General features: G+C 46.9%; 61 protein-coding genes, 5 tRNA genes and 2 riboswitches (2 of these 68 only partly in view). Of the genes, 43 read left to right on the top strand and 23 right to left on the bottom strand.

Features of this window, described 5'->3' with window-relative positions; all coding sequences use genetic code 11:
* Positions 1-211 carry the 3' portion of a manganese-dependent inorganic pyrophosphatase gene (locus tag ACFVS2_RS09280; RefSeq protein ID WP_390233204.1) on the top strand. 722 nt of this gene lie to the left of the window's left edge, so the window shows 211 of its 933 coding nt (coding positions 723-933); its start codon lies beyond the left edge, outside the window; it ends in the stop codon at positions 209-211.
* 51 nt (positions 212-262) lie between these two features.
* Here ACFVS2_RS09280 and ACFVS2_RS09275 read toward each other — a convergent pair whose 3' ends face one another.
* Positions 263-433 (bottom strand): hypothetical protein, encoded by a 171-nt coding sequence (locus ACFVS2_RS09275; protein ID WP_173617142.1) that lies wholly within the window; start codon positions 431-433, stop codon positions 263-265.
* A 135-nt stretch (positions 434-568) separates the two neighbouring features.
* Between ACFVS2_RS09275 and ACFVS2_RS09270 the strand changes: the two genes are divergently transcribed.
* Positions 569-1327, top strand: a complete 759-nt coding sequence (locus ACFVS2_RS09270; protein ID WP_390233202.1) for a MerR family transcriptional regulator — start codon at positions 569-571, stop codon at positions 1325-1327.
* A gap of 53 nt (positions 1328-1380) precedes the next feature.
* On the opposite strand, the gene ACFVS2_RS09265 is transcribed toward ACFVS2_RS09270, so the two are convergent.
* The gene (locus ACFVS2_RS09265) at positions 1381-1959 is read right to left on the bottom strand and encodes a pyridoxamine 5'-phosphate oxidase family protein (RefSeq protein WP_007716439.1); all 579 of its coding nucleotides are present in this window, start codon (positions 1957-1959) and stop codon (positions 1381-1383) included.
* Between the two features lie 156 nt (positions 1960-2115).
* Here ACFVS2_RS09265 and ACFVS2_RS09260 point away from each other — a divergent pair, with 156 nt between their 5' ends.
* The 7 genes from ACFVS2_RS09260 (at position 2116) to ACFVS2_RS09230 (ending at position 8512) form a co-directional block, all read left to right on the top strand.
* Positions 2116-3060, top strand: coding sequence for an MBL fold metallo-hydrolase (locus tag ACFVS2_RS09260; RefSeq protein ID WP_390233200.1), 945 nt, complete (start codon positions 2116-2118; stop codon positions 3058-3060).
* A 151-nt stretch (positions 3061-3211) separates the two neighbouring features.
* A riboswitch (cobalamin riboswitch) is annotated at positions 3212-3361 on the top strand.
* 156 nt (positions 3362-3517) lie between these two features.
* Positions 3518-4513: a helical backbone metal receptor gene (locus tag ACFVS2_RS09255; RefSeq protein ID WP_390233198.1), complete on the top strand. Its 996-nt coding sequence runs from the start codon at positions 3518-3520 to the stop codon at positions 4511-4513.
* A 1-nt stretch (position 4514) separates the two neighbouring features.
* Entirely contained in the window at positions 4515-5552 is a 1038-nt protein-coding gene (locus ACFVS2_RS09250; protein WP_390233196.1) for a FecCD family ABC transporter permease, read from the top strand.
* A gap of 8 nt (positions 5553-5560) precedes the next feature.
* Positions 5561-6337, top strand: coding sequence for an ABC transporter ATP-binding protein (locus tag ACFVS2_RS09245; protein ID WP_390233194.1), 777 nt, complete (start codon positions 5561-5563; stop codon positions 6335-6337).
* A gap of 27 nt (positions 6338-6364) precedes the next feature.
* Positions 6365-6931 (top strand): bifunctional adenosylcobinamide kinase/adenosylcobinamide-phosphate guanylyltransferase, encoded by a 567-nt coding sequence (gene cobU / locus ACFVS2_RS09240; RefSeq protein WP_390233192.1) that lies wholly within the window; start codon positions 6365-6367, stop codon positions 6929-6931.
* A 277-nt stretch (positions 6932-7208) separates the two neighbouring features.
* On the top strand, positions 7209-7865 hold the full coding sequence (locus ACFVS2_RS09235) for a YitT family protein (RefSeq protein ID WP_390233190.1): 657 nt from the start codon (positions 7209-7211) through the stop codon (positions 7863-7865).
* A gap of 170 nt (positions 7866-8035) precedes the next feature.
* The gene (locus ACFVS2_RS09230) at positions 8036-8512 is read left to right on the top strand and encodes a hypothetical protein (protein WP_390233188.1); all 477 of its coding nucleotides are present in this window, start codon (positions 8036-8038) and stop codon (positions 8510-8512) included.
* On the opposite strand, the gene ACFVS2_RS09225 is transcribed toward ACFVS2_RS09230, so the two are convergent.
* The 3 genes from ACFVS2_RS09225 to ACFVS2_RS09215 form a co-directional block, all read right to left on the bottom strand.
* Entirely contained in the window at positions 8497-9603 is a 1107-nt protein-coding gene (locus ACFVS2_RS09225) for an N-acetylmuramoyl-L-alanine amidase family protein (RefSeq protein WP_390233186.1), read from the bottom strand. The genes ACFVS2_RS09230 and ACFVS2_RS09225 overlap by 16 nt on opposite strands.
* A 102-nt stretch (positions 9604-9705) precedes the next feature.
* Entirely contained in the window at positions 9706-10515 is an 810-nt protein-coding gene (locus ACFVS2_RS09220) for a WYL domain-containing protein (RefSeq protein ID WP_390233184.1), read from the bottom strand.
* Positions 10502-11797: a helix-turn-helix transcriptional regulator gene (locus ACFVS2_RS09215; protein WP_390233182.1), complete on the bottom strand. Its 1296-nt coding sequence runs from the start codon at positions 11795-11797 to the stop codon at positions 10502-10504. The genes ACFVS2_RS09220 and ACFVS2_RS09215 overlap by 14 nt, the downstream gene beginning before the upstream one ends.
* A 182-nt stretch (positions 11798-11979) precedes the next feature.
* Between ACFVS2_RS09215 and ACFVS2_RS09210 the strand changes: the two genes are divergently transcribed.
* From ACFVS2_RS09210 to ACFVS2_RS09175, 8 genes are all read left to right on the top strand, one after another.
* Complete coding sequence (locus ACFVS2_RS09210) at positions 11980-13416, top strand: RtcB family protein (protein WP_390233180.1); 1437 nt, start codon at positions 11980-11982, stop codon at positions 13414-13416.
* A gap of 282 nt (positions 13417-13698) precedes the next feature.
* A complete protein-coding gene (locus ACFVS2_RS09205; protein WP_390233178.1) occupies positions 13699-14241 on the top strand; it encodes a hypothetical protein in 543 nt (180 codons plus the stop codon).
* On the top strand, positions 14207-15016 hold the full coding sequence (gene thiM, locus ACFVS2_RS09200) for a hydroxyethylthiazole kinase (protein ID WP_390233176.1): 810 nt from the start codon (positions 14207-14209) through the stop codon (positions 15014-15016). Before ACFVS2_RS09205 ends, thiM begins: the two co-directional genes overlap by 35 nt.
* A gap of 886 nt (positions 15017-15902) precedes the next feature.
* Positions 15903-15995: transfer RNA gene (locus tag ACFVS2_RS09195), tRNA-Ser, on the top strand.
* A gap of 8 nt (positions 15996-16003) precedes the next feature.
* Positions 16004-16077: transfer RNA gene (locus ACFVS2_RS09190), tRNA-Glu, on the top strand.
* A 64-nt stretch (positions 16078-16141) separates the two neighbouring features.
* A tRNA-Val gene (locus ACFVS2_RS09185) sits at positions 16142-16217 on the top strand.
* Positions 16218-16226: 9 nt separating this feature from the next.
* Positions 16227-16313 (top strand) — tRNA-Leu (locus tag ACFVS2_RS09180).
* A 17-nt stretch (positions 16314-16330) separates the two neighbouring features.
* Positions 16331-16406: transfer RNA gene (locus tag ACFVS2_RS09175), tRNA-His, on the top strand.
* Between the two features lie 80 nt (positions 16407-16486).
* On the opposite strand, the gene ACFVS2_RS09170 is transcribed toward ACFVS2_RS09175, so the two are convergent.
* From ACFVS2_RS09170 to ACFVS2_RS09160, 3 genes are all read right to left on the bottom strand, one after another.
* Complete coding sequence (locus tag ACFVS2_RS09170; protein ID WP_390233174.1) at positions 16487-16855, bottom strand: glyoxalase superfamily protein; 369 nt, start codon at positions 16853-16855, stop codon at positions 16487-16489.
* Entirely contained in the window at positions 16852-17154 is a 303-nt protein-coding gene (locus tag ACFVS2_RS09165) for a DinB family protein (RefSeq protein WP_390233172.1), read from the bottom strand. The genes ACFVS2_RS09170 and ACFVS2_RS09165 overlap by 4 nt, the downstream gene beginning before the upstream one ends.
* A 151-nt stretch (positions 17155-17305) precedes the next feature.
* The gene (locus ACFVS2_RS09160; protein ID WP_390233170.1) at positions 17306-18214 is read right to left on the bottom strand and encodes an EamA family transporter; all 909 of its coding nucleotides are present in this window, start codon (positions 18212-18214) and stop codon (positions 17306-17308) included.
* A 288-nt stretch (positions 18215-18502) separates the two neighbouring features.
* Between ACFVS2_RS09160 and rarD the strand changes: the two genes are divergently transcribed.
* Complete coding sequence (gene rarD / locus ACFVS2_RS09155) at positions 18503-19411, top strand: EamA family transporter RarD (protein ID WP_390233168.1); 909 nt, start codon at positions 18503-18505, stop codon at positions 19409-19411.
* Between the two features lie 71 nt (positions 19412-19482).
* Here rarD and pdxK read toward each other — a convergent pair whose 3' ends face one another.
* Positions 19483-20310 carry a pyridoxine/pyridoxal/pyridoxamine kinase gene (pdxK, locus tag ACFVS2_RS09150; RefSeq protein ID WP_173617159.1) on the bottom strand — a complete coding sequence of 276 codons (828 nt, stop codon included), beginning with the start codon at positions 20308-20310 and terminating at the stop codon, positions 19483-19485.
* A gap of 170 nt (positions 20311-20480) precedes the next feature.
* Positions 20481-20654 (bottom strand): hypothetical protein, encoded by a 174-nt coding sequence (locus tag ACFVS2_RS09145; RefSeq protein WP_007723176.1) that lies wholly within the window; start codon positions 20652-20654, stop codon positions 20481-20483.
* 220 nt (positions 20655-20874) lie between these two features.
* On the opposite strand from ACFVS2_RS09145, the gene ACFVS2_RS09140 reads away from it, so the two are divergent.
* The 3 genes from ACFVS2_RS09140 to ACFVS2_RS09130 are packed head-to-tail and all read left to right on the top strand — an operon-like array spanning position 20875 to position 24606.
* On the top strand, positions 20875-21576 hold the full coding sequence (locus ACFVS2_RS09140; protein WP_390233165.1) for an ABC transporter ATP-binding protein: 702 nt from the start codon (positions 20875-20877) through the stop codon (positions 21574-21576).
* Between the two features lie 24 nt (positions 21577-21600).
* Entirely contained in the window at positions 21601-23064 is a 1464-nt protein-coding gene (locus tag ACFVS2_RS09135; RefSeq protein WP_173617160.1) for an ABC transporter permease, read from the top strand.
* Between the two features lie 24 nt (positions 23065-23088).
* Positions 23089-24606, top strand: a complete 1518-nt coding sequence (locus ACFVS2_RS09130) for an efflux RND transporter periplasmic adaptor subunit (protein WP_173617161.1) — start codon at positions 23089-23091, stop codon at positions 24604-24606.
* Between the two features lie 91 nt (positions 24607-24697).
* On the opposite strand, the gene ACFVS2_RS09125 is transcribed toward ACFVS2_RS09130, so the two are convergent.
* A complete protein-coding gene (locus tag ACFVS2_RS09125; RefSeq protein WP_390233163.1) occupies positions 24698-25372 on the bottom strand; it encodes a hypothetical protein in 675 nt (224 codons plus the stop codon).
* Positions 25369-26169, bottom strand: a complete 801-nt coding sequence (locus ACFVS2_RS09120; RefSeq protein WP_390233161.1) for a class I SAM-dependent methyltransferase — start codon at positions 26167-26169, stop codon at positions 25369-25371. Before ACFVS2_RS09120 ends, ACFVS2_RS09125 begins: the two co-directional genes overlap by 4 nt.
* A gap of 192 nt (positions 26170-26361) precedes the next feature.
* On the opposite strand from ACFVS2_RS09120, the gene ACFVS2_RS09115 reads away from it, so the two are divergent.
* From ACFVS2_RS09115 to ACFVS2_RS09105, 3 genes are read left to right on the top strand one after another with little or no spacing between them, the layout of a single operon-like run.
* Positions 26362-28404 (top strand): hypothetical protein, encoded by a 2043-nt coding sequence (locus ACFVS2_RS09115; protein ID WP_390233159.1) that lies wholly within the window; start codon positions 26362-26364, stop codon positions 28402-28404.
* A gap of 60 nt (positions 28405-28464) precedes the next feature.
* Complete coding sequence (locus ACFVS2_RS09110; RefSeq protein ID WP_390233157.1) at positions 28465-28659, top strand: hypothetical protein; 195 nt, start codon at positions 28465-28467, stop codon at positions 28657-28659.
* 13 nt (positions 28660-28672) lie between these two features.
* Positions 28673-29527, top strand: a complete 855-nt coding sequence (locus tag ACFVS2_RS09105; protein WP_173617166.1) for an EcsC family protein — start codon at positions 28673-28675, stop codon at positions 29525-29527.
* Here the strand turns inward: ACFVS2_RS09105 and ACFVS2_RS09100 are convergent.
* The gene (locus tag ACFVS2_RS09100) at positions 29502-30050 is read right to left on the bottom strand and encodes a GNAT family N-acetyltransferase (protein WP_390233155.1); all 549 of its coding nucleotides are present in this window, start codon (positions 30048-30050) and stop codon (positions 29502-29504) included. The genes ACFVS2_RS09105 and ACFVS2_RS09100 overlap by 26 nt on opposite strands.
* Before the next feature lie 68 nt (positions 30051-30118).
* Entirely contained in the window at positions 30119-30559 is a 441-nt protein-coding gene (locus ACFVS2_RS09095) for a flavodoxin (protein WP_390233153.1), read from the bottom strand.
* A gap of 140 nt (positions 30560-30699) precedes the next feature.
* Positions 30700-30889: riboswitch (Lysine riboswitch) on the top strand.
* A 91-nt stretch (positions 30890-30980) separates the two neighbouring features.
* On the opposite strand from ACFVS2_RS09095, the gene dapD reads away from it, so the two are divergent.
* The 5 genes from dapD (at position 30981) to ACFVS2_RS09070 (ending at position 35372) form a co-directional block, all read left to right on the top strand.
* Entirely contained in the window at positions 30981-31691 is a 711-nt protein-coding gene (dapD, locus tag ACFVS2_RS09090; RefSeq protein WP_106653175.1) for a 2,3,4,5-tetrahydropyridine-2,6-dicarboxylate N-acetyltransferase, read from the top strand.
* Positions 31692-31705: 14 nt separating this feature from the next.
* Positions 31706-32920 carry an aspartate aminotransferase family protein gene (locus tag ACFVS2_RS09085; protein ID WP_390233151.1) on the top strand — a complete coding sequence of 405 codons (1215 nt, stop codon included), beginning with the start codon at positions 31706-31708 and terminating at the stop codon, positions 32918-32920.
* A 3-nt stretch (positions 32921-32923) separates the two neighbouring features.
* The gene (locus ACFVS2_RS09080; protein WP_390233149.1) at positions 32924-34057 is read left to right on the top strand and encodes an N-acetyldiaminopimelate deacetylase; all 1134 of its coding nucleotides are present in this window, start codon (positions 32924-32926) and stop codon (positions 34055-34057) included.
* A gap of 239 nt (positions 34058-34296) precedes the next feature.
* The gene (locus tag ACFVS2_RS09075) at positions 34297-34896 is read left to right on the top strand and encodes a hypothetical protein (RefSeq protein ID WP_007723201.1); all 600 of its coding nucleotides are present in this window, start codon (positions 34297-34299) and stop codon (positions 34894-34896) included.
* A gap of 113 nt (positions 34897-35009) precedes the next feature.
* Positions 35010-35372 (top strand): DUF4912 domain-containing protein, encoded by a 363-nt coding sequence (locus ACFVS2_RS09070; protein ID WP_007723202.1) that lies wholly within the window; start codon positions 35010-35012, stop codon positions 35370-35372.
* 209 nt (positions 35373-35581) lie between these two features.
* Here the strand turns inward: ACFVS2_RS09070 and ACFVS2_RS09065 are convergent, their stop codons facing one another.
* Together ACFVS2_RS09065 and ACFVS2_RS09060 are read right to left on the bottom strand one after the other, a co-directional pair.
* Positions 35582-35833, bottom strand: coding sequence for a glucosaminidase domain-containing protein (locus tag ACFVS2_RS09065; protein ID WP_390233147.1), 252 nt, complete (start codon positions 35831-35833; stop codon positions 35582-35584).
* 131 nt (positions 35834-35964) lie between these two features.
* Positions 35965-36393 carry a DUF1885 family protein gene (locus ACFVS2_RS09060; RefSeq protein ID WP_173617170.1) on the bottom strand — a complete coding sequence of 143 codons (429 nt, stop codon included), beginning with the start codon at positions 36391-36393 and terminating at the stop codon, positions 35965-35967.
* A gap of 180 nt (positions 36394-36573) precedes the next feature.
* On the opposite strand from ACFVS2_RS09060, the gene ACFVS2_RS09055 reads away from it, so the two are divergent.
* The 5 genes from ACFVS2_RS09055 (at position 36574) to ACFVS2_RS09035 (ending at position 40656) form a co-directional block, all read left to right on the top strand.
* Positions 36574-37122 carry a MarR family winged helix-turn-helix transcriptional regulator gene (locus ACFVS2_RS09055; RefSeq protein ID WP_007723208.1) on the top strand — a complete coding sequence of 183 codons (549 nt, stop codon included), beginning with the start codon at positions 36574-36576 and terminating at the stop codon, positions 37120-37122.
* 78 nt (positions 37123-37200) lie between these two features.
* On the top strand, positions 37201-37500 hold the full coding sequence (locus tag ACFVS2_RS09050) for a DUF3055 domain-containing protein (protein ID WP_015892160.1): 300 nt from the start codon (positions 37201-37203) through the stop codon (positions 37498-37500).
* Between the two features lie 108 nt (positions 37501-37608).
* Complete coding sequence (locus ACFVS2_RS09045; RefSeq protein WP_390233144.1) at positions 37609-38406, top strand: alpha/beta hydrolase; 798 nt, start codon at positions 37609-37611, stop codon at positions 38404-38406.
* A 118-nt stretch (positions 38407-38524) separates the two neighbouring features.
* Complete coding sequence (locus tag ACFVS2_RS09040) at positions 38525-38650, top strand: GapA-binding peptide SR1P (RefSeq protein WP_390233142.1); 126 nt, start codon at positions 38525-38527, stop codon at positions 38648-38650.
* 107 nt (positions 38651-38757) lie between these two features.
* The gene (locus tag ACFVS2_RS09035) at positions 38758-40656 is read left to right on the top strand and encodes a hypothetical protein (RefSeq protein WP_173617172.1); all 1899 of its coding nucleotides are present in this window, start codon (positions 38758-38760) and stop codon (positions 40654-40656) included.
* A gap of 69 nt (positions 40657-40725) precedes the next feature.
* Here the strand turns inward: ACFVS2_RS09035 and ACFVS2_RS09030 are convergent, their stop codons facing one another.
* Together ACFVS2_RS09030 and ACFVS2_RS09025 are read right to left on the bottom strand one after the other, a co-directional pair.
* The gene (locus ACFVS2_RS09030; protein ID WP_390233140.1) at positions 40726-42663 is read right to left on the bottom strand and encodes a beta/alpha barrel domain-containing protein; all 1938 of its coding nucleotides are present in this window, start codon (positions 42661-42663) and stop codon (positions 40726-40728) included.
* A gap of 119 nt (positions 42664-42782) precedes the next feature.
* The gene (locus tag ACFVS2_RS09025; protein ID WP_390233138.1) at positions 42783-44255 is read right to left on the bottom strand and encodes an aminotransferase class I/II-fold pyridoxal phosphate-dependent enzyme; all 1473 of its coding nucleotides are present in this window, start codon (positions 44253-44255) and stop codon (positions 42783-42785) included.
* Between the two features lie 166 nt (positions 44256-44421).
* Between ACFVS2_RS09025 and ACFVS2_RS09020 the strand changes: the two genes are divergently transcribed.
* A complete protein-coding gene (locus ACFVS2_RS09020; RefSeq protein WP_390233136.1) occupies positions 44422-45381 on the top strand; it encodes an NAD(P)H-dependent flavin oxidoreductase in 960 nt (319 codons plus the stop codon).
* Between the two features lie 84 nt (positions 45382-45465).
* On the opposite strand, the gene ACFVS2_RS09015 is transcribed toward ACFVS2_RS09020, so the two are convergent.
* A complete protein-coding gene (locus ACFVS2_RS09015; RefSeq protein WP_390233134.1) occupies positions 45466-46101 on the bottom strand; it encodes a YktB family protein in 636 nt (211 codons plus the stop codon).
* 229 nt (positions 46102-46330) lie between these two features.
* Here ACFVS2_RS09015 and ACFVS2_RS09010 point away from each other — a divergent pair, with 229 nt between their 5' ends.
* The 3 genes from ACFVS2_RS09010 (at position 46331) to ACFVS2_RS09000 (ending at position 48606) form a co-directional block, all read left to right on the top strand.
* On the top strand, positions 46331-46930 hold the full coding sequence (locus ACFVS2_RS09010; RefSeq protein WP_173617177.1) for a hypothetical protein: 600 nt from the start codon (positions 46331-46333) through the stop codon (positions 46928-46930).
* A 226-nt stretch (positions 46931-47156) separates the two neighbouring features.
* Positions 47157-47663 (top strand): DUF4446 family protein, encoded by a 507-nt coding sequence (locus ACFVS2_RS09005; RefSeq protein WP_173617178.1) that lies wholly within the window; start codon positions 47157-47159, stop codon positions 47661-47663.
* 346 nt (positions 47664-48009) lie between these two features.
* Positions 48010-48606: a hypothetical protein gene (locus tag ACFVS2_RS09000; RefSeq protein ID WP_007723238.1), complete on the top strand. Its 597-nt coding sequence runs from the start codon at positions 48010-48012 to the stop codon at positions 48604-48606.
* Between the two features lie 112 nt (positions 48607-48718).
* Here the strand turns inward: ACFVS2_RS09000 and ACFVS2_RS08995 are convergent, their stop codons facing one another.
* A complete protein-coding gene (locus ACFVS2_RS08995; RefSeq protein ID WP_173617179.1) occupies positions 48719-49213 on the bottom strand; it encodes a GNAT family N-acetyltransferase in 495 nt (164 codons plus the stop codon).
* Positions 49214-49534: 321 nt separating this feature from the next.
* On the opposite strand from ACFVS2_RS08995, the gene speD reads away from it, so the two are divergent.
* Positions 49535-49936: an adenosylmethionine decarboxylase gene (gene speD / locus ACFVS2_RS08990; RefSeq protein WP_007723244.1), complete on the top strand. Its 402-nt coding sequence runs from the start codon at positions 49535-49537 to the stop codon at positions 49934-49936.
* 79 nt (positions 49937-50015) lie between these two features.
* On the opposite strand, the gene ACFVS2_RS08985 is transcribed toward speD, so the two are convergent.
* Complete coding sequence (locus ACFVS2_RS08985; RefSeq protein ID WP_390233131.1) at positions 50016-50627, bottom strand: YhcN/YlaJ family sporulation lipoprotein; 612 nt, start codon at positions 50625-50627, stop codon at positions 50016-50018.
* A gap of 139 nt (positions 50628-50766) precedes the next feature.
* Between ACFVS2_RS08985 and typA the strand changes: the two genes are divergently transcribed.
* Positions 50767-52608: a translational GTPase TypA gene (gene typA, locus ACFVS2_RS08980; protein WP_017249600.1), complete on the top strand. Its 1842-nt coding sequence runs from the start codon at positions 50767-50769 to the stop codon at positions 52606-52608.
* 67 nt (positions 52609-52675) lie between these two features.
* Here typA and ACFVS2_RS08975 read toward each other — a convergent pair whose 3' ends face one another.
* On the bottom strand, positions 52676-53149 hold the full coding sequence (locus ACFVS2_RS08975) for a glutathione peroxidase (protein WP_390233128.1): 474 nt from the start codon (positions 53147-53149) through the stop codon (positions 52676-52678).
* 231 nt (positions 53150-53380) lie between these two features.
* Between ACFVS2_RS08975 and ACFVS2_RS08970 the strand changes: the two genes are divergently transcribed.
* From ACFVS2_RS08970 to ACFVS2_RS08960, 3 genes are all read left to right on the top strand, one after another.
* Entirely contained in the window at positions 53381-53707 is a 327-nt protein-coding gene (locus ACFVS2_RS08970) for a YlaH-like family protein (protein ID WP_173617182.1), read from the top strand.
* 10 nt (positions 53708-53717) lie between these two features.
* On the top strand, positions 53718-53993 hold the full coding sequence (locus ACFVS2_RS08965; protein ID WP_390233126.1) for a hypothetical protein: 276 nt from the start codon (positions 53718-53720) through the stop codon (positions 53991-53993).
* A gap of 189 nt (positions 53994-54182) precedes the next feature.
* On the top strand, positions 54183-55568 hold the full coding sequence (locus ACFVS2_RS08960) for a hypothetical protein (RefSeq protein ID WP_390233124.1): 1386 nt from the start codon (positions 54183-54185) through the stop codon (positions 55566-55568).
* Positions 55569-55577: 9 nt separating this feature from the next.
* On the opposite strand, the gene ACFVS2_RS08955 is transcribed toward ACFVS2_RS08960, so the two are convergent.
* Positions 55578-55762: the 3' portion of a DUF5665 domain-containing protein gene (locus ACFVS2_RS08955; protein WP_015892138.1), read on the bottom strand. Its footprint extends 127 nt past the window's final position; only the last 185 of its 312 coding nucleotides appear in the window; its start codon lies off the right edge, out of view; it ends in the stop codon at positions 55578-55580.

The following is a 55762-nucleotide window of genomic DNA, read 5'->3' as shown; positions in this document are numbered from 1 at the left end:
CATCGCTGAAAAAGGTTTGGACTTGTTCGTATTTGTTGTAACGGATATCTTGAACAACGATTCTGTTGCGATCGCACTCGGCAGCGCAACACAAGCAGTAGAAAAAGCGTACCAAGTAACATTGGTTGACAACAAAGCTGTTCTGAAGGGCGTTGTCTCCCGTAAAAAGCAAATCGTACCGGTATTGACTGATACGTTCCAAGCTCTGTAAGAAATAAGAATGGCTGCCCATGCACTTGATGTGGGCAGCCTTTTTCTATGATTACATTCCTTGGGTAGGGTTGTTGTGCATATGGAACAAGGTTTGCTGGGCATAAGCATCGTCACTGTAATGGGTGATGGCATGTTTATCTCTCGCTTTAAGACTAAGCAGCCCTGTTAATCCCCATCCGGCACCGAGTATGGCTACAATGAAGCCGATGATATAGAGCATCAATGTCCCCTCCTTGTATGGCTTTCCCTATATTTTAGCAAATAATGAAAATGAAGTAACGCAATTTTTGGTGAAAATGTGTTTGACATTGACGGTCCGGAAATGTGTACGATCAATTTGTCAGGAGGAATGAACATGGAATATACGGTGCAAAAGCTAGGACTCCTGGCGAGTGTCAGCACCCGGACGCTCCGATACTACGATGAAATTGACCTTCTCAAGCCGGCGAGAATCAATTCGTCAGGGTATCGCATTTACGGACAGCAAGAGGTGGATCGATTGCAGCAAATCCTTTTTTACCGCGAGCTGGGGGTGAGCTTGGAGGAGATCAAGGAGATCCTGGATTCACCAACCTTTGATTCTGAACGGGCACTGCGGGAGCACCGCGAGAAGCTCCTAGAAAGGCGAGCGCAATTGGATGCATTAATTGCGAATGTCGATTTGACATTGGCACAAAGAGAGGGGACAAGTACGATGACAGACAAACAGAAATTCGAAGGCTTCAAACAAAAAATGATTGATGAGAATGAAGATAAGTACGGGGCAGAAATTCGAGCGAAATACGGAAATGAACAAATCGAAAAATCGAATCAGAAGGTCAAAGGCATGTCAGAAGACCAGTATGCCGCGCTGGAGAAATTGAACGAAGAGCTGCATGAGACGTTGGCGCAGGCTTTTTCGACAGGTGATCCTGCTCATGAATTGGCGCAAAAAGCAGCTGATCTTCACCGTCAATGGCTGAGCTTTTATTGGGACAGCTACAGTAAGGAAGCGCACGCAGGTGTGGCCCAGATGTATGTCGATGACCCGCGCTTCACGGCTTACTATGACAAGGAGCAGCCTGGTGTTGCAGAGTTTCTCCGAGATGCAGTGGTCATTTATACGAGCAAGTAAAGAGGTTTCAAAAAAAGAAGCTGCGAGCAAGGCAGCTTCTTTGGGTTTTACGCTTAGTTATCCCCACCTACTGCGGGAAAAAGCTTTTGTCCCAATGGTGTTGGCAATCCATCCATGCTTACTACGTTGTTTTCCTTTTGATAATCAAGCAGTTCCTCCTCGTCTTTAGCCAAAGTCCATTTCTGAAGGGTGTCGCGTTCTTTTGAATAGGAATAGAAGGGGATAGCCCAGCCGCAAGAAGTCTTTACTTCTTGTACGTTTACGGTAATGATTTGACGAGCACCGGGCAGAAGCGGGAAGTCTTTTACGAGCTCATCCCACCGAGGCGAATCTGGTAGAATAACCGTTCCTTTGCCGAATAGGCGCATGATGAGAGGGGGGCCTTCAAATGCACAAAACATGAGAGTAATCCTGCCATTTTCCTGTAGATGTGCACTGGTTTCATTTCCGCTTCCAGTCAGGTCTAAATAGGCGACCTCCGTAGGTGATATGATGCGAAAAGAATCGTACCCTTTCGGTGAAAGATTCACGTGACCATCTGTATCCAAAGGAGCAGAGGCAACAAAAAACATCCGTTGCTTCTTGATAAACTTCTCATGCTCAGGTCGTAACTCAGAAAAAAGCTGACCCATTTTGCACCCCTCCAGGTAATGAAATTGTTTTTGCTACCCTCATATTACGATAAAAATATGAAGAATTTGTGTTGTTTTTTCCAGTGCGTCCAAAATAGGTGATAAAGTGTAAATATTCTCGCAACAAAATGACTTTTGAAAAGGAGGAGCATTTACATGCAATCATCACCGCCAATTTACTTAGGGGAACGCATCCATTTAATAGACGGTTTCGATATGGGCTGGGCGGAACGTACGGGGACATATGTGATCGCGGAAGAGGAGCTCACATTGGTCGAAACAGGGCCAAGCCCCTCCGTCCGATACATCAAGGCCGGTCTCGCCAAGCTCGGTTATACGCCGGAACAAGTAAAATACATCATTGTGACGCATATTCACTTGGATCATGCAGGAGGAGTAGGACTGTTTCTGAAGGATTGTCCGAACGCAAAGGTTGTCGTCCACCCGAAAGGTGCACGTCATCTCGTTGATCCGAGCCGACTGATCGCAGGGGCGAGAGCGGTGTATCATGATGATTTTGATCGATTGTTTGATCCGATTGAGGCAGTTCTCGAGGAGCGGATTTTGATTCGCGGGGACGGAGATACACTAAAGATCGGGGAGAATTGCGTATTGGAGTTTCTGGATTCCCCAGGTCACGCCAATCATCACTTCAGCATCTACGATCCAGTAAGCCGCGGCATGTTCACAGGTGATACGGCAGGTGTACTCTATCCACAGCTTAAAAAGGATGGCATACACCTCGTGCTGCCATCTACTTCGCCGAATCAGTTTGACCCGGATGCCATGTTAGCGTCTCTAAGCCGTTTTGAAGCGCATAAGCTAAGTAGAATTTACTTTGGTCATTTTGGGATGTCAGAGCAGGTTGACGACGTGTACCGCCAAATACGTCAGTGGCTCCCCGTGTTTGTGGCGGAAGGAGAATCAACGCTTGCTGCTGGACAAACCTATGACGAGTTGTCTCGTAAGTTATTGGGACGAGTCTCGGATTCTCTACAGTCACAAGGAATCAGTGGTGACCACGAAGTTTTCGAGGTACTCAAGCTCGATTTACAAGTATGCTCCATGGGCATTCTCGATTATTTGCACAAACGAGGGTAATAGCCTCCAAAAAGCTTTACATTTGCCTGAACTTTTTGTTCAGGCGTTTTTCATTTTTAGGAGGCAAGAAAGTATTGGCTTATGTGTTTGTCATTCTTTTTTCATCCAAGGAATGCTATGATGTAGGATGAGTCATGGACTGTGACAATTTCAAACGTAACAACAAATAGGTGCCTCGTCTTTTTAACAAAAAGATCGGGTGAAAAGGGAAGTCGGTGAAAATCCGACGCGGTCCCGCCACTGTAAATCGGCTCGTTCCTCAGCCGTAAGCCAGGAGACCTGCCTGTTTGTTTTAGTGCCTGTTGCCTTCGCGGAAAGGATCGGCCTATTTCAGGAAGCAGACCATCCTGTCTGTTTGCCCTGAGGTGCCGACCCTGTGATTTCCGAATGGAAGCAAGGGTCGATTTTTTTATTGGAAGGTACAGTCAATTAGACATGCAGAAAGGAAGTTCTACATATGAAACGTTCATTGCGATTCATGATCCCACTACTAGTTGCGGCGAGCCTCGCGGGTTGTGCGGGTAACGATAACAGCCAGCCAGCACCAGGTGGACAAACAAGTGCACCGCAGACAGCACCGCAAGAGAATGCGGCCGAGCAGCCTGCAAAACAAACAACGTATCCATTGATAGTCACGGATGCGACAGGAAAAGAAGTAACCTTTGCAAAAGCTCCTGAGCGAATCGTCTCAACATCACCTGCCGAGACAGAGATTTTGTTCGCATTAGGCTTGGAAGATCGGATCGTAGCTGTCTCTGACTATGATGATTATCCAGATGCGGCGAAGGCAAAGCCGAAAATTGGCGGAGTCGTCAAACCAAATGAAGAAGCCATTCTCGCTCAAACACCGGATATGGTCGTTGGTGGGATTTCGATGGAAAAGCCAGTGGCTGACAAGCTCAAATCTCTCGGAATGCCAGTCTATATTACCCATCCGACAAAGATGGACGACATCCTAAACAATGTTTTGGCGATGGGCGTTATCACAAATACACAAGAACAGGCTGAAAAAGTCGTTGCGCAAATGAAGAAAGACATCGCCTACGTTCAAGAAGCAGTGAAAAATGTAAAACCAGAAGAGAAGAAAAAGGTATACCTAGAATTTTCTCCAGGCTGGACAGTCGGAAAAGGCGAATTCATGGACGAACTCATCACGCTGGCTGGGGCGACAAACATTGCCTCCGACACCGAAGGATGGAATCCGATCAGTGAAGAAAAGATTTTACAAAACGACCCAGACGTCATTTTGTATGCGAGCGGAATTACCGATGAAAAGACTGGCGTCAAGCTGGAGGATATGATCGCGAATCGCAATGGCTGGGATAAAATGAAGGCGATCCGTGAAAAACAAATCTTTGGCATGGACCAAAATATTTTGTCCCGTCCTGGTCCGCGTATTACACAAGGCTTGATCGAAGTAGCCAAGGCGATTTACCCTGACTTGGTGAAATAAAATGAAGAAACGATTGTTCATATGGGGAGGAGTCAGCTGTCTCGTCCTTCTGGCATCAATAGTCATCAGCATCTCGATGGGGGCGGCACACCTCCCTATTTCGCAAGTATGGTTCATCCTGCTCCATCAAATCCCGGGCTTGTCTGAGTGGATCACCGCAACGTGGCCGGAGTCATCTGAGCAAATTGTCATGAAGGTTCGTTTTCCACGCGTTGTATTGGCTGTCTTAATTGGAGCCTGCTTGTCACTTGCGGGAGCTGGCTTTCAGGGAGTTTTGCGCAATCCGCTCGCCGATCCGTTTACGATGGGCGTGGCATCGGGTTCTGCTGTCGGAGCAGCATTCTTGATCCTTTTTGGCTTGCAAATTACTTTTTTGGGTGCATGGAGCACGCCTGTCGTCGCTTTTCTTACAGGACTCCTCAGTCTATGGATCGTACTCGGACTTGCGAATACGCAAGGAAAGCTGCAAACGGAGACCCTGATTTTGTCTGGTGTCGTGGTGCAGGCTTTTCTTGGCTCGCTCGTTTCCTTTATGGTGTCGCTATCTGACCAGACCGTGAATGAGATCGTGTTCTGGCTTATGGGAAGCCTATCATTTCGGGGCTGGGCCTTTACGTACGTCTTGATTCCATACTTGGTCATAGGTGGAATGGTACTTGTGAGATATGCGCGTTCCTTGAACCTATTTGCGTTAGGGGAGCGACAGGCTGCGCATCTCGGCGTTCATGTGGATCGAACGAAGCTGGTGGTTCTAGTCGTCTCGACTCTCCTAACTGCAGCGGCGGTTTCTATCGCGGGAATTATCGGGTTCGTTGGCCTGGTGGTACCGCATCTCGTCCGATTGCTGGTTGGTCCTGACCATCGTATTTTACTTCCGATGGCTGCGATCTGCGGGGGTATTTATGTTCTGTGGGCCGACACTCTTGCTAGAATGCTGCTGAGTCCAACGGAAATCCCGCTCGGTGTCGTGACAGCATTTCTGGGAGCACCGTTTTTCGCCTATTTATTGAAGCAAAATAAACGCTTTAGGAAGAGGTAACGTTAGCAATGATCAATGTGCGCAACTTGCAAAAATCGTATCAGGATACGCCTGTTTTGCACGGCATCGATTTTTGCGTGGACAAGGGAGAATTTTTTGGCATCATCGGACCGAATGGAAGCGGTAAATCCACTTTGCTGAAAATGATTTCAGGTGTCATCAAGGCAGATGCAGGAGACATTTTAATTCAAGAGAAAAAGCTTCATTCCTATCCACGCAAAGAGCTTGCCAAAATACTGGCTGTTTTGGAGCAAGAGGGCCTGCCGCCAGTCGGCTTTCGTGTCCGAGAGGTGTTGGAGATGGGGCGCTTTCCTTACCAAAATTGGCTGGGGGAAGAGAAGCAGGATGTCGCATTGCTCATTGATGAAGTCGTACAGATGCTCGGTCTTGACCATTTGGAAGAGCGCACACTGGATCAGTTGAGTGGTGGGGAAAAGCAGCGCGTAGCTTTGGGGAAGGCATTGATCCAAAGACCTCAGGTGCTGTTGCTCGATGAACCCACGACTTACCTCGATATCGGGTACCAGATTCAACTCATGGACATCGTGCGAAAATGGCAAAAGACGACGCAGGTGACGGTCATTGCTGTGCTGCACGATCTGAATCTGGCCTCCCTATACTGCGATCGTATTTTGATGCTGCATAAAGGAAAGCAGATAAGCGTTGGCGCACCTAAAGACATCTTGCAAAGTGACAGAATCGAGGCTGTATACGGAACCAGACCGATTGTCATGGAGCATCCTGTCCATCATTTGCCGCAAATTATTTTGCAGTCGCAAGTATAAGAGGTTGTTTAAGGAGAAGGAAGAAGCATGATCGTACTCATTACAGGCGGAGCACGCAGCGGAAAAAGCACGTTTGCCGAAAAATATGCGGCTCATTTGGGCTCCTCGGGTGTTTACATCGCGACCGCACCAATTACTGATGAGGAAATGGAAGAGCGGATCCTTCACCATCGAGACCGCCGCTTGCAGTCCAACTTTCCTTGGCAAACGATTGAGGAGCCGTACGCATTGACAGAGTGGCTTGGGAAGCTGGGAGCACAAAAGGACATACAAGAACAGCAGACAGTGATTTTGGTTGATTGCTTGATCCTTTGGGTGTCCAATTGGCTGCTGCATGATGGAGAGGAGCAACCGTTTGAGCAAGTGCTCCAGCAGGTTGATAGGCTGGTAAACAAGCTGAAAGACTACCCAGGGACGGTTTTGCTGGTGACAAACGAAGTAGGCGACGGACTCGTCCCACAACATCCGTTGGGCCGTAAGTTCCGTGACTTAGCGGGCTTGATGAATCAACGTGTGGCAGCTGTGGCCGATCAAGTTTTTCTTGTCACAGCAGGGATTCCGGTGGAGCTAAAAGGCCAAGCTTTCCGATTTTAACTCGGTGAAAAGACGCTTTCGAGTCGTCTTTTCACCTTTTTTATGATATAATACAAGAAAAGCCATGGAAGGGATCAGGATACCATGCGTCCCCATAGGACGATCTGGAAACGTTTTGACCTCTCCTACATCTAGCTTCGTAGTAGTCGATCGTCACTGAAGACGACTAATCTACTACGAAAGCGGGGCCTTTGTATGAGTAGCGACTTATACTTTCGATGTTCCTCGGTAGTCGGTTGGTCGTCTGTGCCTAAACCGACAAAAATGCGAGGAAACCATGATGAGGAGAGCGCTGCAGTTATCTAAGCGTTACAGTATGATTTTGTTTGGAGCTTGTTTACTTGCTTTTGCGTATTATCACATTAACTTTCAGAACCATTTGTCTGAAGGTGGGTTTGTTGGCTTAGGGTTATTGGCGAAATACGCCTTTGACTTGTCGCCAGCGATGGTGATGCTTTTGCTGGATATTCCACTGTTTTTGGTTGCCTGGTTAGTAAGAGGCCGCCAGTTCATTTGGGACACGATCTTTGCATCACTTGCTTTTACCGTATTTTACGATTTGTTTGAACGATTTTCACCGATTGTCATGGATATGAGCAGAATGATGCCGCTGGCGTCTGTCTTGGCCGGTGTATTGACCGGGCTGGGTACCGGACTGGTTCTGCGCTATGGAGCTGCGACAGGTGGAGACGATATTTTCTCCCTGTTGATCAGTAAGTACACGGGATTGTCCATTGGTACGGTCTTTCTTTTACTGGACGTCATTGTGCTTTGCATGTCGTTCTGGTTCGTACCGATGAAAGAGATGATGTATACCATTTTGGCCGTTGTTATTTCCAGCCAAGTCATCACCTGGACCGTCAATCATGGTGCAGGAATGGAGATCATGGAAGAGGAGCACGGGCATGGAAGCGTCTCGATGACCCACCGGTAATGAGTAGATATTCAGTTGAAAAACATGCCTATACAAAAGCAAGCAAAAGGCCAAGTCGGTTTTCATGTCGACTTGGTCTTTTGAACGTTTATGACCGTTTTTGTACATAATATCCTGCTTTCCTAGTGGATACTAACCAACACAGATACTATCGAAGGAAAGGACCTGCCATGAGCGATCCGTTTTTTAGCAACTACAAAGCATTCGTCGTCATACCAGCGGATGAGAAGCAAATGGGACCGGAGCCTTTTGACCCGAAGGATTTCGCCAGCCATTTCATCCTGACGTTTTCGTTGTACGATGGGGTTATTTCCTCTTGGAGGGAAGCGACAAAGTATAAAGTACAGGCAAAAAAGGGTCTGTCGAATGTGATTGATGGTTTCAACGCCAAACGTCGTGGTACAGCCCGTCTGCATTTGTTGGAAATGGAAGAAGACCAGGCGTATTTCGTCCTGGCCTTGTCGTTGAAAATCCAAAAAGACAATGAGAAAGCGGTCATAGAGATGATCACCAATCTGCTGGAGAAAGATTTCGCAACCGACTTGTTGATCGGAGAGACCTGGTATCAGATCATTGGTGCCAAAGGGAAATTCGAGCGGAAGCTGTTCTCCTACAGTGTCCAGCCGTACGATTATCGACCGAAGTAATCAGCTAGGGCTTCTGTAATCGCCTGCGCAGCTTTGTCCTGATAGGACGATGTACGGACGATGCCTTCATCCTTTGGATTCGATAGGAAGCCAAGCTCAATTAAGACGGATGTATCATCGTTTTCACGCAGGACGTGATAATTGCCGAATGAAATGCCATTGCTTCTTAAACCGATGCCACCTGCCAAGCGAGATTCAATCGCTCGAGCTAATGGCTCATCTTTGTCTTGTGAATAATAAAACGTAAGTGTCCCGCTATTTGGCTTCGGAGAAGAATTGTAATGGATGCTGATGAAGGCATCTGCCGCCTTGGATTCGCTAAAAACGACACGCTGCGATAGCGAAGGCTTTTCTGTGTCGCTTGTCCTCGTCATGTAGACTTGCGCACCGCGTTGTCGCAGTTTGCTGGCAAGCAGCATGGACGTTTTGTAATTCAACGTTTTTTCCATGCTATTCCACTTGGTTCCTTGTGTCCCGATATCAGAACCACCATGTCCCGGGTCGATGACGATGACTTTTCCTTTTAAGCCTGGCGTTTTGGAGCTTTTGGACACCGGAGCGTTGGCCTTGGCATCGCCAATATACGTCGCAGACACCCAGCCTGTTTGTCCGTTGGAAGTTCTCGCTTGGATCCAGTCTCCTTGCTTTTTCAAAATGTCTACACGGGTTCCTCTGGGCAGCGAAAGGATAATCTCATGGCTCGTGCTTGGCCCTTTTCGCATTCGAAGCGAATCGGCCAAAACCGTGCCCTGCTTGTTTTTGACAGTGGCTGTATTGGCTGGTGAAGAAGCTGAACCCGTACTCGTTACCGCTCCTTTTTGCAAGTAATACCCCGCGACCCAGCCTACCTTTTGATTGTATCTAATTTTTGCCCAGCCGTATGCTTCATCGGTAATCGTCACGACCGCTCCATACGGCACGGTCGCGACAACAGAAGCATTGGGAGCTGGTTCACTGCGAACGTTCAGAGAGGTTGCAACCACTTTTGCCTGGATGACACTTGCTGCTTGCGTCGGCTCCGTAATAAACGGCCATGACAGACTAAGCCATAGCCCACATATGAGAAACGCTTTTTTACATGTTGTTTTCATCATTTCTACCTCTGACTTGGATTAGCTACTATCTCACCTGAACTATAATAAGGGAAATGCAGGAAATCGAATAGGGTATGATTTCCTGATTTTTTGGGACAATCAAAGTGGAGTTTCTGTATATCTTGCCAAGGCGTTCGTTGCCGACTCTGCCATTCGCTGTTTGAGTTGATCGTTTTCTACTACTTTTACCCGCAGGCCGAGAAAACGAATGCGCGATAAAATAAACTCCTGCTCGTCGGATAGAAAGTGCAGGGTGATCGTATACACCTGTGATTCTGGATCAAAAGCGACCTCTTTGTCAAAGCAGGAAAAGGCGTACAATATGCGCTGGAGCTCAGCATTGTAACGACGGATGATCACAATTTTTGCCATCTGCTTGCGCTGTTGGATCTGTTCCGAAATAGTCGGCAAAAAACTGTCATACCATACATCTTCTATGTAAAGCTCATCGACGGAGCGAATGAGATGTAGCGGAGTCGTAATCAGGCGATTGGAAGACATGTTTAGCCAAATCAGGTACCAGGCCTTCTTGGCAAGTGAATATTCCAGCTTGTAGGGAACCCCTCGTTGATTGCGAAAAACCGGGCCTTTGTTCGTGGCTGCGGTTATTTTTATGTGATTCTTGCCGAGAATGATTCGCCGCAGTGTTCGCACGAGTGGACTCCAGAGCTGTTTGGCCTGTGTTTGCGCTTTTTCCACGAAGCGTTCTTGTTCGGTCGATTCACTTTCTGGCATGTGTGTCAAACGGTGAAGCTTATTGAGTGTAGCGGGCTCGAAAATTTCTGCCGCAGACGGATTCGCCAGCATCAGGGCCAGCCACGCTTTTTCGTGTGAGGTAACCGGATAAACCCCCGCTTCATCTAGCCGTGTCACTAGCTGGTAATTATGTATCTTATCAAACAGATTCATAGTAGGCGAGCAGCTCCTCCCATTCTTTTTGGAATTGCTTGCGAAGAAACAGCGGTTCAAGAACTTCGACACTTGAACCGAAGCTGCGAATCCACGGTGTAATTTCCATCGTGCTGTTCACTTTTATCTCGTACACAAAGCTTTCCCGTGATTCCTCGGTCACCATCCCCCATTGCCCCTGTGCCTCGACTCGCTCTTGGATAAAGGAATGAGGCGTATCCTGAGGCTGAAAAAAGCGAAGGCGTACGGTTACGAGTTTTCCGGTATCAATCAGCCAACTATGGGCAATGCGCTCATCCGCACTTGCTTGTAAGGAAGAGAAGATTTCCGGCGTAACGGACCTGCCTGTTACGAGCTTGGTCATACCTTCCACTCGGTATTTGCGCAGCGGTCCATTGCCGCATCCTTGTGCCAGCAAGTACCATCTGCCGTATTGATGATCAAAAATAACTCGGAGTGGAATCACTTTTTGATATCGCCCCGATGTATCCCGTTGGAAAGCCGGATTCGTATTTTGGGAATCGTAAAACTTTAGGCGTTTGGGCGTGTAGTAGTGAAATTCAACGATTTTTCGCTGACGAATGGCTTCCGTGAGAAGCAAAGCTTGATATTCATCGAGAATACGTGAGACGAAATGATATTTGTATAAAAACGCAGATGCATCGTTTAGCTTCAAGCGAAATTTGAGATAACGCTTCACTTTTTCTTGCAGAAGATAACCAGGGACGGCCGGCAGCTGTGTATTGGCCATGAAGTCGATAAAATCATACAGGTCCAATAACTCGTCGTCCGTCAGCGAGTCCAGTAGCTCACCGTCGAAATGATAAACGTACGGTCTGACCTCACTAACATTTTTAATCACGCCAATTTCTTCGAGGTATTTCATGTCCTGGCGAATCGTTTTTTCATCGGGCTCTGTATCCACAAACGTATCCAGCAAGCCTTTAATGGAGAGAGGCTGTTGTCTGAGCTTTTCCAAGATGTGCGACAGTCGCTCTACTTCCGAATCCTTCAACGATTTTGCATGGTACAAAAACATCAAGAAATTGTCGGTGACCTCAAAATAGTTGTAACGAAGCTGCGCGTAATACTCTTTTTTCTCCTCATCGCCGACATGCTGATAAAAGGTCGATTGGATGTCCTTCAGCTTTTTTATTGTTTTATCAAGTGTATGAACGGAGATTCCGAGCCGCTCGGCTAGCTGCTGCCGATTGTAGGCACCAGCGGTCAAAAACAGGAGACGGAGCAATTGCAGCTCTTTGTCAAAGCTTTCGCGTGCCATTACATTCATCCTTATTCATTCGTCATTTATTTCCAAATTAGTCCTCATATTACGAAGACGCTGAAGAGAAGTCAATGAAAAAAGAGGTTCGTAATACTTTTACCATGTTCAAACCACATGCGCGGATGGAAAATAAGGGTATGAAAAACAGCGCAGGCTGTGAGAGACAGGAGAAATGGATGATGAAAACAATTTTACATGGAAATAACCATCGCGAAGTGAAGCTGGAGCATGGAGATGTGCACGTTTTTGCGAATGACGAAGTATTTGCGAGCTTCGGTGAACGCGTATATCAAATGGCAGACAATAATTTGCGTATTCCGCGAAATGTTTATTTTTCGTATACCCCCGATGCGCATGTGGGCGTTGGGACCTGCATTGGGACGACAGCAGTTTGGAATCTTGCCGATGGATTTGTCTCGCCTTCCATCGTCGGATCAGACATTGGATGTGGAATGCGTGTGCATCTGACTCCGTTGCATCGAGACGACCTCAAAGACAAGAGCCTAAAACGTGCATTGATCGAAGCGATCGAAGCGTACGTCCCGACAAACGAACGGGGAAATACGCATTTTACAGATATTCGCTTGGAGGAAGTCGTGAAGCATGGCTTAAAAGGACTGCCGAGCAACTACATTCCGGATACAGAAGAAGCGCCTGACACCTTACGTCGTTCTTTCTCGCATGTGGAAAAGTACACATTTGAATTCGACCATTCCTTCTTGGAGCAAATACCGCAAAAATCTTGGAGTCGTGGGTGGGGCCAGTTGGGAACTTTGGGGGGCGGTAACCACTTTATTGAAATCCAGTATATCGACATCGCGGAGGAGAACAGGGAGATTGCGAAAGCGTGGGGACTGTTCGACGGCCAGGTCGTCATCATGATTCATTCCGGTTCGCGTGCGTGGGGGGCAATGCTAGGACGTGATTATACCAAAAGCTTCAAGGAAGCCATGTACAAATGGGGGATTCATAATCCCGAGCCGAGCCTGGTATATGCTCCGATCCAAAGCGAGGAAGGGCAACAGTATTTGAATTTGATGTACTCTGCGCTGAACTTTGCAGTAACGAATCGGCATATGATCGGATTTTCAGTGGAGCAGGCGTTTCGGGATATTTTTGGTAGTGAGATGCGTACACCCGTCCTATATGACTTGATGCATAATTACGCCTTGAAAGAATTCCATCGCAACACACCGATGCTCGTCCACCGCAAAGGAGCGACGAAGGCATTGCCAGCAGGCCATTTCCAAAATCCGAAGGCTTACCGTGAAACGGGACATCCAGCCTTGATCCCAGGTTCTATGGGAACATCGTCCTATATCATGGTCGGATCGGACGCCGGAGCTAAAAACTTTTATTCGATCTGTCATGGTGCAGGGCGAGTTCGTTCCCGCAAAGCAACGAAGGAGCTTGTGACCATCGATCAATTCGAGCAGGCAATGCGCGTGGGACAGGAAGATGAGATCATGGTGAATCACCGTTCGCTCGCCTCCATCCTTGATGAATGCCCGCAAGCCTATAAAGATGTGGATCAAATCATCGATTCGGTTGTCGGAGCAAATCTTGCATCTGTCGTTGCAAAATGTAACCCTCTTATTGCCATAAAAGGAGTATAATGAAGAGTGGCTTCCTGAAAAATTTTGGGGGAGCCACCTTTTGCGATTTAACTCACACTAAATACTAGAATTTAAATTGTGAACAAATTGCGTGAGAAGTTTCAAAAAATAGGTTCGAATGTAACATAAATTGCTGCGCTTCCTCAACCGATACCAAAAGAGAGACAAAATAGGGGAGATAGGGGAACAGATATGCCTACATACTATTACTTCACCTGCCTAAAATGCCGAACCCGGGGGGGAGTTTTCGGCGAACAGGCCTGGGGCTGGGGGAACTTTGACATGATCGAGTCCTTCAAATACCTGGCTCACCACATCCGTACATGCGGAGAAGATTCGATTCGCGTGATTTCTGAGGACGTAGATGATTATGTAGATCAGCTGCACGGAGAGTACAACACCTTCCTTGAGCAAACGAAGCATATATTTCCGCATTCCAAAGATTGGGAGTTCCTTGATCGATGGAAAACATTAAAAGTAGAAGAAATGAAGCTGAAATGGGTCGAGGAAAACCGGATCATGCATCCAGATGATCGGATGAAAATATGTGGAGTCCTTGATGCCTTGGACATCATAAAAGAAGGGGCGGGAAGAGTCTCCTTCAGTGCTAGCGTGACGGATGATGATGGGAAAGTGTGGAAAATCGTAGCTAACATGCGCGAATTACCCCTCTTAAAACACTCATATATCATCATTGGCGTCATGCAAGAGCATTCTATATTAGGGGAAGTCATCGAGGTGTACAAGATGATTCCACGATTCGCCGTTCAAGAGGAAAGGGGTAACGATCATGATTCTGGAGACAATCGGGCAATTACTAATTAAAGTGCGCGAGGAAAATCCACTTGTACATAACATGACGAACGTAGTTGTCACGAACTTTACAGCGAATGGCTTGTTAGCTCTTGGTGCATCACCTGTCATGGCGTATGCCAAACAAGAGGTGGCAGACATGGCAAAGATCGCCGGAGCTCTTGTATTGAATATAGGGACATTGAATGAGCATGAGATCGAAGCGATGCTGATCGCAGGAAAATCGGCGAATCAGCATGGCGTTCCTGTTTTGTTTGATCCAGTGGGAGCGGGAGCAACATCGTACCGAACCGAAACAAGTCAACATCTTGCACAGGAACTCGATCTGACCCTCATTAGAGGAAATGCTGCTGAGATTGCCAATGTCATCGGGGAGCGTTGGGAGATTAAAGGTGTAGATGCGAAGGAATCGGGCGGAGATGTCGCGGACCTAGCGAGAGCAGCAGCGAAAAAGCTAAGGACAATCGTTGCGATTACAGGCAAGGTCGATGTGATTTCGGATGGAGAAACGACTTACTCGATCCATAATGGTCATCCAATCTTAACAAAGGTGACCGGAACTGGCTGTTTGTTAACGTCTGTTATGGGAGCGTTTGCAGCCATTGAAAATGACAAGCTGATCGCTGGTGCTGCAGCATTGGTATGCTACGGTGTTGCTGCGCAGCTGGCAGCAGAGAAAGCAGCAGGAGTAGGTCCAGGCAGTTTCCAAGTCGAATTTTTGAATGCCTTGCATAACTTGACCGCAGACGATGTTCGCCGTTTTGGGTTCATCGAAAAAAAACAATAAAAATTCCCCTTTATAAAAGGGGAGAAAAATGGCCGTAGAACGATTAAGCTAGATATGTTAGGCAGTAGCTGTAATTTCGTAGTGAATAAGACAGCAGCTTCTTCTGGTGCTCTGATAGTGATAAGAATATAAATTCTACTTGATCATCATCGTATGGACGGACATAAAAACGGGAAATACCATGACAAATAATTTCTCTCTTTAACGTCAGCGCCACACTGGCGTCTGTTCGTATGTGCAATTCCACGCTGCGTACCCTCCTTGGACATTCAATAGAGTACCAAAAAAATACAAGGAAAAACAAGGTAATTTTGTCTGATTCATGTCCAAGTTGTTACCGTTTTTTGGATGAAAACTGACAAGGAAAACGATTCAGAAAAAACTAGCGGGGATTGTTGGGAAAGCATCCTGTTCGAGAGAAAAAATTCGAGATGAGACCGGCCATTCTCCCTTTTTCCGTTGAGTTATTTACTTTATTTCGAAGGCAGCGTACGAGCTCCTGATCGCAATGACAAGAAAAATAGCCGTGCTTTTGATAGCAACCATCATGCCTCTTGCAGCATCTGTCGACGTCATCAATCGGCGCACCCGGCCCGGAGCATCCAGGCCCACACCAGTTTCCGTACAAACAGGGGAAGCCTACTGAACGGCGTTTTCTTTTTGACAACTGGCATCACTCCGTCTTGTAAAGGAATACTACTTGTATCATATTGAACAGAACGTGAAGTTGCTTTAGGCAATCTCCCTTTTTTCTTTTTAAATGAAAAACGCCTAAGATTAATGAAACGACGGTCGTACGAGGGGAAAACTTTCAAAATATCACTTGAAATCATGTTGTGAATATGATAGATTAGTTCTTGCCGAAGCGAATGCTTGCAGGCTTGATGGATGGATGTCCGAGCGGCCGAAGGAGCACGATTGGAAATCGTGTAGGCGGTGTCGAACCGTCTCGTGGGTTCAAATCCCACTCCATCCGCCATCATACTTGGCCCGTTGGTGAAGCGGTTTAACACAGCAGCCTTTCACGCTGTCATACAGGGGTTCGAATCCCCTACGGGTCACTTTATACCCCACAAAGTGAAGTGAATGCTTTGTGCGGGGGCCTCAACAACTGGTTTGGGGTATGGAGGCTTAGCTCAGCTGGGAGAGCATCTGCCTTACAAGCAGAGGGTCGGCGGTTCGATCCCGTCAGCCTCCACCATTTTAATATGCGGTCGTGGCGGAATTGGCAGACGCGCTAGATTCAGGTTCTAGTGGTGGCAACACCGTGGAGGTTCAAGTCCTCTCGACCGCACCAAGCAAACTCTATATATGGCGGTCGTGGCGAAGGGGTTAACGCACCGGATTGTGGCTCCGGCACTCGTGGGTTCAAGTCCCATCGATCGCCCCATATATGTTCAAAATGTAAAATGAAATAGCCCAGCGGTGGCTCCTGTAAAGGAACTCCAGCTGGGCTTTCTTTATATCCGTCTACGATTGTGCAATAGGCTGATAAAAATGAAGGCGATTGCCAAAAGGATCGGTCACGCTCACTTCACGCGTTCCCCACGGCGTCTCCTCCAGACCGGGACGAGTGTACATGTATCCTTTATGCAACAGTGATTGATGAAAAAGCTCGATGTTCTCTACCTGTACGCGAATTGCTGAGCCAGGACAAGCATCCCCGTGATGCTCGGATAGATGAAGCGTGCACGATGGTGAAGAAATTTGCATGTACAACGGAAAATGATCCTCGTAACGATGCTCCCAATCAATCTGAAACCCTAGAAACTCCACATAAAACTCTCTTGCCTTCTCAACGTCAAACATACGAAAAATCGGCGTTATGTTCTGATTCATTTGCCTAGAAACCTCCGGATTGTATTGAGGGAAGTGAGGTGCACCCACCAGTCAGCTGGCTTTGTCCCGAAGTTAAACCATTCGTTGAAGCCAGAGGGGATTGGGAGCGTTTCTTTTGTAAGGTGAGCGATCCATAAATACTGATCGAGATAGATGTGCCCCAGATTCCACAAGATATTGTTGGAGAAACCATCGGGAATGATGTTCACATCTTCATCCGTCAAACCATCGATTGCTTTTAACGTCTCCTGTCGATAATCCTCTAGTTGCTGGAATAGCACCCTATGCCGCTTTTCCATACATATTCCCCCCTTTTGAGTGGCAGTCTTTGCAAATAGATTCGAGTCAGAGAATCTACCTTCCTTCTATAGAGAAGGGGGTGTATCAACAAAAAAGCGTGCAGAACCAGCTCGTCTGCACGCTTTTTTATGCTGTGTATAGGAAACGGCGCTACATTCTTTCCTGCTCGAGGGTGTGAGAAGGGGAGAATAGTTTCCGCCATTTTACTTGCGGTACACAAATGGCAGCGAGGATCATGAATACGCCACCCCATTGAGGGAGCGATACAGTCTCTTGAAGCACGAAACTCGACAAGAGCACGACTGTAGGTAGCTCGACTGCACTTAAAATGGTAGCCAGTCCATTGCCGATCCGCGGAACACCGACAGCCAAACAGAAGATCGGGATGACCGAACCGAAGATCGCAACCAAAAGACCGAGCGGCAGCAAACCTTGCAGAAGCTGACCATTTACTAGGAAAGTCGGTGGATAAACGATCGAGAGCATCAGAGCAGCCATACTAATCGAAATCGCGCTTCGCAAGTATGGATCCATTTCAGGGAGAATTCGCCCGCTGAAGAAAATAACCAAGGCAAAGGTCGCGCCCGACATCAGACCGAAGAACAGTCCGACCATGTCTACATTCTGAATGCCGCTTTCGCCAAGTCCACTTGCAAGAACCGTCCCTACTCCAAGCATAACCAGAGACGCCCATTTTTCAGCGGTCGGCCATTTGCGATCCACAATCGCCTCCAGCAAGACACCGATCCAGGTAAACTGAAAGAGGAGAACGATTGCGAGCGAAGCAGATACCCGGCTAACAGCCTGATGGTAAAAAAGACTGGTTGAGGCCATCATGAGGCTGGCTGGTGCCAAAAGCAAGAAATACTTGAACGAAAACCGCTGCTTGGAGAAAAAGATGGCCATGACCGTCATGATCAATCCGCCAAAAATCAATTGGCTTCCACTCATTTCAAAGGGCGTAAAGCCGAGTTGAAAAGCATGCTTCATGAAGATCGAGAGGACACCGTAGCTGCACGCACCAAGTAAAACTAAGAAGATAGATCGCCAGTATGTCATAAGTAAAAGTTCCTTTCGTATGACTAAACTCGGAAGAATAATGACTATTGTACTACAGGTCTAAACGTGGTACAATAAAATTTTTGTCAACTCTTTACTGTGCTACTAAGGTAATTAGCTAGCTGCATGCATTGGTAATATGGTAACGGATGAAAGTGTAGGAGACTCCTTATTCTACGTGAGAATACATAGCTGTTTTTTCATATTTCCGTTACACTACTCCATAGAGAAGAAGTTTAATAAGTCGTCTATAGAGAAAGAGAAGGCGAAACACATGGAGGAGCAAGGATGAGACAGGGGATTATTTACGCAATTGTGGCGTATTTGGCTTGGGGGTTACTCCCGCTCTATTGGAAGCTGTTTCAAGTAATGGGGGCATGGGAGATACTCGCTCATCGAATCGTCTGGTCGATTATTTTTGTCGCAATCATTATTCAGGTAACGAAACGCTGGCGCAGTATGTGGAGAGCGGTTACTGGTTTTAAAATGTTCGGAGCATTAGCGATATGTTCACTTTTAATCAGCGCAAACTGGCTCATTTTTATCTGGGCAGTGAATAACGATCAAGTCATGCAAACGAGTCTTGGCTACTACATGAATCCTCTCATCACTGTACTGCTCGGAGTCATTTTCTTAAAAGAAAAAATGCATGCTGGGCAATGGCTCGCGCTAATACTCGCGGCTTTTGGAGTCATTTTCATCACCTTCCAGTACGGTGAGATTCCATGGGTCTCTCTATCACTTGCCCTGACCTTTGCTTTTTACAGCTTGGCGAAAAAGCTTGTCCGGATGGAGGCGATGATCGGACTGGCGTGGGAGACGCTGTTTGTGGCCCCTATTGCTTTCGGCTATCTGTTGATGATACAGGTCAATGGGACGGAGACGATGACATCCTTAGCGTGGTGGCAGCTTTTGTTGCTGACGCTGGCGGGGGTAGCTACTGCCATGCCGCTCTACTGGTTCGCGAAAGCAACGACTACACTCCCACTTTCCGTTGTGGGCTTCATTCAATACTTGGCGCCTACGATATCGCTCCTATCAGCTGTTTTCTTGTTCGGTGAGCCTTTCACCCAAACACATCTCATCAGCTTTGGATTCATTTGGTCTGCGCTCATCGTATTTACGGTGTCTTCCGTACGCATGAAACGAAAAGCTACCCCAATCAATCCCAAGGTCGCTATCAAAAAACAAGCGTAAACATAAGAAAACTCCTGACCAGCCGAGGAAGACTCGGATATGGTCAGGAGTTTTTGTTTACAAGGACGTAATTAGCAAATCGCTTCGCCGTGCTTTTTCATGCGGTACGCACCGTGATTAGTAGGTCCCACATATTTATTGAGCGCAAACGAGTGGCGAATCGCTTCGGTAATAAATTCTTTGGCAACAGCTACTGCGTTGTGTACGGTGCTTCCTTTTGCCAATTCCGCACAGATTGCAGCCGAGAACGTGCAGCCAGCACCATGAGTAAAGCTCGTTTCAAAGCGCTCTGATTCTAATACTTCGATCGTTTTCCCATCATAGAAAACATCTACGGCATTTCCGCTTTGAAGCTTGCTGCCGCCTTTTACAACGACATAAGAGGTGCCGAAGTCGTGGATGCGCTTTGCCGCTTCCTTCATGTCATCGACACTTTTTAGCGCGCCCATTTGGCTGAGAATACCAGCTTCGAACAGGTTAGGAGTCGCAACTGTTGCGTGCGGGAGCAAGACTTCACGCAGGCTGACTGCAATTTCTGGATGGAGTGCTTCATCAGCACCCTTACAGATCATCACAGGGTCAACGACAACATTTTTCAAATCGTATTGTTTTATTTTACGGGTAGCGAGGTCAACCAGTTCAGTGGTTCCGAGCATCCCTGTTTTTACAGCATCTACGCCAATTCCTGCGAGTACAGTTTCGATTTGTTTTTCCAGGATCGTAACATCGATCGGAAACACTTCGTGAAACCATTCGTTATGTGGATCTTGGGCTACGATAACGGTGAGGGCGGTCATCCCGAAAACACCAAGCTCCTGAAACGTTTTGAGGTCTGCTTGCTGACCAGCTCCGCCGCTGGTGTCGGAACCTGCAATGGTGAGTGCTTTCTTCATGGTCATTGTGATTATCTCCCTTTGTATACCGCTGCACAATCGAAGCGGATCTGTACTGTCATGCACTGTAATGCCTCTCTCTATATTAAAGAGGAAGAAATCGGTGCTGTCAATAATATCCCCAAAATATAAAAACCGCCTCCCGTAGCGGGCAAGCGGTTTATGTATGTGTGCATTTATGCTTGAGAAGCAGCGTGGTGAAAAGAGAAGCTGATGGTAGTGGACATGGACTTGGAACGCTTGGTTGCAAGTTGTTTGGCTTGCTTTGCTGCCTCAAACATACTGGGTGCCTTGATGATTTCAACCCATCTGCGTGTTGCTGTTTCAAATAAAAAGCGATAGATAGTCATCTTCTTCGACCCTCCATGGTTTGTTGACATCTACATTGTATTACGTAACAGCCTGCAAAAGGTTACATAGCTGTTACATATTTTTGAAGAATATATGGTTATTCTGTAAATCGTAAATTGTTTCCGAAAGTAGCGTTACGTTTTGCGAAATGTTACGTCTTTAGTATGTGATGTTTACGAAAGCTTCCATTTTGAAAGAACGAATGAGGTGCGACAAACGATGGTCAATTCAACAGGAGAGCTGACGGTGACAGGGGTCAATCACAGCTACGGAACGGGAAAAATCAAAGTACCCGTGCTGTATGATATCAACCTTCATATCAACAAGGGAGAATTCGTGGCTTTGTGTGGCTCGTCGGGATCAGGCAAGTCTACGCTCTTGAATTTGCTTGCAGGTTTGACCAAGCCGGAGGAAGGGAGTGTCACGGTTAGCGGAGCACAGATTTCCAGCTACAGCGAAAACGAACTATGCATGTTTCGCCGTAAAAATATGGGATTTATCTTCCAGTCATACAATCTGCTCCCCAATCTGACAGCGTTGGAAAACGTGGAACTTCCCTTGATTTTTGCAGGCGAAAGCAAGAAAAAACGTCGGGCTAAAGCAACGGACATCTTACACCGAGTAGGGCTGGAAGGTCGTATCGACCACAGACCCAATGAGCTTAGTGGTGGACAGCAGCAGCGTGTCAGTATCGCGAGAGCGCTTGTCAATCAGCCAGGCATCATCTTGGCGGATGAGCCGACGGGGAACCTGGACTCGAAGACGGAACAAGAGATTCTCCTATTAATGAGAGAAATGAACAAAGAAAATGGGACTACGTTCATCATCGTTACCCATGAGCAGGAAGTAGCGGAACAGTCCGACCGCGTCATTTATCTCCAGGACGGACGGGTTGTAGAAAAAAGGACAAGACCAGCGTAGGCGAGGGTATGAGGTGAACAAACAGTGAAGGTAATGGATTCTTTTCGCATCGTCTGGAGGAACCTGTGGCGAATGAAGCTGCGGACAGCCCTCACGTCGGTTGGTGTTATGATCGGGACGGCTGCAATCGTTGCGATGATGGCACTTAGTTTAGGGCTTAAGGAAAGTGCAGTAAAAAGCTTGGAGAACTTCGGAAACTTGACAGAGATGGACGTCGAGCCATTGCGTTGGTACGAGGAAAATGGCGAATGGATTGATGTTCCAGAGGATAAAGTCAAGAAGCTGAATATGCAAGCGGTGCAGGAATTAAAAAAGATTTCTGGCATTCAGGCAGTTATGCCGATAAAAGAATTACGAGAGCAAGCGAAGCTAAAGGTAGGTAGACGAGAAGGTTACGTACAGCTAATTGGGGTGGATGTGAATGAGTCGGCTGCCTATCGCAAAAATGACATTGAAAAAGGAAGCTATCTGACAGGCGCCCCACAAGAGATAGTGGTTGCTTTCGATGTATCCAGAGAAATGCGCGACGTAGAAAAGGAAAAGCGCGAGGAACGGCGAAGAAAGGCCGGAGCTGGACGGCATGAAATGTCTCAGATGCCACCTCCTGATATAGGGGGCGGAGAAGCACTGGCCTTCAATCTCGTAGACAGAGCAGGGACTCTCATCTTGTCACGCGAATATCGCATCGACGATGAACCGAAATACGAGAAAAAAGAACTGCGTGTGAAGGTTGTCGGTCAATTAAAAAAGTCTGAAGAACGTAACTCGTCAGCCGCGGTTTATGTACCGATTAACGTAGTGAAAGAGCTGAACGAGTGGGTCACGCGCAGTCGAGGTGACGAAGTCGAAGAGGGAGCATCGCGCAGATCACGCGATAAAGCCAAAAAGGATACCTTTGAATTTGACAGAATTACAGTCAAGGTAGAATCTCGTGAAAAGGTCGAGGGTGTAGTCAAAGCGCTGAAGGAAAAGGGCTTTGAAGTATGGTCGCCTGCACGTGAGCTGGAAACCATCAATAACTTCTTCTTCGTGATTCAGATGGTCCTCGGAGGAATTGCAGCAATCTCTTTGCTCGTCGCAACCATTGGAATCGTCAATACGATGATCATGTCGATTTTAGAGAGAACCAAAGAGATTGGTATCATGAAAGTAATCGGAGCCACTGTGTTGAATATTCGTTGGCTGTTCTTAATGGAATCAGGCTTTATTGGTTTAATAGGTGGACTGGCTGGTCTCGGCATGGCGTGGGGAGCGGTTGAGCTCGTGAATTACTTCGGAGCGTCTGGCGGTCTCTTGGATAGTCTGAACATGGGCTACGGTGGTGGTGGTGGTGATCCAGAGGCTGAGCCAACAAAATTGGCGGTCATTCCGAGCTGGCTTGCATTCTTTGCGATTGGCTTCTCCTTTATTATTGGGGTGTTGGCGGGAATCTTCCCGGCGATCCGTGCGTCTCGTTTAAGTGCACTGCAAGCGATTCGATCTGAATAAGTGATGAAATGTGAGGAACGTTAGATGAACAAGAAAAAATGGATCATTATCGCCACAGTCGTGGCCGTTCTTGGAGGGGGAAGCTATTACGGCTATTCGTACTTCAAGGGCGAAGAGGTTACAGAAGAAAAGCCAGAAGAAAAACCGAACTTCCCGACAGCGCTCGTGGAACGTGGTGACGTCAAGAAAACGATCAACTCAGCAGGTACAGTGGAAGCGAAGGCGCGTGAGGAAGTCAAGCCAGAGCTCAGCGGCAAGGTGCAACGTGTGCTAGTTAAGGAAGGGCAGTCCGTCAAAAAAGGCGATGTTTTGTTCACGATCGATAGCTCGGATGCACAGTTAGAAATTCAAAAGCTGGAGCTGGACATTTTAAAGGCGAAAAAAGAGCTAAGTGAAATTAAACAAAAGAAAGACAAGATCACGGCTACTAAAGAAGGAAAAGTGGTTGAGGTCCTTGTAGAAGAAGGGCAAGATGTAAGACCGGAGCAGGTAGTAGTCAAGCTTGCTAATACCGACTATTTGAAAATAATTGGGCAATTTACCTCCTATGAGTCTGAACGATTCAGTGTAGGTCAAAAAGTGAAGGTATTCATTCCGACTTCCATGTATTTTGTGGATGGTGTTGTCACGGAAGTGGATAGAATAGGTGAAAAAGTAGAAGGTGCTGGCGGAATTCACAATGTCGAGGTATTGGTTAAGAAGCCTGGGGCTATTTATGTTGGGGACAAGGGTGTGGTACAGTATACGGATGATAAGGGCCTCTTATATGTAAGCCGAAATCAGAAAGAATTCCAGCTGCCGGATGAAATAGAAATTTTGGCGGGTACTCACGGAAAAATTGGCAAGATCGACGTAAAAAAGGACGATGTAGTCAAAGTAGGACAACAACTGTTCAAGATGGATATGGAAGCGTCCGGTATGGAGCTGATGGAAAAAGAGCTCGCGCTAAAAACGTCCTTATTGAACATGGAGCAGAAAAAGCGTGAAATTGCGAAGAACCAAGTAACAGCGCCAATTGGCGGTGTAATAACCAAGCTAGGTGTAAAACAAGGCGAAGCGCCAGGATCAGATCCTGCTGCTATTATTATGGACACGACTTCTGTTTACTTTGTGGCAGCCGTTGGAGAGCTTGATATTCCCGAGATTAAAATCGGACAAAATGTCGATGTTTATGTGTATGCATTTGGTACCGAGCCGTTTAAAGGCAAAGTCATAGAGCTCCCGAAAGAAGGGAAAAAAGAAGACAAGGAAGTTCGCTTCGCGGTAAAAGTGGAACTGCTAGACAAGGCTGATTTTAAGCATGGGATGACGGGAGACAACGATATTATCGTCGCCCAAGCACAGAATGTCCTGCGCTTGCCAAGCAATGCGGTTGAAATTCTGGGGCCAGGTCAAGGAACGGTAATGGTGAAAGATCCGAGCACCGGAGATCCAATGCCGAAAGACGTAGAAATCGGTATTGAAGGATTTGATTTTATTGAAATCAAAGGCGGCTTGAAAGAGGGAGAAGAGGTTCTCGTGACCAACTCCGAAGGCATGTAAAAGCCAATCGAATTGTGTTTATAGCGACAGCCCCGTTGCCACTGGCCAAAGACCTGAGCAAACGGGGCTGTTTTTTACACGCTTACGCTTTTCAACGGTTTGAACGCAATCGTAACGTTGCGGACATTTGCGACGTCAAACTATGTAAAGGATGGGAAATTGTACAGCCGTTTTCCTGCGCAAACTGATCAGCAACAGGTGCCATGGAGAGCTGTGCCACTGCAATAGGTTGGTCTGGAAACGTATGATGGAGTTGATACAGGGCGTCTTTAATCGCTTCTCTGTACGCTTCCTGCTTGTTTTCCATGAGCAGGGCAAAAGCATTTTCAACGATGGTTACTTGTATCTCTGGATGAAGGTTGTGGGAGTGGGCGTGTTGTGCGAGACGCTCCATCGTAGGTTGGACAGTAGCGGGATTGGAGAACAGAAGAACTTGTGGCTCAGTATATCGTGCAAGCTCGTGAAAAAAAGGTCCATCGATTGTGAAGATGGGAACAGTGGCAGTTGCCTCATCCTCAGGTGTTACCAGTGCGGCATACTGCGTGCAAGTAATCACGATTGCATCGACCGCGCAGCTTTGCATCCAGGCTAGTTGATCACGTAATTTGACATGTGCTTGTTCCTTGGTATGGATAGGCGTTCCCGCGTTTTGCAGGAGTAAACCTGGATCAACAAAATGAATGAGCTCTACTTCAAAGGCTGCGAAAGCATCTGATAAGAGGGAAATATTCGAATAATGTCCATGGAGACAGGCAATACGGGTCATCGTGCAGCTCCCCCATGAAGAGTATCATTCTCTGATTTCTTATGGGCAAGGACGCGAATACGCTTGTAATCGAGCACCCAGTGACCCTCTTGAAACAGGGCAGGACGCAGTAAGTCAGTGACTTCCCTACATACTTGCTGGATTTCATCTGAGGACAGTCCCGCAAAAAAAGGACTGCAAAAAGAATTCAGCCAATGCGAAAGCCCCAAGTCCCCATCAGCCATGACTGTCGGACGATCAAAATGGGAGGCAAGTACGACATGGAAGCCTTGCTTCTCCAAAAGGGTCGTGTACTTTCCAATGCTGGGAAAATACCAAGGTGAGCGCTCATCAGCAGATATTCCTTTTCGCGCCAATACAGTTCGTAATGCCTTTGTGATTTGTCCACAATTGCCGTGTCCTCCAAATTCGGCAACAAAGCGTCCACCGGGAGCAAGAGCCAACCAAATGGTTTCAATGACTTCTGCAGGACGTTTCATCCAGTGGAGTGCGGCATTGGAAAAGACAGCGTTGTAACGGACATCTGTACGATACGTATGCGCATCGGCTACTTCAAAGGCAAACTGAGGATATTTTTGGCGAGCAGTCTCAATCATGGCGGTAGAAAAGTCGATTCCTGTCACATTTGCTCCTGCAAGCGATAGTTGAGCACACAGGTCGCCTGTTCCACAGCCTAAGTCAAGAATGCTTTCTCCAGGAGCCGGCTGTAGCCAGTCCACTAACCCTTTGCCGTATTCAGAAACGAAATTCATTTTGGCGTCGTACAGTCCGGCATTCCATTGATTGGTTTGTACCATCTGAATCCCCTCCCTTTCATCCATTTTTACTGACTGGGGAGATATAAGTCAAATCTATATAAATTATAAACTGAATAGTATTTAACTATATCAAGCACGCGAAAAAGCATTATGGTTGTAAAGGATATTTCGCTGTTTTTGTCGAATGATCACAGTTGAAAAATTGTAAGGAAGAAAGTAGGAGGACAATTCGTGAAAAAATGGGTTGTAAAAGCACTTCTAGTGTGTTTGGCAACTGGCACCTTTTTATCAGGTGTGTCAGTACCGCCAGCCATGGGGGCCGGGGCAACAGCATCCATGAAAAAAAACAGCCAAGTATCTAAGCCAATCCGGCAGCAGCCTGTTCACGATATGGTTATCTTTAACGATTATCAGGTTGCAGGACTGGATTCAAATGGTTGGAACTGGGTGAAGAACGATGAGTTTATTCTTCCTCCAGAGACACCACTTGATATTGACGTGATACAGACCACTTATGGAAGTGGAACCAACCTCAATCGGAAGCAAGTTTTATTGGATGGCGTAGAGTTATCGGAGTATCAAGCCGAAAATACCTCGTCACAGACTTCTTTCAAATGGCAAGTACCTCGGTTTACTATTCCAGCACAAAAGCTGTCTGCTGGCTCGCATACCTTGACCTTTATTGTGACGGATGCCAAAGGGAAGAGCAGCACGTTACATGTGCGATTTATGGTAGAGGCCAAAAATTACCCGAGCATATTTAATGGGGAAAAGGCAGAGGGAGAACCAGTACCAAGTGGCGGGCAAACGGCGATTTTTGGAATGATGGGTTCACACGACTTTACCAGTTCTGTACCGGGCACATGGAAATTAACAAATAAGTCAACGAGTACAGAGATGAGGTCTGTTCCTGCGACAGTATTTTCGACGGGGACATTGTTGACGGGGCAATATGAACTCCTCTTTGTTCTGGATGATACAACCATGTCACCTTGGATGACGACGATTCAGGTAGGCGTTGCAGAACTGTACATGGGAACGGATACAAGCGGTCAAAAGCTGACGCAAGATCAGAAAATAACAGCTCCAGCAGCACCAGGGAAGGTTTCATTGTATTCGCCCATCCCAGGAAGATGGTCGGTGAACGGAACAGGACAAACCTTGACAGACGCGCAACATTTTGAGGTGGACATTCCTGAGAGACTGGCTGGAATCACAATCGCTGTTACCTTTGAGCCTGTTTCGGTGCAAAAAGAGACATCGTCTATGTGGGGCGATACTTCGGCGACAACGGTTCAAATACAAATACCAGGTGCACCAAATGCCTGCGGCCCTGCTACTGGAAATGTTACGATGGATGTGTTGATGAAGCAGAACGAGCAATCAACACCGAGGGTAGAAAAGATGAACCTGTATTCCTCTGATAATACAGTCAAGCTGTATCAGAATCCTGTTCATGTGATCTGGCTGGCAACTGCTGCCGAGCACATTGAATATGGAAGTGAAGCGGATGATGATGAGGGGCCGGGTGTATGGGCGATCGATAACGTCATTGTCGACGAGAGCAAATTGAATTGGGATCACACGGCATTGCTGTTGTCCGGTTATAAGCCAGGTCGCTACAAAGTCAACTACTATAGCAAAAGAGACCCGGCGCAAGTATGGTGCGGCTACGTTCAAGTGATAGAAGATTTGCCTCCAATCAAGTCGTATCCGGCATGTGAGCCGGGTGATACAGGGGTAAGTCCGCCAAGCTCGCCACTTCTTCTTCGAAGCGAGAGCGGCAAGGAATACCGGGACGGACAAAAGATTACCGTGAACGCAGGCGATAATCTCGAAGAATGGGAAGACCTAAGGCTGATCGCTACTCATGCTGAGCTTGTCGGATCCAAAAAGATCAGGGATAAGAGCGAAAAGAAGGCCTACTATATGCCGAAATTTGAATGGAAACATGGCGAGATCGGTATTGGTGCCAGTCGGAAGCACAGTAACGGTACCATTTCCTCAGAAAATCGGATCGAGATCTTTTCCGGGGAGGAAGAGATCGCTAGCATCAAGCCTAGCAAAGGTGATGGCGACGATGGCGAGGGGCTTGAATCACTGAATTTGAAAAGGTATATCGATATGGATAAGCCTGGAGAATACAAGATCAAGGTAACGAATACGCTCACAAACAAGACCTGCACGGTTATCAACTCCAAAAGAAAGTACACGAAGAAAACCGATGTAAATGAGCGCAATGAAACATTGACGATTACAATTGAAGTGAAGTAGGTAGGTAGACCCCCTTGCATTTTGGCATGGGGGTTTTCGACTACAAGGGGAGGAAGTCCTGTGACAAACGAGCAGAAGGCGATCTTGGAAAAGTTCGGGTTTCGAATCGAAGGAGAGCAAGTGAAACATTTGAAGCTGGGAATCGTAAGAAATAAAAAAGAATTCGTCTCTCACGCCACGTCAGAAGAGTTGCAGGACTACATCAAGTCTATCTTGCGCAACCAATGTCAGTGGAGGCGAGGAGAATCTGAATGAGCGGCCAGGGAGGTTGTTGGGTTTGAGGGAGTCTAGGGAGACATTAGTTACGGCATTACGTGAAGTGGAGGCTTGGGAGAAGGACCAGAACGACTTGTGGTTCTGGGAAAAGCTTGGCAGACTTCCTTTTGTTCTGTTAGATCGGATTACGCCTGCTTTCGTTCAAGAGAAGCTGGGAAAAGCCGTAGATGAAATGGCAGCCTTTCTTGAGACAGGTGGAACTTATTTGGTGCAGGATGAACCGATTTACAAACGGTTTGGCAAACGAGTAGAGGGACAGGGCACGTCTGTTATTGGCAAAGAGGAGATTGCCGCTGTACCGCTTACGATCATGAATGATGTTGCAATGGAGTTAAAGGATTCACGTGCGAATTTTGCCACGGTACAAGGTGCCACGACTGGCTTCGGAGGGATTTTTACCCTCGCGATCGATATCCCGTTGTTGATGGGGACATCCCTAAAAGTATTACAAGAGATGGCTCTTGCCTATGGCTATCGACCTGAAGAGAAGAGGGAGCGGCTGTTCGTCGTCAAATGCTTGCAGTTTGCTTCATCAGACATCGTAGGGAAAAAAGCGATACTCGCTGAGCTCTCCCGCTTTGATGATCCAAATGCGCAGAGAGAGGTAATGGCGCAATTGCAGGGATGGCGTGAAGTCGTGGTAACGTACACTGAAAACTTTGGGTGGAAAAAGTTATTTCAAATGGTGCCCATTGCAGGTATTTTGTTTGGGGCGTATTTGAACCGCTCAACCGTACAGGATGTCGCCGAAGCGGGGATGATGCTGTACCGCAAACGGCGCATCCTGGAGCGGCTGCGTGAGAGCGAAAAGAGCGAGGAAATTACTGAGACCACTCCTCAACAGTAAGAGCGTAGAGGAGATGGTCCTCCCATACACCATTAATTTGCAAATAGCGTAACGAAAGTCCTTCCTGGCGAAAACGGTTTTTTTCCAAGACGCGAATGGAAGCTTGATTGCGAGGCATAACAGCAGCTTGTACCCTGTGCAGCCCAGCATCCATTAAAGCAAAGTGAAGAGCGAGATTTACTGCTGCTGTCGTATAGCCTTTGCCATTGCACTCCTGATCCATAAAGTAGCCAATCGTAGCATTTTGCCACGCGCCGCGTGCGACATTCGACAACGCTACACGTCCAATCATCTTTCCGGATTCTCGTGTGAATACGCCGAAAGCATAGGCTGTGCCACGTTCAAAATCATTCTGTGCTTGCGAAATCTGTTCTTGCTGTCCTGGGAGGGTCAGAAATGAAGCGGGGCGGATCGGTTCAAATGGTTGGAGAAAGTCATGATTACGCAGCCGAAGCCCTAGGAGCTCGGCTGCGTCTTGTTGTTGGAGAGGCCGTAAGAGAATCTCGTCTGTATGTAGTGACATGAGATCAATCCTCCTTAAAAAGTTGGATTGATAGTATATCATGTGCCAGAGTATTTGGGAAACATCAATTAGCCGAGCAATTCAGCAAACGATACCCCAAATGCTTTGCAAGTTTCCACTTCTTTTGCAGTAGGAGATAGCTCGATTTTCAAACCTTCCAAAGGAGTTTCCGCACCACGCTCGCTCGCCTTTTTTAGCAAAATATCAACAGCTGCACCGACATGCTCGTAAGCGGAGTCGCAAGAGCCAAAAGCAACTACCTTTTTCCCGCTGAGGTCAATATCGTCCATTTCCTCATAAAAATCCAGGCATTCGTCTGGCAATTCGCCATCGCCCCATGTGTAGGCACCAAGCAAGATTCCGTCGTAAGCTTCGAGTTCTTTTGTGTTCGCATCCATCACTTCTTTTATCTCCAGCTCAGCACCAGTTGAACGAATACCTTCTGCAATTGCTTCAGCAATTTCCTGTGTATTCCCTGTCATGCTCGCGTATACCATCAAAATGCTCATAAAACGTAAAACCTCCAATTAGATAATGAGTATCATTCTCACAAATAAAATTAATGAAAATGAGAATCGTTGTCAATAACTTTTTTCTTATTGCCACGTTTCATTGATTTTGGTAGAGTTAAATAAAATTATAATAATATACTCTAAATAGAGGTGCGCCGAAGAAGAGTAAGTCTTTTCGCAATCTGCCAGGGGGCAGGAGAAGGAAGAAAGGCTAAAGCGCCGAAGCTTATGCTATGCCCCTACGTAGCACAGGCTGGGGTGTCTCATGAAAAATGAACATCCTGTCACAAGGGACCTCAAGTCTTTTTGTGGAGCGCTATTTATGATTTGCTTATGTAGTATCAAAAGCAATGAGATAGCGAATGCACTCATTGCTTTTTTTGATTTACCATGCTGTTATTTTGAGGAGGATGTAACTATGAACATGATGGATGCTAACGAAATTATCGCGTTTATTCAAAAAAGCGAAAAGAAAACACCAGTGAAGGTATATGTGAAAGGGAACCTGGAGGGAATCGACTTCGGTGCGAGCTCCAAAGCTTTCATTACTGGTTCTACTGGTGTTGTTTTTGGTGAGTGGAAAGAGATTGAGCCAGTGCTCGCGGCTAACGCAGACAAAATTGAAGATTATGTGGTAGAAAGCGACCGTCGCAATTCCGCTATTCCATTGCTGGATACAAAAGGGATTCAAGCGCGTATTGAGCCAGGCGCAATTATCCGTGACCAAGTGACAATCGGTAATAATGCGGTCATCATGATGGGTGCTTCCATTAACATCGGTGCAGTCATCGGTGAAGGTACGATGATCGACATGAATGTTGTAGTAGGTGGACGTGGAACCATCGGGAAAAACTGCCACATCGGCGCGGGATCGGTTATCGCGGGCGTTATCGAGCCGCCATCTGCACAGCCAGTTGTTGTCGAGGACGATGTTGTCATCGGAGCAAATGCTGTCATTCTGGAAGGTGTACGCGTAGGAAAAGGTGCTGTCGTTGCAGCGGGTGCTGTCGTGATTGAAGATGTACCTCCATACGTAGTAGTTGCGGGAACGCCTGCACGTGTGATCAAGCAAATCGATGAAAAAACTCGTTCCAAGACAGAGATCAAGCAGGAGCTACGTCAGCTGTAAGGGAGAGAGTGCACATGGACTGGCGTTCGCTCGATGAACAATATATCGTCTCCTCTTACAAAAGACTTCCGATTGCCATAGAAAAAGGCGAAGGAAATTACTTGTACGATACGAACGGGAAGAGCTATCTCGACTTGTTTACCGGCCTTGCTGTAAACGTTCTGGGGCATTCTCATCCGCGCATTGTACAGGCTTTGCGTGAGCAGGGAGAGCGCTTCTTGCATATATCCAATGTATTTTTAAACACACCGGCTATTCGTTTGGCCGAGCGTTTGGTTGCGAACAGCATTAGTGGGAAAGTATTTTTCACCAACTCTGGTGCAGAGGCTACAGAGACTGCGATCAAGCTGATTCACAAATGGACGAAGAACGAGGGAGCAGGTCGTGAAGGCATTGTTGTCTTACGCAACAGCTTTCACGGGCGAACACTCGGAGCAGTGCGTTTGACGAGGCAGGCTCACGTCTATCAAGACTTTCCTCAGCCGGCTTTTCCTGTTTATGAACTGGATGTGGAGGACACGGAAGGATTGCGAGCGATTTGCCAGGAAGCAAGGCCCGCTGCGGTCCTCATGGAGCCAGTCTTGGGTTCCGGTGGTGTCGTGCCGTTAACGGAAGCATTCTTGCGAGAGGTAGCTGCGATCTGTGAACAAGAAGGCATGCTCTTTGTCATGGACGAGATCCAGACAGGAATGGGCAGAACAGGAAAGTTGTTTGCTTATGAGCATGCAGGCGTAATGCCAGACCTTATCCTTTTTGCCAAAGGCATAGGGGGAGGGCTTCCGCTCGGCGGTGTCATCGCTGGTCCAAAGCTGATGAACCAGTTCAAACCAGGGGATCACGGAACGACGTTCGCACCATCACCACTGTCTGCTGCTCTCGGGAATGTCGTGTTGGATGAATTGCTTGATCCAGCCTTCATCGCTCACGTAGAAAAAGTCATTGCGTACCTGTGGTCGGGCTTGGAAGCGTTGCGAACACGTCTTCCAGATCAGCTGCAATCCCTTCGCGGAAAAGGCTTGATGGTTGGAATTCCGCTCTCTTCCACTCCGGAAGAGGTAAGCCACTTGCAGCAAGCGTTCCTTGACGAAGGAATTCTCGTTGACGTGACGCAGAAAACGATTGTTCGTCTGCTTCCGCCACTGACGTTGACAAAAGCCGATGTGGACCGTTTTCTTGCCGTGTTTGAGGAGCAATTAAAAGTAAGATCAGGTACGAAAAAGGAGGCGTAGGGCATGACGACTTCCTTGTTTACACAAATTCGCCGAGACCTGCACCAAATACCGGAGCCAGGCTTCGCTGAAGTGAAGACGCAACAATACTTGCTCGATTATTTGAAAAAGCTTCCACAAGAGCGAATCGAGATCAAAACGTGGCGGACAGGCATTTTGGTCAAGCTGGCAGGAACAAAGCCTAAACGATTAATTGCCTGGCGGACGGATATGGATGGCCTGCCGATCGTAGAGGAAACGTCCTATCCGTTTCGCTCGCTTCATGAAGGATACATGCATGCATGCGGGCATGACATGCATATGGCGATCGCTCTTGGCCTCCTGACGCATTTTACCGAGCATCCGATAGCAGATGATTTGCTGTTCCTCTTTCAGCCGGCAGAAGAAGGTCCTGGCGGTGCTGAGCCGATGATGGAAAGTGAAGAGTTTGCAGGGTGGCGACCAGACTACATTTTTGCCTTGCATATCGCGCCAGAATATCCAGTTGGCCATATTGCGACGAAGCCAGGAATTTTGTTTGCCAACACTTCTGAGTTGTACATTGATTTGGTTGGCAAAGGGGGGCATGCAGCCTTCCCGCACAAGGCGAATGACATGGTGGTTGCAGGAAGCCATCTTGTGACACAGCTTCAATCGATTATTTCGCGCAATATGGATCCATTGGATTCAGCTGTCGTAACGATTGGCAAGCTGGAGAGCGGGACGAAGCAGAACATCATCGCAGAGAAGTCCAGGCTAGAAGGGACCATCCGAACCTTTTCAATGGAATCGATGGCACTCGTCAAGAGCCGCATTGAATCTCTCGTAAAGGGAGTGGAAATAGGCTTTGATTGCCGGGCAGCGATTGACTACGGGGTTGGCTACTGCCAGGTTTACAACGAGGAGCAGCTAACGACAGACTTCATGCAATGGGTACAGGAACAATGTGAAGATGTAACTCTCATCACCTGCAAGGAAGCCATGACTGGAGAAGACTTCGGTTACTTTTTGAAAGAAATTCCCGGCTTTTTATTCTGGCTTGGGGTGCAAACGCCGTACGGCTTGCACCATTCCAAAATTGAGCCGAACGATGACGCGATCGAGGTGGCCATTCGACTGGTCTCCCGGTATTTTACATGGCTTTCGCAACAGGAGTAGCAGGTGTCAGGAGCAAAAAAAGAGTGGCTGGATAGCCGCTCTTTTTTCTGTGTCATTCCCAACTGTATTTGTGCATAAGTCTTTCTTCCTAAGGTTTTTGTGCTTGTGGATAATGTGGATATTGTTGAAAAAACTTATCAGGGCAGCACAACTATTTCCTTTTCTAAACGTATAAACTAGAGAGAAGAAATTCCGGAAAAACAAGCGCTGCCGCGCACACATACAGGAGGATTATTGACATGAAAAAAGCATGGTTATCGGCCTTGTTGGCGTTGACTGTAGCAGCAGGGGTGGGGAGCACTACTGCGCTGGGAGAGGGTGCGATGCGCGTATTTTTCGGTGCGGAAACCGTAGCGAGTGAAATGCCAGCATCCAAGGCCGAATCGGTTGAAACAATAGTGAACAAGCTCGGTGGTTTCGCCGATTACGATCAGCAATCTGGCAAATTGCAAGTGATTAAGCCAAACGTAAATATTATTGTGGTCGAAGGAATTCAGCAGACCCGCAATAAAAATGTCGTTTTCAGCAACCCTGTCAAAGGATACAGCGACAAAAATGTGCCTCGTACGTTTAACGTGTTCGTAGAGGTTGATGACGCGCCTGTAGCCAAAGACTTGCGGATGCAACTCGTGTTAGTCGGACCGGATGGCAAAGAAGTGTCCAAAGGGAAAGAGTGGAAATACTCCACACAAAATGCAAACAGCTTCTATTTTTCTGAGCCTTTTGTATCTACGAAACTCGAAGCATACGGCACTTATAAAGTACAAGTTCAAATGAAATCCGAGAAATTCACTTCTTATGTAACCGTCGGGGAAAATACATTTACAGTTGGGCGTTAAAAATTATGGCTTGGATGCGTTTCCACTTTGCATGTCCCCGTGCTATAATATACGGAAAAGCCAATATACTTTGGTGATAGCAAGTACATGAAAGAAAGGAACGATGGGAGCGAATGGAGACAAATCCCCCGCGATCGTCCACGGATGTAGAAGGCCCGAGTATACGCATTGCCTGGAAAGATGAGCAATCCATTCAGGCAGAGTGGAGCATGACGAAGGAGTTCGAGCAAGAAATAGAGCGAAAGTTTGCTATTCCGTTTGCTGAACTACCTTTTGTCCTACGCCTTTTTGATGTGACGTACCGCAAAGAGATCCGAAATGATGGCACTGACCTTTACACTGATTTTGATATCAACCACCGTTCTTCCGAATGGATTTTGTACGGAGTGACGCAAGGATTGGAATATTGCGTCGATCTGGGGATTCGGATGGTGGACGGAAGGTTTTATTCGCTGTCCAGGTCTCAAATGATTTGATCAACGTGCTCAAGCAACGTACGACTGAGGCAACTGCATTTTTATACGGAACAGCCCCATTATCCACGAGATTTGCTTGTGGCAATGGGGCTTTTGATTTTTATTTATGACTCATGGCTTCTCTCGCTGTTTTAGCAGTCGCAGGGCAACCGCTAAAACAGCCCATACTGGCATTGGTTCGTCTAACTTATTTAGCCATTCAGGTGAGGTTAGCAAGCCCTCCTGTAACGCTCGATTGCCCAGCTCAATTTCCAGGGAGGAAACGCTTGTGGCTCTTCTGAGGCGAATGGATTGTACTGGGACAAGTTGTACGTCTGAATGAGGAGCGTCAGCTTTTCAGCGTACGCAGGATCGGTAGCGTATCCGGCCTCTTCTAAAGCCCGTGTGGCTTGTGCGGGAGTAGTGGCTGCCAGCACGTTTTTATGTGCGGGCTTACGTAAAAACTGGGCATGGTCTTCCATGGATTGCTGGTAATTTTCATAAGCACCCCCCTTTCTACTCTTTTTTATTCGTATGAAAAAAAGAGGTCAGGGGGAATAGGTCTGAACATGAAAAAACAGTCGATATTGCTCGACTGTTTTTACGTTTTTCTTTATGGCTTTCGAGGTTGGAAGTATTGAATGCGCTTGTTGAAGAGATGGAGCTCTGCTTTAAAATCACGTGCCAAGTATCTACAGTACTCATTCGCCTTGTTTTTATCGCCATGTGTGGCCGATTCAGGGAGGGACACTTGTATGTAGTGCTTTTCGGAACCGTTTTCATTTTTGCTACCGACTCCAACAACGATAGCTTTATACATGTTTGGATCTTTTCCTTTGAGAAGGAACCACGAGTCTTTTCCTTCAGGGCGTTCTTCTAGGGTGTAAGGGAAAGCGGCGTCAGCATAGGTCCAGCCCAACTGCTTTCCTGTTTTTGAGGTCATGTCAACGTATCGCGTAAACTTGGCTTTCACGTCGTCAATACTTACAGATGCTGCGGTAGAACCATCAACGAAATAGATGTAGGCCGATTGAAGTTTCACGACTGCACTCACTCCTAGTACCGGTATTCTGTGCGTTAAGTGTAGCATTGTCTTCCACTCCTTGGCAATGAGGCAGTTGGCGACCGAAAACAATTGCGCGTTTTTTCTGAAAAGTGTAAAATATATATCATATTTATATGCCGTTAGATGAACGATAAAGGATCATGGAGGAATATACGCATGCAGGAGGCCTCAATTAGACACGTATTCGAAGCTTTAAACACCATGCGCGCCATCGATGTGGTGAACAAAGAAGACTGGGAGCGGGCAGCGAAGGAAGCCGAATTGGATTCCTCCGTACAGTTAAACATTCTCTGGATCATCTACTGTTATGAAGGTGTACGCGTCACGCAAATTGCAGATTGGACCTTCTGGCATCCCTCATCGATTGTCATTCATATCAAGAAATTAATGGAGAAAGGCATGGTGACTATCGAAAAGTCGGAGTTGGATGGGCGTGTGGTTCACGTATACCCGACTGAAAAAGGAAAAGAAGTATTGGAAGCCAGTCGAAGAAGTGTACCAGATATTTTTAGATTGACGTATGCATTGGAGAAAATGGAGGAACGATACAGTACAGCAGTAGTTGAACTGTTCTTTGAATGTCTCTCCTTTGTCGCGCAATCGTTGCATGGTGCAGAAAAAGTGAGATGGATTCAAGAAGGGGAAGACAGGGTCATTAACCCAACGCGTCTGGTAAATGATGCTGTTTGGGTGGCAAAAACGTGATTTTTCGCTTATACTAGTGAATAATCCGAATATTTTACGAAATTCGGAGGCCAAAATACTGTTGAGGAGGGATTGCTGATGGAGCACTACGACCACTTATACGACGTTTCGGAGAATGCTAATGTACGTTTCCTTGGATTTATTTCAGAGGGAACACGCTACGACTTTGGCATGGTATTTACACACAAGTTTTATGGGAAGCCGTTGGTGATCTGTATGCAGACAGGGCAATCGACTCTTCTCAGTTCTGAAGATGCGGTGAATCCAGGATACCTGCAAAAAATTTTCAGGCTGGATTCAGAGAATGAGGCAGTCGCACTTGCTGAGTTTTTCCAGGAACATTTACCATCCATTCCATTTGAAGAAAATCAGTATTAGCTAACGAGCAGAAGTTTATCTTCTGCTCGTTTTGGTTTTTCTGTAAAATACGGTCTTCCGTTTTTTAGTATAATCGAAAGAAATCAAGCAGTAGGAGGAACAGGGAGAATGGGTGTACATAAATGGTCGGCCAAAGAGTCTCGGGGAGCGATTGTTCTCGTCCATGGAACGGGAGAACATCATGGGCGCTATGAGCATGTAGCGGCTTATTTCAATCAGGCAGGCTGGGACGTATATGCAGAAGACTTGCCCGGATGGGGGCGCTCTCCTGGGAGACGGGGACATATTCAATCATTCGAAGACTATTTGTCCCGTGTACGTGAGTGGACGAGTATCGCTCTTGCTGATGCGTCAGGAGAGAAGCCGGTATTTTTAATGGGGCATAGTCTGGGGGGGCTCATCGCGACCCGCTTTATTCAGACGGATGAGCGGAGTAAAGAGTTGGCTGGCTTAATTCTCACATCTCCATGCATAAAACTGAAACTGACTGTACCGGCGTGGAAAGAGCAATTGGCACAGTTTCTCGATCAGGTCTGGCCAACACTTGTTATGCCTAATGGAATTACTCCCGACATGGTATCGCGTGACGAAGCTGTTCAGGCTGCTTATCAGAACGATCCGCTCAATTATTCCAAGGTAAGTGTCAGATGGTTCACGGAATTGAACCGCTCTATGGAAAAGGCGTGGGAGGAAAGAAATCGGATCAAGCATCCTGTCCTTGTTTTGCAGGCTGGTGCTGATACATTGGTTGATGCGGATGCAGTGGAGCAGTTTACAGCGGGCCTTCCAGATGGACAAATGTTTGAACGTTTCGCGGGCTTGCGGCACGAAATTTTGAATGAGCCTGAAAAGGAAGAAGTCTTGCAAAAAATCGTGAACTGGTTGAATGACAATATTCTGCATTAATGTGACATACTAATTATCAACAAATGCATCTTGACTCCGAATGAAGTGGCATATTAAGATGAATGTAACATAACATTTGTTGTAATATGTGAATCAATTGAATGCGGAGGGGACATAGATGGGTACTATCGTATGTCAGACTTGCGGAACCATCATCGAGCATTTTGAATGTAATTCAGTGAAAACGCTTTATGCGGTGTGCAACTGTGACTGCCGACCTGATGAAAGACAGGAAAAAGAATAATAAAATAGTCAACAGGCCTATGTTGAGGCCTGTTTTTTTTGACAACCTTTTCCGGATGGAGGATAATGGAGAAGTGTGAAAATCGTTGTAAAAGGAGGAATTGTTTCATGAAGCGAAAACCGATGCAGGGAATGCTGGCCGCTGCACTTTTGGTCACATCTCTGTGGAGCGGGACACCGGCGCTTGCCTACAGTATTGGTGATGAAGAAAAAATCGATGCAAGCAAGCCTGAAATTTCCGGAGCCGGATATGACATTTCCAAAAAATATGCCGTGTGGATGGTTGAAGGGGAAGAAACCGTAACCCTTTACAATCTTGATAAAGGTACGCAAACTCAAATTGGCGAAAAGGAATCTGAAAAGACGAATCCAAAAGTCGATGGTGAGTACGTCGTGTGGATCGATTCCCGTGACGGAGGTTCAGACGTCTACTTGTATGACATCGCAAAGAAAAAAGAAACCCGATTGTCTGACGGGTCAGCTTCTGTCGATGGAGTGGAGATAGGAGATAAAAACGTTGTCTGGACAGATAACGGGGATGTGTATCTGTACAAAATTTCTACAGGAGATACAGAGGTCGTATCTGCGAGTGGAAAAGCAAGCAACCCAGTGGTGAGCGATGCATATGTCGCATGGGAAGATGATCGTGATGGCAACAGCGATGTTTACTATTACGATATCAAGAAGAGAGAAGAAAAGGCAGCAGTCGTCCAAAAAGGCGATCAAGGGCGTCCTACTCTTTCCTCGAATAAAATTTTGTACGAGAATCGCTCCTATAATCAAATCTACGTGCATACCATCAGTAATGGCAGAAATAAAGAATTGACGAACGGTTCGAGTGACAAAGAATTTGTACATATGTACAAAGACGATTATGTGTATGCTGAAGATAATAATCTGATGTATCGTACCGTCGATAAATCGTCCAAAAAGAAACTTGACTCCAACCTTTATGGAAATGTAGGGCCGAAAATTTATGGCGACTATGTTATGTATGCCAAAAAGGACAGTAATAAAAGGCTCCAGCTTCACCTGTATGATCTGGACGAGAAAAAGCAAGTTCCTCTGGGGAGTGTAGGTGGCGATCCTATTAATCCAAGTGGTCACGATCGTTATGTCGCTTATGCATCAAAGTCTAAGAATAACAATTCCATCGTTCTTTACGATATGGTAAAAGGAACGAGCAAAGCCATCAGTGACCCAGATCACGATGCAGCTCGACCTGTCGTAAGTTCTCGTTTTGTTGTTTGGTATGATCAGCGGGAAGACGCACTCTTCTCCTACGATATTCGCAAAGGCGTCCAAACGCAGATTACAAACGAAGATGATGATCAAAAGCCGAGTGAGAAGTTCTATGAAATCGACGGAGAGCGCCTATTGTGGGTCAATGTCGATCGTAGAGCAGAAGTGATCATCACAAATCTGTCCACTGGAAAACATACTGAGGTAACAAGGTTGAAAAGTGAACCGTTAAGCGTTGATATTTATCAGGACTATGCAACCTGGGTAGTCGAAGAAGGCAAAAAGAATGCAACGATCGTTCTCTATGATATCGAGGAAGATAGAGAAAGAGAAATTCGTAAAAACGTAAAAGTAGAGAAAGCAGAGATTGGCGATGATTTCGTGGTTTGGAGCGAAGATACTGGCAATTCCAAAACAGGTTGGGATTTGTATTATTACAACATCGACCGTCAAAAAGTAAATCCGCTGTTACGCTATACGGAAGGCGACCAGAAAAATCCACAGGCTTCACGAAATATGATTTTGTTTGAAGATAATCGTCTGTCCGGGAAAGGTAAACAGTTCTACTTTGAGCTGTATGATTTCGAAGAGGGGTCATTTAGCGATATCGAGTGGGATGATGAAGCGGAAGTGGAAAGTCCGCGCATGGGTGGAAATCGCATTGTCTGGGTAGATGATCGCGACAAAGATCCTTACGTTTACACGTTGGCTTTCGCTCCGGGTGATGATGACGAAGACGACGATGATGAAAAAGACGAGGACTGATTCTGAATAAACAGAGTCAGGCTCCATATGAGAAAAACAGACGAAAGAATTTCTTTCGTCTGTTTTCTTTTATGTCCGGCATAAATACGGCTTCAACAGTACGAGTGCTACGAGAAAGAAAATGACTGCGACATAAGCGGGCAAGAGATGAATAAAATCGACATAGCCAACAGTAAAATGTATGCCTATGCCAGAAACAAAGCCTGGAATGCCTGCTAAAAACAATGTCCACCAAATCCACGCTTCTCCTCGCCTGATACCCCAAAGGCTAATCAGCAAGACGGCCAGGCCATTCGAAACTAATGCCCCACCAAAGCCGGCACGGTCATGAGCAATGACCGGAATTAATCGTTCATTGTAAGACTGCAAGGTATCTGTAGACACACAGAGAAAGACGAGATCGGAAGGAACGAAGACACCTGTGACGCCGATGATCGAAATGATGATACCAGCCCCTGTCAAACCAAATCCGATGATGACAAAGAGCAATTGTCCCCATAGAGCCATTCGCCAATCCCGATCGTTGTGAAGCTGAGGAGGTAGGCGAGTCAAATGAACCTTTGCTGGTGTCCGTAAAGCGAGCAAAAACATGGGGAACAACACGAGCGCTAAAATCGCGTGCAAGTAATCGAAGTACCCGTATCCAATAAATAAAAAGATGCTGGAAAATCCAACAGCACCGGAGACGAGCAAGACAGTCCGCGTCCAGTGAATATCTTTACGTAGGCCATGGTACGCAAGTTGGCTATACAAAATTCCTATAGATATCATCGTTCCTGCCAGACTAATCCGATCGTGTGACATAAAAGAGAGGATTTGCGCATTTAAGAGCGCAAGTTGGTCGGCTGACATCCCGAGAAAGCGTTCGTCGTAGGGAAGGACGACGGTTGTTGCTGCGACCAGCCAAGCAAGTGCCCCACCGATCATCATGCCCACACCCAACAAAATTCCCCATATCCAAGAAGGAAATAAAAAAGTAGGTCGCTTTTCTTGAGGAGGGTCAGTGTCTGATTGTGTTTGCAAGATGGCTTCGTTAATTCGTTTTGGCAAGCCGGGGCCAGAATAGACCAAGCCGCTGTGCAACTGCACAAAATTGGCACCCGCTGCAAGAAAAGTCAGAGCATCTTGTGGCTCCAGAATGCCACCTGATCCAATGATAAGGGCATCTGACCACTGTTCCCGTGCCCAGGAGACAAATTTGACGGCTTGCTCGTGTGAACTCCTCCCTGTGATGTAAACAGAGTTGTTCACGCATGGTGAATCTTCCTGAATCGTGCCTCCAGCGACAACTAAGCCGTTGAGTCCTGCTTCTTTTGCCGAGGTAAGAATCGGGATTGCTTCCGCTTCTGTAAGGCTCGGAGGGATCGCCAGCAAGAGTGGCAGATCCGTTTGGTTACGCAAACAGGAAAAATGTTCCTTCCACGCTGTATGGCCCCATTCTGGCTGTCCCATAATCGCCCGAGTATCTATTGTGAAAAACGAACAAAAACGCTCTAATTTGTCGATCAGCTCCTGAAGCTCTTCTGTGGCTTCTCTCAGGCTGGCTTCTGGTCGGCAGGCCAATCTGACTCCGATAGGGATTTTGATGCCAGAAGCCCCCTCCAGGCGTCTCTGAAGGGTATATATACCATTATTTACCAATGGACTGGAATAGTGGATATTCATCGCGGCGATGTCACGTTGAACGGTGCCGTGGGAATCAATCGGTTCTTTGGACACAGGTCCCAGCTCTAGAAACCCGAAACCGAATTTGGACAGCGCCTGAATGGCGATGCATTCCGGGTCCAATCCGGCACCCAACCCGACTGGAGTAGGGAACGTGACGGGACCAATTGTTTTGGAGAGCTGTGAGGGAGGCTCCATATGTCCCATCCATTCGATGATGAACGAACCACCCGGTATTTTTGCCAAAGTGCCGATTGACTGCAAGGTAATAGAACGTGCCCGTTCGGGTGGCATGAGAAAGAGAAGTGGCCGAAACATCGTTTGATACGACCAGTCTGGCATGGTAGCATCGCCACCTTTCCTTATTTTTCCTAATCTCATCTTAACTCAAAATGTTTGTATAAAAAATAAAAAAAGCTGCTCTCTCGTGAAAGAGGCAGCCGTTTCTCGTATAGGATCGCTTAGCCAGAAATGGCGGTTTGTCTTTTTACGACTTTAATCGTTTTTAGTGTCTCATCTTCAGGACCTTGTACGGGTAATCCGACTCGAATGTTTTCCTGAATGTACGCGATATTTTCCTCAGTGATTACCTCCCCAGGAAGGAAAATCGGGATGCCTGGAGGATACACCATGATGAACTCAGTGATGACTCGACCTGCTGCTTCCACCAACGGAATCGTCTCTGTTTCTGCATAGAATGCATCTCGAGGGGTTGTGGACAGCACAGGGATATTCGGCAGTGAGATGGTAGGCTTCTCTTCTGCTTGTACGTGCGAAAATTCAACGGACAGATCACGTAAGCCATTTACCAGCGTACGGATGGATTCTTCCGTATCTCCCGCAGTAACGAAGCAGAGGATGTTGTACAAATCGCTCATCTCTACTTCAATGTTGTACTTGTCACGCAGCCAGTTCTCGACTTCCCATCCAGTGATTCCGAGATCGCGTACGTGGATGAGGAGCTTGGTTGGGTCCATCGCAAAAGTCGCAGGCTTTCCAAGAATCTCCTTGCCAACGCAGTAGATGCGTGGGATTTCGTTAATCATATCGCGTGCTTTTGCTGCCAGTTCCATCGCTTGGTCCGCGAGCATTTTCCCGTTGAGGGCCAAATGTTGACGCGCCATGTCCAACGACGCGAGGAAGATGTAAGAAGTCGAAGTCGTCGTGAGCATACTCATGACCGTTTTCACTCGATCGACATCGACGAGGCCTTCCCGGACATTCAAGATCGATGTTTGGGTCAAAGAGCCACCCAGCTTGTGTACGCTAGTTGCTGCCATGTCGGCACCTGCTTGCATGGCCGAAATCGGCAGTTCCTCATGAAAATGAATATGGACACCATGAGCCTCGTCTACCAATACAGGAATTTCATAGTTATGCGCAGCCCGCACGATTTCACGCAGGTCACCTGCAATACCGAAGTACGTTGGGTTAATCACCAACAAGGCAGCAGCATCAGGGTGGGCTTCCAGTGCTTTTTGCACGGCCTTCACTGTGATCCCGTGGGAAATGCCTAGACGCTCGTCCATAGCAGGGTGAATAAAGATTGGGATTGCTCCAGCGAAAATAACTGCCGACATAATCGATTTGTGTACGTTGCGCGGTACGATAATTTTGTCGCCAGGACTGCATGTCGCCATAATCATCGCCATGATGGCGCCGCTTGTACCTTGCACGGAAAAAAATGTATGGTCAGCGCCGAATGCCTCGGCTGCCAAATCTTGTGCTTCTTTAATCATTGCCTTCGGGTGATGCAAGTCATCCAATGGCGCAATGTTGATGAGGTCTATCGAAAGAGCGTTGTCCCCGATGAACTCGCGAAATGCCGGATGCATACCCATACCCTTCTTATGGCCCGGAATGTGAAATTGAATCGGGTTCCGGTTGGCGTGCTCCAACAACCCGCTGAACAAAGGAGTTTTCATTTGTCTCACTACGATCGCCTCACTTTACTAATCAAGAATAATAAGGGGAAAAACAAACAAATTGAGTATAGCAAAATAGGGGGGGAAAGCAAGCGAATTTTTATTCATGTTTGCGAGTGGTGGCAGGAGTTTGCCTTGTAAGCCGAGAAGGTCCTTTACACGAGGTGATAAATGGATGAAAACGAGAGTAACGGAGCTACTTCAAATTACATATCCGGTAGTTCAAGGTGGCTTGGCTTATTTGGCTTACGTAGACTTGGCTGCGGCTGTGTCAAATGCCGGGGGACTCGGCCAAATTACGGCTATGTCCTTGCCATCGGCAGATGCACTGCGGGAGGAAATTCGCAAGGTCCGTGCATTGACGGATAAACCATTTGGTGTGAATTATGCCATTGGTCAACACGGTCGGCCGTATGAAGAAATGCTGGATGTGGCGATTGAAGAAGGAGTAGCAGCTGTTTCGGTAACTGGAGGCAATCCAGAACCGTTGCTGCGCAGACTCGATGGTCATCCCATCAAAAAGCTTGTCTTGGTTGCATCTGCGCGCCAAGCACAAAAAGCAGAATCAATTGGCGCGGATGCTGTGATGGCTGTCGGTCAAGAAGGTGGGGGTCACCTCGGACGAGATGATATCGGGACGTTTGTTTTAATTCCGCGTGTGGTGGATTCCGTGAAAATTCCGGTATTGGCTAGCGGTGGCATCGGTGATGGTCGGGGAATTTTGGCAGCGCTTGCACTTGGTGCAGAGGGTGTGGAGATGGGGACGCGATTTATTGCGACGAAGGAATGTGTCCATGCGCATTCTGCCTACAAAGAGGCGTTGGTTGCTGGAACGGAGCACGATACCGCAGTTATTAAGCGCACGCTGGGAACACCTGCGAGGGTCGTTCGTACACCAGGCTCAGATCATATTCTCCAATTGGAAAAAGAAGGGGCAGGCTACGAGCAGTTAAAGAGCTTCATCAGTGGAGCGAACAATTGCACATTTATTTATGAGGGCGACAGCCAGCATGGCTTTGGTTGGGCTGGTCAGGTTATTGGATTGATTAATGATGTACCAAGTGTCCAACAATTGTTTGACCGCATGTTTACCGATGTGAACAAGTCGTTGGATCGACTTGGGTCTTTTTCCTAAAACAAAAGAACAGGCCTGCGTTTTTCAAATGAAAGCGGACCTGTTCTTTTGCATATAACTTAACTAAAGAAAGCGGGAGGCGGTCTATCCACGAGAATTTCCTAATGTATAGAGCTTACTCAACACGCCAAATGTTTCTTCGAGACGACTCACCAATGCTTCTCCGTCTGCTAAGATTGGATCATGACGGTCAATGGTAATTCCACAGAGCAACTCCGCTTTTTTTACCTGTGCCAGCCTGTCCACCAACTTTTTCACGCCAGCCGTGCCCAGCTCTTTTTGAGACGTGCTTGCTGGTTGCATATGATCTGGAGACCAGTGAAAATGCTCCGGAACCATCGCGATGACCTCATCTAAACGCTTGTTAAACGCATGACTGATGATCTCTTTGGAAGGAGACTCGTAGATTACCGCGTACCAAACGAACAAATGTGTTCCCCACAAGCCGATTTGAAAGTGCGGATGTTTTTTGTAACCGCGTTTATCATTAGCCCAGGCAACCCACGTATCAGCTGGTGGGTTCACTGTACGGCGTGCATGTTTTGCTATGTGCGTAAACATTTCATCCCCGGTTGCAACGGAGAGAAAAGGCGCAAAGTGTTGGCTGAGTACTTCGAATTTGGGACGGATATTTGTTTTGATCGCGTCCATCCGAGCATCCAGTCCATCAATGGCAAAAACATCAAAATCTTCTTGATGAAAGCCTGGAAACGTTGGCATGTAACAAACACCTCTTTTAAGCATCATCGAACCCCACTGGAAAGAAAAGGGCGATCGTCCCCGTCAAGGGAGCTTGGAATCCTCATATGATATCATACCATCCAGGAAAAAAATACATGCCGAGTTTTATGAATAGCAAAACCAAAGCCTGAATAATATGATATACCACTCACTCCCTTGCGGCTAAATTGATATCTGAGTATTCTGTCATCGGAGGGGCCTGTAGAAGATGAATCTCGGCATGGAGTTGGAGTATTTTCATTTGGCAGTTTGGTTTGACCGCAAAACATTGCACGCGATGGTGCAGGCCCTGGTGGGAGCAGGGGTGAGCGTCACGTGGAAAGAATCTCCCGAGCAGTTTCACCTCCTCGTGAACACCACAGATGGCCGATCCGACTGGAAAATGCAGCGTTTAAACGGGTCCTATAAGCTGCACATTACCGGCATTCCTGTCAATGATTCTCGAGTGGCACTCGTACTGTACCACTTCGTAGAGCGGGCAAAAGGGCATGCCATGATCAAGGTCACTTTTGAAGAGTGCGTCTTGCTGAAGCAAATCCAGTACGGAGAAGTTATCAGAATAGTGGAATTAAAAGGAGCTGAGAAAAAAGTGATCTATGAAAAATTTTGCAATGTAACGATGGATCAGGTAATTGCCGCGATGAAACGACGTGACTCGGAAGAACGAATCCCGGTGCTGCGTCTGGAGTTGGATTATGAACTGGCAACGTTGTATGACGCCATGCAGGCCAAAGACCAAAGTCAAATGAAGCAGTCTACAGAGCGATTAAAACAGCTCCGTCGGGAAATGTTGCTTTTGGAAGCGTAGGCAGACTGGAGGATAGCCAAAGGACGATGAGTTTGACACAAACCAATACGGAATGAAAAAGCGACATCTCAAACAAATGAGGGTGTCGCTTTTTTTGGTTGCAAGTCGCTTATTTAGTAATTGTTGTTTTTATAAAAGACTTGTTTGAATGGGAGGCCCGGCGGTTGTACAATAAAGAAGGTTTTTGACAGCATATTTACGCACACGCCGGAAAGGAAGAAAAGTTTTGGAAGCATTCCTATCACAAATCCCCAATGTAGCGATCCTGCTTTTAGCCGTCATCGCATTGACACTGATCCTGATATGGATCGTGATTATGCAGTCCGTCCGGATTAGTCGATTGAGGAAATCAATCAACCGGATTATGACAGGAACGGGAGGAGCGAATCTCGAGGAGGGCTTGCACAGACTGCTGGATCAGGTAGAGGAAATGAAAAAGCAGCATAGCGATCAGCAGTTTGCCATCAATCGTCTGTCACAACGAATGGCAGCGCAATGCGGCAAGGTAGCGATTATCCGTTACAATGCCTTCGGGGATGTCGGCAGTGATCTTAGCTTTTCGCTGGCGGTAACAGATGACGCTGGGAATGGCGTCGTGATCACCAGCATTTTTGGACGAGAAGAATCTCGCGTGTACGCCAAGCCGCTTGAGCAGGGGACATCGAGCTACCATTTGTCTGAAGAAGAACAGGCTGCGATTAAAAAAGCGATGACCTCAACCGCAGGGATATAAGTCCCTCTGAATTTCAATGAAACAGCAAGCATATGAATGAATCAGGGAGTTCTTTTCGTTTCCCTGCGTCTGATTGCGGATATTCCGGTTTTTTGCTAAAATTCATCGTCATTTTGCTCAAGACTTTTGAGGGCATCTGAGGTATAATAAAGATGTCAAAAATGGCTTTTTTGCGAAAAACAAAAAGTAGGTGATCCGCCTTCATTACCCAAATCGATTTTCGATTCCCGGGGCAAGGCCAGGTTCTACAGCGTTCTTTTGTTGATACTTAGCGTATCTCCTCTGTTTTGGATAACTGTTCGGTCGTACTCGGCCCATGCAAACCAAAAGAATTGAGGAGATATTTATGGCACAGCGTTTAGCAACTAATTACGCCAAGGCCTATTTCACGGTGAATGAAGAAGAGCTGAACCAGTTCGTTTCGCTTTTCACCAATGAACACATTTCAGTCCAAGTCAAAGTGTGTGACAATGGCGATCGTGACGTAATCTTGAATGACAAGAACGGCGAAATTCAATTGAGTTTTTGCCGGGTTGGCAGCCGCTACTCATGTGACAGCTCATATCTGATCCGAGATCGGCAGCTGGCAAATGCAATGAGAAAAGCAATGAAAGCGTTCCGAGGCTATGGAATTGTCCACCGGATTTATGACGGCTTCACAATGGTGTATCACTACGATCAAGGATCAGTCGTGAGCATTCAGGAGCTTACCGGAGACGAAGAAGTGTCCATCTTTGAAAATAACTCTCTGCACATGGCCAATGAGCTGGAGGCATTGTTCCAGCAGGATGGCAGTGAGCAGGAGATTGAGTCCTTACGTCAAGAAACGGACAGATGGCTGGATTTGCGTAATTGGGCAAAGAGAACTGCCCCGGAAAAACTTCCAGCAATTGATGTTCGATTAGTAACGTTATCGCGACGTCTATTTGAATTAGAAGTGTAGTGGAAAAAGGGTGCCTGGGGCGCCCTTTTTTATGTATGTGATCAGGCAGCGATTAACAAAAAGCGGGTTTCCTCCTAACAAGAGGTGCCCGCTTTTGCTTTTTGCCCTTCACTTAGCGCAATTGTAATGGTTTGCTCATATTGTACCAAATTTCTCCAGCGTGATCTGAGCTGGAAACACCGTTGTTGAGGTATCCATGACTTTCATAGTAGCCGATCAAATTTTCCTTACACGTTAGCGTGATCGTTTCACGGGCGGACTCTCTTGCTGATGCTTCTAGGTGCAATAGGAGCATAGAGGCAATGCCGCGATTTTGGAAAGCGGGAGAAACCGCTAATCCCAAAATGGTTTGATGTCCGCCAGATGCCGGATTTTCTTTAATTGTTTGAAATAGATCATCGGTAATGAAGGTGGATTCGATGACGGGTCCATTGACCAAACCCGCAATGACCCCATCTGCTTCCGCTACAAAAAAGCTGTCAGGAATCAAACGAATACGCTTCTCAAATGCTTCCTGTGTCGCAGCCTCATCTGGTGAGAAGCAAAGGTGCTCGATGGCGATCAATGCAGGCAAATCTTTTGCTTTGGCATTACGGATAGTAATCATTTGTTTGCGATCCTCTCCATTCTGGTTCATTTCTGAAAGTGTAGCATATCTCACAACATGTGAAATCCACTTGTAGCAGGTGGTTACTCTCCAACCTGTAGAGATAGCCGTCAGCCTATTTATAGTGTTCTTAATAGATTATTGAAAAAGGGTATTGTCAAACTAGGCCAAAGCATGGTATTGTTGTTTTCGTTGGAAACAGGATTAGGAACCAGGATTCACTTTAAAGGGTGGATAACAACGGAAACCGCCCCCGTTAGTGAATGACGCAGGTCCTAGCGATGTTTAACATTACACTCGTTAGGAAGGGGGAACCGAAAGATGGAATATTCGACTTTCGGAAGACACGTTGCTGTTGACACATGGGGAGTTCAGTTTGATTTGTTGAACGACGCAGAATTTTTGAAAAAGGAAATGATTGAGGCTGCTGAGGCATGCGGTGCTACGGTACTGAGTGTGCAAGCGAAGCAGTTTTCTCCTCAGGGTGCTACCGTACTGGTTCTTCTCTCGGAAAGCCACCTGTCCATTCATACGTATCCTGAGCGCGGCTTTGCTGCTCTGGATTGCTACACGTGTGGGGAAACCGTTGATCCGCAAATCGCCATCGACTACTTGGTATCCGTGCTGAAGCCGGAAAAAACTTACGCGAAGAAATTAGTTCGTGGTTTGGGTGAACTGCAAGTTGTTGAGCCAGAAATGAAGCTGGTTGAAGCGGCAAAGTAAGTCACAAATGGAAAAGTTTTCAAGAGGTGCGGGCTAATTCCGCACCTCTTTTATATGGAGCTTCGATTCATATTGGTCATCATGGAGTGACAGTAGGAATTCTGCGGCCAATATCGTGGAGCAGAGAACGAAATTCTGTGGATGTATTGGTGATCTGACTTTTCATGTCGGGTCTCACATCAACTTGATTGGTCCGATGCGTCGCTTCTTCATAAATATCTGCATGGATGGCACGAATCTGGTCAAATGTGGCTGCGTCGGAGGCTACTTGGATCGAGAAGTTGGGAACACGCGAACGAACAGCTGAGTGGACTTGCTGTTCGATTATGCGCGTTTGCTCAGGGCCAAAATTTTTCCGAACACGAATTCCGATGACGGCATCTGTGCCGCTCACGAGAACAGTAGCACGTTCCACACCGGGCACGTCATCTGCGACCATGGTGAGCTGTTCAGCCAAATCCTGATTAAAACCGTTAACCGTATATCCGTTTCGATAATTGCGGGCATTGATTCCGACAGTGTAGGCATGATAATCATGAGCGAGGCTTGTCCGTGCACCTGGGGCCTGCTGATAGGTGGTACTTTGTGTGTGAGCTTGATTTTTGGGATGGCTGCTCGAGCTTGCGCATCCGGTGATCATGGTTGCAATCGTAAGCAAGCCAACCAAACATTTCGGGCCGTACCGTTTCATACGTATGCCACCTCCATTTTCCTTAGTATGACGAAAATAAAGTCCCTTACTCAGGAAGTGGCTCCCGTAAAAAACTGCCCATTGTGCCGCGTTTCACTACCTGTTAATATGGAAGGTATGCATAATAGAGGAGGTTCACATGAAGCGTCTTGACATACGCAACATTGCAATTATTGCCCACGTTGACCACGGAAAAACAACGCTGGTTGACAAACTTTTGATCCAATCGGGCACATTCCGCTCGAACCAACAGGTAGAAGAGAGAATGATGGACTCTAACGACCTGGAGCGCGAGCGTGGAATTACGATCCTGGCGAAAACCACTTCGGTCAAATACAATGATTTCACGATTAACATCTTGGATACACCAGGCCATGCTGACTTCGGTGGCGAGGTTGAGCGTATCATGAGCATGGTGGATGGCGTTCTGTTGATCGTCGACGCCTTCGAAGGCTGTATGCCACAAACGCGCTTTGTATTGAAAAAAGCGCTGGAAGCAAAAGTTACCCCTATCGTTGTCGTGAACAAAGTAGACCGCGACAATGCACGTCCTCAAGAAGTTATCAACGAAGTGTACGACCTGTTCATTGATCTGGATGCGACGGAAGACCAGCTGGAATTCCCAATCGTATATGCTTCCGGTCTGCAAGGGATTGCAGGACTTGAGCCAGATAAGCTGGAAGGCGACCTTCGCCCACTGTTTGACACCATCGTAGAGCATATGCCTGCTCCTGACGCAGACGAATCTGCTCCGCTCCAAATGCAAGTAACCATGCTGGATTACAACGACTTTTTGGGTCGTATCGGGATTGGCCGCATCTATCGCGGAACCATGAACCTGAATGAAATGGTATCTGTCACTACGCGTGAAGGCGAAGTGAAAAAAGCACGGATTCAAAAGCTGTTCGGTTTCTCCGGTTTGCAACGTGTTGAGCAAAAAACAGCAAGAGCAGGAGATATCGTAGCGATTTCTGGTATTGACGATATCAACGTAGGGGAAACCGTTTGCCACGTTGATCATCCAGAGGCATTGCCACTCTTGAAAATTGACGAGCCTACTCTGCAAATGACGTTCCTCGTGAATAACAGCCCGTTTGCTGGTCGCGAAGGTAAGCACGTGACTTCCCGCAAGCTGCGTGATCGTCTGATGTCTGAGCTGGAGACAGATGTATCTCTGCGTGTAGATGAAACAGATTCGCCAGATGCGTATGTGGTTTCTGGACGTGGTGAATTGCACTTGTCCATCTTGGTAGAGAACATGCGTCGCGAAGGCTTTGAGCTGGGTGTGTCCAAGCCTGAGGTTATCATTCGTATGATCGATGGACAAAAAATGGAACCGGCTGAGCTGTTGATCATTGATGTACCTGAGGAATATACCGGGCCGGTTATGGAGACATTGGGTCAACGTAAAGCCGAGATGGTTAACATGATCAACAACGGCTTCGGACAAGTTCGTCTGGAATTCATTATTCCATCCCGTGGTTTGATCGGATATCGTACAGAGTTCTTGACGATTACACGCGGTTACGGTATTCTCAACCACTCCTTTGACAGCTATCGTCCACTTGTACCAGGAGCGGTAGGAGGACGTCACGCAGGGGTACTTATTTCCCACGAGACAGGAACAGCTACCACGTACGGCTTGATGTCCGTAGAGGATCGCGGAACGATGTTCATTCACCCAGGTACAGAAGTATACGAGGGCATGATCGTAGGCGAGCATAACCGTGACAACGATCTTGTTGTTAACGTATGTAAAGAAAAGCATGCGACCAACGTACGTTCTGCGACCAAGGATGAGACTGTCAAAATGAAGGCTCCTCGCATGTTGTCTTTGGAAGAGGCATTGGAATATCTGAACGACGATGAGCTGTGCGAAGTAACACCTCAATCCGTTCGTCTGCGCAAAAAATATCTGAACAAATCAGATCGTGAGCGCTATGAGAAGCAAAGACGCTATGAAGCACAACCGCAAGCGTAAGATAGAAAAGAAAAGAACGCCACTTGATCCTGTTTGGGATGAAGTGGCGTTTTTGTTTGGGCTGTACTTATAACAGACTTTCAATATCAGAGATGAGCTCTTCAGGTTGAGTACGAGCACTGATGCGTTTTACGACATGACCGTCTTTATCCACGAGGAATTTGGCGAAGTTCCATTCGATATCTGGATTTTCTTCGCTCGGGGCATGTTCCTTCAAGTACTGATACAACGGGTGAGTATCAGGACCATTGACATCGATCTTTGCAAACAGCGGGAACGTCACGCCGTAATTTCGATCGCAAAACGTTGCGATTTCTTCTTCTGTTCCTGGCTCTTGTCCAGCGAACTGGTTGCAAGGGAAGCCGAGAACGACGAGACCCTTATCCTGATAGCGCTCATGCAGCTCCTGTAGCCCTTTGTATTGAGGGGTAAGGCCGCATTGGCTAGCGACGTTCACGATTAGCAGGACATGCCCTTTGAAGGCGGCCAATGTCTTCTCTTCACCGGAAATCGTTTTGACGGCAATATCATACAAGCTCATCTTATTCCCACCTTTTTCTACTGACATATCCTCATCATAGCATGTGCGGTGAAATTCATGCCAGCAACCTGGAAGGGCCTACCGTTTTTTGACACAGAATCCACCACCTGATAAAGTAAGAAAGATAGCGTTTTCCTAAGAAAAAAGGAGTGACTATTCGCTTCATTCCGCCTATGAGGTGGCATGTGAAGCGGTAGGAGTTTCACCGCTTGAAGACAGGAGAGATAAGTGATGGACTGGATACAAATCGCATCAACCTATGTGCCAACTAATCCAGATCAGCTCACAGCATATGACAGCTTTCGCATATGGGCTGATAAATATCGGGCTTGGATTTTGTTTGTGGAATTAATTATTGTCTATTATCTCGGCTTTGCTACCCGTATCCGTATGCCTATTTTGAAAACCTTACTCTTGTACATCCTTTTATTTGCTGGAGCTCTCATTTTCGCTATTTTGGATGTGCAGCTACCTGTGAAAAGTGCAATGCTGGTGGCGATCGCGATTCTCGTGATTGTAAAGGTACGGATCAAGCCAGAGCAAACTGGGCGAAAGTGAGGAGAACCGCGTGAAGCGTGAAGATGCACTTTTTAACTGGCTCCAAATTCAAGTGGTTGCCGATGCGCGAGCAGAAGATCGCTCTGCTTTGGAGACAGCTGCTTTTTTCTTGCAATTGCTGCAAGAGGATCATCAAATGAGCGATATCGGCTATCGTCAGGAAGGCAGCTGGTACGTGCTATTTGGGAACGCTGATTCACAGTCCATGGAAGTGCGATACCCTGCTGAATCAGTCGAAGCTTTATTGGCCGCGATTGAAAGTGAACCGAAGTACAACTGCAACTAACGGGACAAAGACTCTTCTCCACTTACCGAAATGATTCGGAAGTTAGGGGGAGTTTTTTTGTATCAAGGGCATTTTATAGGTAATAAGATGCGGTTTCGTGGATGATGCAACTTTTGAAAATGATTTCCCGTCAATATTCATGCCCCAAGCAACCAGGGGGATTTTGGCAGACAGAAGGGGGAACTACCATTGAAAAAGTACATGACCAAGCCCGTATTAGCGGTGGTGACAGCTGCAGGTATTCTTGGCTGCTTGACGCCAATTTTTGCCGATGCAAGCTCGATTGCTAGTCCAAGTGCCACAAAGGTAGTCATGAATGACGAGGGCAAGCAAGTCACACGCTACAATCTGAAAGAACTTGCTCAAAATGATCCAACCACATTGAACATGCTCTTGAAAAATCAAGCGGACCACTTGTACATCATTGTAGAAGAAATCAACTTGAACACGAAGCTCCAAACGTTTATGGAAGAAAACAAAGCGGAGTGGGAGCGTATCTACAATGAGTACTACAGCGATATTTGGCTGGAAGTGCGCCTAACAGACAATGATGAAGAAATCGTGAGTGTAAATGCCAAGACTGAAAATAACAAGGTGTACATAAAGGGGATTGTGACTTCGGATGTCACCAAAGTGGTTGTGAAAAAGCCGAATTCCGACATCATTGAAGTCGTGCCGACCAACGAGCACTCTTTTACGGTCAGCTTTGAAGCTCCTGATGCATCCTATGAACCGTATGTAACCGTAAGTGCCTATGCAGGCAGCAAGTTGGTTGATAGCGAAAAGGTAAAGATCGTTCCAAAAGCAGAAGAAGATAAGGAAATGATCATCCATACCATGTCTGTATTGGATGCGAAGAAAAAGGAATTAAAAGTAAAAGGAATTGTCAAGCAGGGGGCAGACAAAGTAACTGTCACCTATAATGGCGTGAAAAAAGACGCAAACGTGAAAAAGCTGTGGGATGGTGTAGGGAGCTTTACCGTTTCACTAAAGGATGTACAAGCAGCAAAAGATCAAAAAGCCTTGATCGAGGTTTACGAGGATGGCAAGAAGGTTGATTCCGAATCCGTTCAGGTAGAAATCGTTAACGCTCCTGATAAGGATCAAGCGACCGAATATGCCATCAAGGCGACTGCTGTAAACAATCCTGCCGCCAAGTCCATTCAGGTGAAGGGGACAGTAAGCGGCTGGAATAAAAAGGACGATACGGAATTGTTTGTGATCGCTCCTGACGGGAAGAAAAAAGAGATTAAACCGAATGACAAAGGTGAGTTTTCTTTGACGTTGTCGTACAAGAACCATTCCTTTAGCGCCAAATCGATTCAATTCGCATTGTATGAAGACGATAAGCTGGTTAAGAAAGCTGACGTTGCATTAAGCACAAAAGTCATTGTCGAGCCTGTGAAGCCAACAGACGAGGATAAAGACGATGATGATGACAAAAAGAAAAAAGAAAAAGGGAAGCAGAAAGATAAGCATCCCAACGGCAACGCGTATGGCTATTGGAAAAAGCACGACAAACATCATGATGACGATAATGACCAGGTCGATGATGATCGTGACGACAGAGACTAGGCTCTAGCGTTAAGGTCGCTGCTTGTACGTCTCGACGTACTCCACCAATTGTCTGATGTAATCCCCCAGAATGGGGATGGAAAGAAATTGCGTCAAGAGGGAGCCGAGGAAAGCCAAAACGATAGCAGTACCAATCGTCAACCCCAGACCCCGGGCAAGACCTGCGAGGAAATTGATCCAGAGCAGCTTGCGCG

It is taken from the genome of Brevibacillus sp. NPDC058079 (assembly GCF_042885155.1).
Classification (GTDB): Bacteria; Bacillota; Bacilli; order Brevibacillales; family Brevibacillaceae; genus Brevibacillus.
Note: the sequence above shows the minus strand (reverse complement) of the source record. Positions and strands in the feature narration are given on the sequence as shown.

Bases quoted from the DNA above. Each gene is read 5' to 3' on its own strand.
- ACFVS2_RS09275 (WP_173617142.1), bottom strand. From the start codon at position 433: ATGCTCTATATCATCGGCTTCATTGTAGCCATACTCGGTGCCGGATGG.
- ACFVS2_RS09270 (WP_390233202.1), top strand. From the start codon at position 569: ATGGAATATACGGTGCAAAAGCTAGGACTCCTGGCGAGTGTCAGCACC.
- ACFVS2_RS09265 (WP_007716439.1), bottom strand. From the start codon at position 1,959: ATGGGTCAGCTTTTTTCTGAGTTACGACCTGAGCATGAGAAGTTTATC.
- ACFVS2_RS09260 (WP_390233200.1), top strand. From the start codon at position 2,116: ATGCAATCATCACCGCCAATTTACTTAGGGGAACGCATCCATTTAATA.
- ACFVS2_RS09255 (WP_390233198.1), top strand. From the start codon at position 3,518: ATGAAACGTTCATTGCGATTCATGATCCCACTACTAGTTGCGGCGAGC.
- ACFVS2_RS09250 (WP_390233196.1), top strand. From the start codon at position 4,515: ATGAAGAAACGATTGTTCATATGGGGAGGAGTCAGCTGTCTCGTCCTT.
- ACFVS2_RS09245 (WP_390233194.1), top strand. From the start codon at position 5,561: ATGATCAATGTGCGCAACTTGCAAAAATCGTATCAGGATACGCCTGTT.
- cobU (WP_390233192.1), top strand. From the start codon at position 6,365: ATGATCGTACTCATTACAGGCGGAGCACGCAGCGGAAAAAGCACGTTT.
- ACFVS2_RS09235 (WP_390233190.1), top strand. From the start codon at position 7,209: ATGATGAGGAGAGCGCTGCAGTTATCTAAGCGTTACAGTATGATTTTG.
- ACFVS2_RS09230 (WP_390233188.1), top strand. From the start codon at position 8,036: ATGAGCGATCCGTTTTTTAGCAACTACAAAGCATTCGTCGTCATACCA.
- ACFVS2_RS09225 (WP_390233186.1), bottom strand. From the start codon at position 9,603: ATGAAAACAACATGTAAAAAAGCGTTTCTCATATGTGGGCTATGGCTT.
- ACFVS2_RS09220 (WP_390233184.1), bottom strand. From the start codon at position 10,515: ATGAATCTGTTTGATAAGATACATAATTACCAGCTAGTGACACGGCTA.
- ACFVS2_RS09215 (WP_390233182.1), bottom strand. From the start codon at position 11,797: ATGGCACGCGAAAGCTTTGACAAAGAGCTGCAATTGCTCCGTCTCCTG.
- ACFVS2_RS09210 (WP_390233180.1), top strand. From the start codon at position 11,980: ATGAAAACAATTTTACATGGAAATAACCATCGCGAAGTGAAGCTGGAG.
- ACFVS2_RS09205 (WP_390233178.1), top strand. From the start codon at position 13,699: ATGATCGAGTCCTTCAAATACCTGGCTCACCACATCCGTACATGCGGA.
- thiM (WP_390233176.1), top strand. From the start codon at position 14,207: ATGATTCTGGAGACAATCGGGCAATTACTAATTAAAGTGCGCGAGGAA.
- ACFVS2_RS09170 (WP_390233174.1), bottom strand. From the start codon at position 16,855: ATGAATCAGAACATAACGCCGATTTTTCGTATGTTTGACGTTGAGAAG.
- ACFVS2_RS09165 (WP_390233172.1), bottom strand. From the start codon at position 17,154: ATGGAAAAGCGGCATAGGGTGCTATTCCAGCAACTAGAGGATTATCGA.
- ACFVS2_RS09160 (WP_390233170.1), bottom strand. From the start codon at position 18,214: ATGACATACTGGCGATCTATCTTCTTAGTTTTACTTGGTGCGTGCAGC.
- rarD (WP_390233168.1), top strand. From the start codon at position 18,503: ATGAGACAGGGGATTATTTACGCAATTGTGGCGTATTTGGCTTGGGGG.
- pdxK (WP_173617159.1), bottom strand. From the start codon at position 20,310: ATGACCATGAAGAAAGCACTCACCATTGCAGGTTCCGACACCAGCGGC.
- ACFVS2_RS09145 (WP_007723176.1), bottom strand. From the start codon at position 20,654: ATGACTATCTATCGCTTTTTATTTGAAACAGCAACACGCAGATGGGTT.
- ACFVS2_RS09140 (WP_390233165.1), top strand. From the start codon at position 20,875: ATGGTCAATTCAACAGGAGAGCTGACGGTGACAGGGGTCAATCACAGC.
- ACFVS2_RS09130 (WP_173617161.1), top strand. From the start codon at position 23,089: ATGAACAAGAAAAAATGGATCATTATCGCCACAGTCGTGGCCGTTCTT.
- ACFVS2_RS09125 (WP_390233163.1), bottom strand. From the start codon at position 25,372: ATGACCCGTATTGCCTGTCTCCATGGACATTATTCGAATATTTCCCTC.
- ACFVS2_RS09120 (WP_390233161.1), bottom strand. From the start codon at position 26,169: ATGGTACAAACCAATCAATGGAATGCCGGACTGTACGACGCCAAAATG.
- ACFVS2_RS09100 (WP_390233155.1), bottom strand. From the start codon at position 30,050: ATGTCACTACATACAGACGAGATTCTCTTACGGCCTCTCCAACAACAA.
- ACFVS2_RS09095 (WP_390233153.1), bottom strand. From the start codon at position 30,559: ATGAGCATTTTGATGGTATACGCGAGCATGACAGGGAATACACAGGAA.
- dapD (WP_106653175.1), top strand. From the start codon at position 30,981: ATGAACATGATGGATGCTAACGAAATTATCGCGTTTATTCAAAAAAGC.
- ACFVS2_RS09085 (WP_390233151.1), top strand. From the start codon at position 31,706: ATGGACTGGCGTTCGCTCGATGAACAATATATCGTCTCCTCTTACAAA.
- ACFVS2_RS09080 (WP_390233149.1), top strand. From the start codon at position 32,924: ATGACGACTTCCTTGTTTACACAAATTCGCCGAGACCTGCACCAAATA.
- ACFVS2_RS09075 (WP_007723201.1), top strand. From the start codon at position 34,297: ATGAAAAAAGCATGGTTATCGGCCTTGTTGGCGTTGACTGTAGCAGCA.
- ACFVS2_RS09070 (WP_007723202.1), top strand. From the start codon at position 35,010: ATGGAGACAAATCCCCCGCGATCGTCCACGGATGTAGAAGGCCCGAGT.
- ACFVS2_RS09065 (WP_390233147.1), bottom strand. From the start codon at position 35,833: ATGGAAGACCATGCCCAGTTTTTACGTAAGCCCGCACATAAAAACGTG.
- ACFVS2_RS09055 (WP_007723208.1), top strand. From the start codon at position 36,574: ATGCAGGAGGCCTCAATTAGACACGTATTCGAAGCTTTAAACACCATG.
- ACFVS2_RS09050 (WP_015892160.1), top strand. From the start codon at position 37,201: ATGGAGCACTACGACCACTTATACGACGTTTCGGAGAATGCTAATGTA.
- ACFVS2_RS09045 (WP_390233144.1), top strand. From the start codon at position 37,609: ATGGGTGTACATAAATGGTCGGCCAAAGAGTCTCGGGGAGCGATTGTT.
- ACFVS2_RS09040 (WP_390233142.1), top strand. From the start codon at position 38,525: ATGGGTACTATCGTATGTCAGACTTGCGGAACCATCATCGAGCATTTT.
- ACFVS2_RS09035 (WP_173617172.1), top strand. From the start codon at position 38,758: ATGAAGCGAAAACCGATGCAGGGAATGCTGGCCGCTGCACTTTTGGTC.
- ACFVS2_RS09030 (WP_390233140.1), bottom strand. From the start codon at position 42,663: ATGCCAGACTGGTCGTATCAAACGATGTTTCGGCCACTTCTCTTTCTC.
- ACFVS2_RS09020 (WP_390233136.1), top strand. From the start codon at position 44,422: ATGAAAACGAGAGTAACGGAGCTACTTCAAATTACATATCCGGTAGTT.
- ACFVS2_RS09015 (WP_390233134.1), bottom strand. From the start codon at position 46,101: ATGCCAACGTTTCCAGGCTTTCATCAAGAAGATTTTGATGTTTTTGCC.
- ACFVS2_RS09010 (WP_173617177.1), top strand. From the start codon at position 46,331: ATGAATCTCGGCATGGAGTTGGAGTATTTTCATTTGGCAGTTTGGTTT.
- ACFVS2_RS09000 (WP_007723238.1), top strand. From the start codon at position 48,010: ATGGCACAGCGTTTAGCAACTAATTACGCCAAGGCCTATTTCACGGTG.
- ACFVS2_RS08995 (WP_173617179.1), bottom strand. From the start codon at position 49,213: ATGATTACTATCCGTAATGCCAAAGCAAAAGATTTGCCTGCATTGATC.
- speD (WP_007723244.1), top strand. From the start codon at position 49,535: ATGGAATATTCGACTTTCGGAAGACACGTTGCTGTTGACACATGGGGA.
- ACFVS2_RS08985 (WP_390233131.1), bottom strand. From the start codon at position 50,627: ATGAAACGGTACGGCCCGAAATGTTTGGTTGGCTTGCTTACGATTGCA.
- typA (WP_017249600.1), top strand. From the start codon at position 50,767: ATGAAGCGTCTTGACATACGCAACATTGCAATTATTGCCCACGTTGAC.
- ACFVS2_RS08975 (WP_390233128.1), bottom strand. From the start codon at position 53,149: ATGAGCTTGTATGATATTGCCGTCAAAACGATTTCCGGTGAAGAGAAG.
- ACFVS2_RS08970 (WP_173617182.1), top strand. From the start codon at position 53,381: ATGGACTGGATACAAATCGCATCAACCTATGTGCCAACTAATCCAGAT.